The sequence below is a fragment of the Neorhizobium sp. LMR1-1-1.1 genome, from assembly GCF_040675795.1.
GTDB lineage: Bacteria > Pseudomonadota > Alphaproteobacteria > Rhizobiales > Rhizobiaceae > Neorhizobium > Neorhizobium cellulosilyticum.
The window spans coordinates 284875-339366 of sequence record NZ_JBEGHE010000058.1 but is presented as its reverse complement, the minus strand read 5'-3'; the positions used below and the strand labels follow the sequence as shown (position 1 = coordinate 339366).

The 54492-nt window shown below is 60.1% G+C and carries 60 protein-coding genes and 1 tRNA gene (1 of these 61 only partly in view); 31 read left to right on the top strand and 30 right to left on the bottom strand.

Annotated features, from left to right (window positions below):
• Positions 1 to 102: 102 nt before the first annotated feature.
• The 3 genes from ptsP to MRBLMR1_RS26875 form a co-directional block, all read right to left on the bottom strand.
• Positions 103 to 2367 carry a phosphoenolpyruvate--protein phosphotransferase gene (gene ptsP, locus MRBLMR1_RS26885; RefSeq protein ID WP_148148278.1) on the bottom strand — a complete coding sequence of 755 codons (2265 nt, stop codon included), beginning with the start codon at positions 2365 to 2367 and terminating at the stop codon, positions 103 to 105.
• Positions 2368 to 2448: 81 nt separating this feature from the next.
• On the bottom strand, positions 2449 to 3726 hold the full coding sequence (locus tag MRBLMR1_RS26880; protein WP_148148264.1) for an aspartate kinase: 1278 nt from the start codon (positions 3724 to 3726) through the stop codon (positions 2449 to 2451).
• 258 nt (positions 3727 to 3984) lie between these two features.
• Positions 3985 to 4860 (bottom strand): SH3 domain-containing protein, encoded by an 876-nt coding sequence (locus MRBLMR1_RS26875; RefSeq protein ID WP_500066954.1) that lies wholly within the window; start codon positions 4858 to 4860, stop codon positions 3985 to 3987.
• Positions 4861 to 5252: 392 nt separating this feature from the next.
• Here MRBLMR1_RS26875 and ubiG point away from each other — a divergent pair, with 392 nt between their 5' ends.
• Positions 5253 to 5999: a bifunctional 2-polyprenyl-6-hydroxyphenol methylase/3-demethylubiquinol 3-O-methyltransferase UbiG gene (gene ubiG / locus MRBLMR1_RS26870; RefSeq protein ID WP_148148263.1), complete on the top strand. Its 747-nt coding sequence runs from the start codon at positions 5253 to 5255 to the stop codon at positions 5997 to 5999.
• Here ubiG and MRBLMR1_RS26865 read toward each other — a convergent pair whose 3' ends face one another.
• From MRBLMR1_RS26865 to MRBLMR1_RS26845, 5 genes are read right to left on the bottom strand one after another with little or no spacing between them, the layout of a single operon-like run.
• A complete protein-coding gene (locus MRBLMR1_RS26865; RefSeq protein ID WP_148148262.1) occupies positions 6000 to 6575 on the bottom strand; it encodes a DUF3291 domain-containing protein in 576 nt (191 codons plus the stop codon).
• A gap of 14 nt (positions 6576 to 6589) precedes the next feature.
• The gene (locus MRBLMR1_RS26860; protein ID WP_148148261.1) at positions 6590 to 7018 is read right to left on the bottom strand and encodes a DUF1178 family protein; all 429 of its coding nucleotides are present in this window, start codon (positions 7016 to 7018) and stop codon (positions 6590 to 6592) included.
• A complete protein-coding gene (locus tag MRBLMR1_RS26855; protein WP_148148260.1) occupies positions 7015 to 7881 on the bottom strand; it encodes a carbon-nitrogen hydrolase family protein in 867 nt (288 codons plus the stop codon). Before MRBLMR1_RS26855 ends, MRBLMR1_RS26860 begins: the two co-directional genes overlap by 4 nt.
• Before the next feature lie 15 nt (positions 7882 to 7896).
• Positions 7897 to 8151 carry a glutaredoxin 3 gene (gene grxC / locus MRBLMR1_RS26850; RefSeq protein WP_148148259.1) on the bottom strand — a complete coding sequence of 85 codons (255 nt, stop codon included), beginning with the start codon at positions 8149 to 8151 and terminating at the stop codon, positions 7897 to 7899.
• Between the two features lie 47 nt (positions 8152 to 8198).
• Positions 8199 to 8942 carry a ComF family protein gene (locus MRBLMR1_RS26845; RefSeq protein WP_500066959.1) on the bottom strand — a complete coding sequence of 248 codons (744 nt, stop codon included), beginning with the start codon at positions 8940 to 8942 and terminating at the stop codon, positions 8199 to 8201.
• A gap of 89 nt (positions 8943 to 9031) precedes the next feature.
• Here MRBLMR1_RS26845 and MRBLMR1_RS26840 point away from each other — a divergent pair, with 89 nt between their 5' ends.
• Positions 9032 to 9904, top strand: coding sequence for a methyltransferase domain-containing protein (locus MRBLMR1_RS26840; RefSeq protein ID WP_148148258.1), 873 nt, complete (start codon positions 9032 to 9034; stop codon positions 9902 to 9904).
• A 35-nt stretch (positions 9905 to 9939) separates the two neighbouring features.
• On the opposite strand, the gene MRBLMR1_RS26835 is transcribed toward MRBLMR1_RS26840, so the two are convergent.
• The 6 genes from MRBLMR1_RS26835 to MRBLMR1_RS26810 all read right to left on the bottom strand — a co-directional run bounded on the left by MRBLMR1_RS26835 (position 9940) and on the right by MRBLMR1_RS26810 (position 13985).
• Positions 9940 to 10053 (bottom strand): hypothetical protein, encoded by a 114-nt coding sequence (locus MRBLMR1_RS26835; protein WP_500066953.1) that lies wholly within the window; start codon positions 10051 to 10053, stop codon positions 9940 to 9942.
• Positions 10054 to 10159: 106 nt separating this feature from the next.
• Complete coding sequence (locus tag MRBLMR1_RS26830; protein ID WP_148148256.1) at positions 10160 to 10480, bottom strand: hypothetical protein; 321 nt, start codon at positions 10478 to 10480, stop codon at positions 10160 to 10162.
• Positions 10481 to 10583: 103 nt separating this feature from the next.
• A complete protein-coding gene (gene mutT, locus MRBLMR1_RS26825; protein WP_148148255.1) occupies positions 10584 to 10994 on the bottom strand; it encodes an 8-oxo-dGTP diphosphatase MutT in 411 nt (136 codons plus the stop codon).
• Complete coding sequence (locus MRBLMR1_RS26820) at positions 10991 to 11761, bottom strand: GNAT family N-acetyltransferase (protein ID WP_148148254.1); 771 nt, start codon at positions 11759 to 11761, stop codon at positions 10991 to 10993. The genes mutT and MRBLMR1_RS26820 overlap by 4 nt, the downstream gene beginning before the upstream one ends.
• An 8-nt stretch (positions 11762 to 11769) precedes the next feature.
• Positions 11770 to 13011: a bifunctional glutamate N-acetyltransferase/amino-acid acetyltransferase ArgJ gene (gene argJ / locus MRBLMR1_RS26815; RefSeq protein ID WP_148148253.1), complete on the bottom strand. Its 1242-nt coding sequence runs from the start codon at positions 13009 to 13011 to the stop codon at positions 11770 to 11772.
• Positions 13012 to 13088: 77 nt separating this feature from the next.
• A complete protein-coding gene (locus MRBLMR1_RS26810) occupies positions 13089 to 13985 on the bottom strand; it encodes a peptidylprolyl isomerase (protein ID WP_148148252.1) in 897 nt (298 codons plus the stop codon).
• A 243-nt stretch (positions 13986 to 14228) separates the two neighbouring features.
• Here MRBLMR1_RS26810 and secA point away from each other — a divergent pair, with 243 nt between their 5' ends.
• The 3 genes from secA to MRBLMR1_RS26795 all read left to right on the top strand — a co-directional run bounded on the left by secA (position 14229) and on the right by MRBLMR1_RS26795 (position 19782).
• The gene (gene secA, locus MRBLMR1_RS26805) at positions 14229 to 16940 is read left to right on the top strand and encodes a preprotein translocase subunit SecA (protein ID WP_148148251.1); all 2712 of its coding nucleotides are present in this window, start codon (positions 14229 to 14231) and stop codon (positions 16938 to 16940) included.
• 164 nt (positions 16941 to 17104) lie between these two features.
• Positions 17105 to 18514 (top strand): lipopolysaccharide biosynthesis protein, encoded by a 1410-nt coding sequence (locus tag MRBLMR1_RS26800; protein WP_148148276.1) that lies wholly within the window; start codon positions 17105 to 17107, stop codon positions 18512 to 18514.
• Positions 18515 to 18516: 2 nt separating this feature from the next.
• Positions 18517 to 19782, top strand: a complete 1266-nt coding sequence (locus MRBLMR1_RS26795) for a GNAT family N-acetyltransferase (RefSeq protein ID WP_148148250.1) — start codon at positions 18517 to 18519, stop codon at positions 19780 to 19782.
• Between the two features lie 73 nt (positions 19783 to 19855).
• Here the strand turns inward: MRBLMR1_RS26795 and MRBLMR1_RS26790 are convergent, their stop codons facing one another.
• On the bottom strand, positions 19856 to 20626 hold the full coding sequence (locus MRBLMR1_RS26790; protein ID WP_500066958.1) for a hypothetical protein: 771 nt from the start codon (positions 20624 to 20626) through the stop codon (positions 19856 to 19858).
• 228 nt (positions 20627 to 20854) lie between these two features.
• On the opposite strand from MRBLMR1_RS26790, the gene MRBLMR1_RS26785 reads away from it, so the two are divergent.
• The 4 genes from MRBLMR1_RS26785 (at position 20855) to MRBLMR1_RS26770 (ending at position 22638) form a co-directional block, all read left to right on the top strand.
• A tRNA-Leu gene (locus MRBLMR1_RS26785) sits at positions 20855 to 20939 on the top strand.
• 186 nt (positions 20940 to 21125) lie between these two features.
• On the top strand, positions 21126 to 21407 hold the full coding sequence (locus MRBLMR1_RS26780) for a hypothetical protein (protein WP_148148248.1): 282 nt from the start codon (positions 21126 to 21128) through the stop codon (positions 21405 to 21407).
• 123 nt (positions 21408 to 21530) lie between these two features.
• A complete protein-coding gene (locus tag MRBLMR1_RS26775) occupies positions 21531 to 21872 on the top strand; it encodes a hypothetical protein (RefSeq protein ID WP_246436399.1) in 342 nt (113 codons plus the stop codon).
• A 226-nt stretch (positions 21873 to 22098) separates the two neighbouring features.
• The gene (locus tag MRBLMR1_RS26770; protein WP_373289455.1) at positions 22099 to 22638 is read left to right on the top strand and encodes a disulfide bond formation protein B; all 540 of its coding nucleotides are present in this window, start codon (positions 22099 to 22101) and stop codon (positions 22636 to 22638) included.
• A 33-nt stretch (positions 22639 to 22671) separates the two neighbouring features.
• On the opposite strand, the gene MRBLMR1_RS26765 is transcribed toward MRBLMR1_RS26770, so the two are convergent.
• On the bottom strand, positions 22672 to 23229 hold the full coding sequence (locus tag MRBLMR1_RS26765; RefSeq protein ID WP_148148246.1) for an HNH endonuclease: 558 nt from the start codon (positions 23227 to 23229) through the stop codon (positions 22672 to 22674).
• Positions 23230 to 23328: 99 nt separating this feature from the next.
• The gene (locus MRBLMR1_RS26760; RefSeq protein ID WP_183686318.1) at positions 23329 to 23985 is read right to left on the bottom strand and encodes a DNA-3-methyladenine glycosylase family protein; all 657 of its coding nucleotides are present in this window, start codon (positions 23983 to 23985) and stop codon (positions 23329 to 23331) included.
• Positions 23986 to 24180: 195 nt separating this feature from the next.
• Here MRBLMR1_RS26760 and gluQRS point away from each other — a divergent pair, with 195 nt between their 5' ends.
• The gene (gluQRS, locus tag MRBLMR1_RS26755; RefSeq protein WP_148148244.1) at positions 24181 to 25062 is read left to right on the top strand and encodes a tRNA glutamyl-Q(34) synthetase GluQRS; all 882 of its coding nucleotides are present in this window, start codon (positions 24181 to 24183) and stop codon (positions 25060 to 25062) included.
• On the opposite strand, the gene MRBLMR1_RS26750 is transcribed toward gluQRS, so the two are convergent.
• Entirely contained in the window at positions 24991 to 25965 is a 975-nt protein-coding gene (locus tag MRBLMR1_RS26750; protein WP_148148243.1) for a YihY/virulence factor BrkB family protein, read from the bottom strand. The genes gluQRS and MRBLMR1_RS26750 overlap by 72 nt on opposite strands.
• An 82-nt stretch (positions 25966 to 26047) precedes the next feature.
• Here MRBLMR1_RS26750 and MRBLMR1_RS26745 point away from each other — a divergent pair, with 82 nt between their 5' ends.
• The 7 genes from MRBLMR1_RS26745 to MRBLMR1_RS26715 all read left to right on the top strand — a co-directional run bounded on the left by MRBLMR1_RS26745 (position 26048) and on the right by MRBLMR1_RS26715 (position 31342).
• Positions 26048 to 26881, top strand: a complete 834-nt coding sequence (locus MRBLMR1_RS26745) for an SDR family oxidoreductase (protein ID WP_148148242.1) — start codon at positions 26048 to 26050, stop codon at positions 26879 to 26881.
• Between the two features lie 20 nt (positions 26882 to 26901).
• Positions 26902 to 27105 carry a twin transmembrane helix small protein gene (locus MRBLMR1_RS26740; RefSeq protein ID WP_148148241.1) on the top strand — a complete coding sequence of 68 codons (204 nt, stop codon included), beginning with the start codon at positions 26902 to 26904 and terminating at the stop codon, positions 27103 to 27105.
• 12 nt (positions 27106 to 27117) lie between these two features.
• Positions 27118 to 27690 (top strand): cob(I)yrinic acid a,c-diamide adenosyltransferase, encoded by a 573-nt coding sequence (locus MRBLMR1_RS26735; RefSeq protein ID WP_148148240.1) that lies wholly within the window; start codon positions 27118 to 27120, stop codon positions 27688 to 27690.
• A gap of 22 nt (positions 27691 to 27712) precedes the next feature.
• A complete protein-coding gene (locus MRBLMR1_RS26730; protein ID WP_148148239.1) occupies positions 27713 to 28459 on the top strand; it encodes a rhomboid family intramembrane serine protease in 747 nt (248 codons plus the stop codon).
• Positions 28460 to 28598: 139 nt separating this feature from the next.
• On the top strand, positions 28599 to 29345 hold the full coding sequence (locus MRBLMR1_RS26725; protein ID WP_148148238.1) for an electron transfer flavoprotein subunit beta/FixA family protein: 747 nt from the start codon (positions 28599 to 28601) through the stop codon (positions 29343 to 29345).
• Between the two features lie 25 nt (positions 29346 to 29370).
• Entirely contained in the window at positions 29371 to 30300 is a 930-nt protein-coding gene (locus tag MRBLMR1_RS26720; protein WP_148148237.1) for an electron transfer flavoprotein subunit alpha/FixB family protein, read from the top strand.
• Between the two features lie 166 nt (positions 30301 to 30466).
• A complete protein-coding gene (locus tag MRBLMR1_RS26715) occupies positions 30467 to 31342 on the top strand; it encodes a 3-hydroxybutyryl-CoA dehydrogenase (RefSeq protein WP_148148236.1) in 876 nt (291 codons plus the stop codon).
• A 30-nt stretch (positions 31343 to 31372) separates the two neighbouring features.
• On the opposite strand, the gene tlpA is transcribed toward MRBLMR1_RS26715, so the two are convergent.
• Positions 31373 to 32041, bottom strand: a complete 669-nt coding sequence (gene tlpA, locus MRBLMR1_RS26710; RefSeq protein ID WP_148148235.1) for a thiol:disulfide interchange protein TlpA — start codon at positions 32039 to 32041, stop codon at positions 31373 to 31375.
• Positions 32042 to 32067: 26 nt separating this feature from the next.
• Between tlpA and argH the strand changes: the two genes are divergently transcribed.
• From argH to MRBLMR1_RS26690, 4 genes are all read left to right on the top strand, one after another.
• Complete coding sequence (gene argH / locus MRBLMR1_RS26705; RefSeq protein WP_148148234.1) at positions 32068 to 33468, top strand: argininosuccinate lyase; 1401 nt, start codon at positions 32068 to 32070, stop codon at positions 33466 to 33468.
• Between the two features lie 101 nt (positions 33469 to 33569).
• Positions 33570 to 33767 carry a hypothetical protein gene (locus tag MRBLMR1_RS26700; RefSeq protein ID WP_148148233.1) on the top strand — a complete coding sequence of 66 codons (198 nt, stop codon included), beginning with the start codon at positions 33570 to 33572 and terminating at the stop codon, positions 33765 to 33767.
• 15 nt (positions 33768 to 33782) lie between these two features.
• Positions 33783 to 35051: a diaminopimelate decarboxylase gene (gene lysA / locus MRBLMR1_RS26695; RefSeq protein ID WP_148148232.1), complete on the top strand. Its 1269-nt coding sequence runs from the start codon at positions 33783 to 33785 to the stop codon at positions 35049 to 35051.
• A gap of 156 nt (positions 35052 to 35207) precedes the next feature.
• Positions 35208 to 37943: a TIGR02302 family protein gene (locus tag MRBLMR1_RS26690; RefSeq protein ID WP_148148231.1), complete on the top strand. Its 2736-nt coding sequence runs from the start codon at positions 35208 to 35210 to the stop codon at positions 37941 to 37943.
• Between the two features lie 207 nt (positions 37944 to 38150).
• Here MRBLMR1_RS26690 and MRBLMR1_RS26685 read toward each other — a convergent pair whose 3' ends face one another.
• The 3 genes from MRBLMR1_RS26685 to MRBLMR1_RS26675 form a co-directional block, all read right to left on the bottom strand.
• A complete protein-coding gene (locus MRBLMR1_RS26685) occupies positions 38151 to 38528 on the bottom strand; it encodes a response regulator (protein ID WP_148148230.1) in 378 nt (125 codons plus the stop codon).
• A gap of 150 nt (positions 38529 to 38678) precedes the next feature.
• Positions 38679 to 39221 carry a hypoxanthine phosphoribosyltransferase gene (hpt, locus tag MRBLMR1_RS26680; RefSeq protein ID WP_148148229.1) on the bottom strand — a complete coding sequence of 181 codons (543 nt, stop codon included), beginning with the start codon at positions 39219 to 39221 and terminating at the stop codon, positions 38679 to 38681.
• A gap of 65 nt (positions 39222 to 39286) precedes the next feature.
• The gene (locus MRBLMR1_RS26675; protein ID WP_183686320.1) at positions 39287 to 39961 is read right to left on the bottom strand and encodes a hypothetical protein; all 675 of its coding nucleotides are present in this window, start codon (positions 39959 to 39961) and stop codon (positions 39287 to 39289) included.
• Between the two features lie 222 nt (positions 39962 to 40183).
• On the opposite strand from MRBLMR1_RS26675, the gene ftsE reads away from it, so the two are divergent.
• The 4 genes from ftsE (at position 40184) to MRBLMR1_RS26655 (ending at position 43545) form a co-directional block, all read left to right on the top strand.
• On the top strand, positions 40184 to 40843 hold the full coding sequence (gene ftsE / locus MRBLMR1_RS26670) for a cell division ATP-binding protein FtsE (RefSeq protein ID WP_183686322.1): 660 nt from the start codon (positions 40184 to 40186) through the stop codon (positions 40841 to 40843).
• An 85-nt stretch (positions 40844 to 40928) separates the two neighbouring features.
• Positions 40929 to 41879: a cell division protein FtsX gene (locus MRBLMR1_RS26665; RefSeq protein ID WP_244654445.1), complete on the top strand. Its 951-nt coding sequence runs from the start codon at positions 40929 to 40931 to the stop codon at positions 41877 to 41879.
• A gap of 70 nt (positions 41880 to 41949) precedes the next feature.
• Complete coding sequence (locus MRBLMR1_RS26660; RefSeq protein WP_148148225.1) at positions 41950 to 42681, top strand: YdcF family protein; 732 nt, start codon at positions 41950 to 41952, stop codon at positions 42679 to 42681.
• A 72-nt stretch (positions 42682 to 42753) separates the two neighbouring features.
• Complete coding sequence (locus MRBLMR1_RS26655; protein WP_148148224.1) at positions 42754 to 43545, top strand: lysophospholipid acyltransferase family protein; 792 nt, start codon at positions 42754 to 42756, stop codon at positions 43543 to 43545.
• Here the strand turns inward: MRBLMR1_RS26655 and MRBLMR1_RS26650 are convergent.
• Positions 43530 to 44069 carry a gamma-glutamylcyclotransferase gene (locus MRBLMR1_RS26650; RefSeq protein WP_500066952.1) on the bottom strand — a complete coding sequence of 180 codons (540 nt, stop codon included), beginning with the start codon at positions 44067 to 44069 and terminating at the stop codon, positions 43530 to 43532. The two genes, MRBLMR1_RS26655 and MRBLMR1_RS26650, sit on opposite strands and share 16 nt — an antisense overlap.
• A gap of 52 nt (positions 44070 to 44121) precedes the next feature.
• Here MRBLMR1_RS26650 and MRBLMR1_RS26645 point away from each other — a divergent pair, with 52 nt between their 5' ends.
• Positions 44122 to 45126: a DUF2125 domain-containing protein gene (locus tag MRBLMR1_RS26645; RefSeq protein WP_148148222.1), complete on the top strand. Its 1005-nt coding sequence runs from the start codon at positions 44122 to 44124 to the stop codon at positions 45124 to 45126.
• Between the two features lie 50 nt (positions 45127 to 45176).
• Here the strand turns inward: MRBLMR1_RS26645 and MRBLMR1_RS26640 are convergent, their stop codons facing one another.
• Together MRBLMR1_RS26640 and hisC are read right to left on the bottom strand one after the other, a co-directional pair.
• Positions 45177 to 46106: a prephenate/arogenate dehydrogenase family protein gene (locus MRBLMR1_RS26640; RefSeq protein WP_500066951.1), complete on the bottom strand. Its 930-nt coding sequence runs from the start codon at positions 46104 to 46106 to the stop codon at positions 45177 to 45179.
• Positions 46106 to 47212: a histidinol-phosphate transaminase gene (gene hisC / locus MRBLMR1_RS26635; RefSeq protein ID WP_148148220.1), complete on the bottom strand. Its 1107-nt coding sequence runs from the start codon at positions 47210 to 47212 to the stop codon at positions 46106 to 46108. Before hisC ends, MRBLMR1_RS26640 begins: the two co-directional genes overlap by 1 nt.
• 142 nt (positions 47213 to 47354) lie before the next feature.
• Between hisC and MRBLMR1_RS26630 the strand changes: the two genes are divergently transcribed.
• Positions 47355 to 47783 (top strand): YybH family protein, encoded by a 429-nt coding sequence (locus MRBLMR1_RS26630; protein WP_183686324.1) that lies wholly within the window; start codon positions 47355 to 47357, stop codon positions 47781 to 47783.
• On the opposite strand, the gene MRBLMR1_RS26625 is transcribed toward MRBLMR1_RS26630, so the two are convergent.
• On the bottom strand, positions 47774 to 48523 hold the full coding sequence (locus tag MRBLMR1_RS26625; protein ID WP_148148218.1) for a class I SAM-dependent methyltransferase: 750 nt from the start codon (positions 48521 to 48523) through the stop codon (positions 47774 to 47776). The two genes, MRBLMR1_RS26630 and MRBLMR1_RS26625, sit on opposite strands and share 10 nt — an antisense overlap.
• Before the next feature lie 89 nt (positions 48524 to 48612).
• On the opposite strand from MRBLMR1_RS26625, the gene gloB reads away from it, so the two are divergent.
• Both gloB and MRBLMR1_RS26615 read left to right on the top strand, forming a co-directional pair.
• Positions 48613 to 49383: a hydroxyacylglutathione hydrolase gene (gene gloB / locus MRBLMR1_RS26620; protein WP_148148217.1), complete on the top strand. Its 771-nt coding sequence runs from the start codon at positions 48613 to 48615 to the stop codon at positions 49381 to 49383.
• Positions 49384 to 49387: 4 nt separating this feature from the next.
• Complete coding sequence (locus tag MRBLMR1_RS26615; RefSeq protein ID WP_148148216.1) at positions 49388 to 49828, top strand: cupin domain-containing protein; 441 nt, start codon at positions 49388 to 49390, stop codon at positions 49826 to 49828.
• Here MRBLMR1_RS26615 and yddG read toward each other — a convergent pair whose 3' ends face one another.
• Positions 49829 to 50719 (bottom strand): aromatic amino acid exporter YddG, encoded by an 891-nt coding sequence (yddG, locus tag MRBLMR1_RS26610; RefSeq protein WP_148148215.1) that lies wholly within the window; start codon positions 50717 to 50719, stop codon positions 49829 to 49831.
• A gap of 51 nt (positions 50720 to 50770) precedes the next feature.
• The gene (locus MRBLMR1_RS26605) at positions 50771 to 51541 is read right to left on the bottom strand and encodes a DUF3108 domain-containing protein (protein WP_148148214.1); all 771 of its coding nucleotides are present in this window, start codon (positions 51539 to 51541) and stop codon (positions 50771 to 50773) included.
• Positions 51542 to 51784: 243 nt separating this feature from the next.
• On the opposite strand from MRBLMR1_RS26605, the gene rpmB reads away from it, so the two are divergent.
• On the top strand, positions 51785 to 52075 hold the full coding sequence (rpmB, locus tag MRBLMR1_RS26600) for a 50S ribosomal protein L28 (protein ID WP_148148213.1): 291 nt from the start codon (positions 51785 to 51787) through the stop codon (positions 52073 to 52075).
• Positions 52076 to 52184: 109 nt separating this feature from the next.
• On the top strand, positions 52185 to 52826 hold the full coding sequence (locus MRBLMR1_RS26595) for a queuosine precursor transporter (RefSeq protein ID WP_148148212.1): 642 nt from the start codon (positions 52185 to 52187) through the stop codon (positions 52824 to 52826).
• Between the two features lie 30 nt (positions 52827 to 52856).
• Here MRBLMR1_RS26595 and MRBLMR1_RS26590 read toward each other — a convergent pair whose 3' ends face one another.
• Together MRBLMR1_RS26590 and cobT are read right to left on the bottom strand one after the other, a co-directional pair.
• Positions 52857 to 53801 carry an esterase-like activity of phytase family protein gene (locus MRBLMR1_RS26590; RefSeq protein WP_148148274.1) on the bottom strand — a complete coding sequence of 315 codons (945 nt, stop codon included), beginning with the start codon at positions 53799 to 53801 and terminating at the stop codon, positions 52857 to 52859.
• A gap of 49 nt (positions 53802 to 53850) precedes the next feature.
• A protein-coding gene (cobT, locus tag MRBLMR1_RS26585) for a cobaltochelatase subunit CobT (RefSeq protein ID WP_148148211.1) crosses the window boundary here: on the bottom strand, positions 53851 to 54492 show its end. Its footprint extends 1266 nt past the window's final position; the window shows 642 of its 1908 coding nt (coding positions 1267-1908); its start codon lies beyond the right edge, outside the window — the gene reads right to left on this strand; it ends in the stop codon at positions 53851 to 53853.

Sequence of the window (54492 nt, the reverse complement as noted above, 5' to 3'; positions counted from 1 at the left end):
GTGTCCCGAGAATCTATCCACGTCGAGAGGTCAGCAGATCCTCGGGACAAGCCCGAGGATGACGGTGAGCACATAGCTCGACCAATAGGCCCCATTCAAGGCCTACAGTGGAATGTTATTCGCTTCCGCGAACTTCAACAGCAGCTCCCGGATCGGTTCCTGCGAGCGAATGTCGTCCAGCGCCGCATTCATTTCCGCTTCGAGCTGGCCCGCATCGAGACCAAGCAGCATCGCCTTGACCGGACCGATCGAGGTCGCCGCCATCGAGACCGAGCGGAAACCGACGCCGATCAGCGCCATGGCGGAAAGCGGCTTGCCGGCCATTTCGCCGCAAAGCGTCACCAGCGTCCGGTTACGCTCGCCGGCCCGCGCAATATCGCGCAGCATCCTGAGAAACGGTTTTCCGAGAATGTCGAAGCGTTCAGAAACTCGTGCATTGCCGCGGTCGGCCGCCATCGAGAACTGGAAGAGATCGTTCGACCCGACGGAAACAAAATCAACTTCCGCCATAAGCTCGTCGAGCTGCCACATCAGCGCCGGCACTTCCAGCATCGCACCGAACTGCAGCTTGCGCGGCAGCGTGTGGCCAAACTTGGAGAGATACTGCACTTCCTTTTGCAACAGGTCGCGCACCGCACGGATTTCCGAAACCTCGGTCACCATCGGGATCATCATCCGCAGTTCGGCACCGGCAGAAGCCTTCAGAAGCGCGCGGAGTTGGGTGCGCAATAGACCGGGCCGGTCGAGCGCAAGCCGGATCGCCCGCCATCCCAGCGCCGGGTTTTCCTCTTCCTGGGCGCGGAAATAGGAAACGACCTTGTCGCCGCCGATATCAAGCGTTCGGAAAGTCACCGGACGCCCCGCCGCCTGCTTGATCACACTGCGATAAAAGGCTTCCTGCTCTTCCAGCTTGGGCATGGTCGAGGCGATCATGAACTGGAGCTCGGTGCGGAAAAGCCCGATACCCTGCGCGCCGGATTCGGCCAGCTGCGGCAGATCCACCAGCAGGCCGGCATTCATGTTGAGGCTGATATGCCGCCCGTCCCGGGTCAGCGACTCGACGGACCTGAGCGCCCGGAACTGCTCCTGCCGCTTGGCGCGCAGGCGAACCTTTTCCTCATAAGCGTTCTGCAGATCCGGCATCGGCCGCACATGCACCTGCCCGTCGTCTCCATCGATGATGATCGCGTCGCCGTTTTCGGCAAGCGCCACCAGACCCACAGCCTGTCCGACGACAGGAATGCCCATGGCGCGCGCGACGATCACCACATGGCTGGTCACCGCACCGTCTTCCAGCACCAGACCGCGAAGATTGGCGCGCGGATAATCCAGCAGCTCAGCCGCACCCATGGCGCGCGCAAGCACGATGGAATCGGACGGCAGCTCGTCCATGCTGCGCCCGGAATAGCCGGTGAGCTGGCGCAACAGCCGGTTCGCCAGATCGTCGAAATCATGCATCCGCTCACGCAGATACGAATCCGTCATGCGCATCATCCGCGCCTTGGTATCGCTCTGCACCTTCTCGACGGCCGCTTCCGCCGTCAGACCGTTATGGATCGCCTCTTCCATGCGGCGCACCCAGCCCTGGTCATGGGCAAACATGCGGTAGGTCTCGAGCACCTCGCGATGCTCGCCTTCCTGCGCCACGTCGCGGCGCGACAGCATGTCGTCGATCGAGATGCGCAGCGAGCCGAGCGCTTCGGCAAGCCGGATGATTTCCTTTTCGGAATCCTCGTTCAGAAGATTGGTCACGACGATGCGGTGCTCGTGCAGCACCACATGTCCGAGCCCGATACCTTCGTTGTAACCATTGCCCTGGATCGTCACCGCGCGGGTAAGATCGAGCTCCAGCCCCGGCGCGGTGATCTTCTTGAGGTCGCCGGTGGCGATCATCTCGGCGATCACCATCGCGGTGGTCTCAAGCGCCTCGACCTCGTCCTCGCGGTAGTTGCGACTCGCCTTGTTCTGCACGACCAGAACGCCGAGCGTGCGCCCGGCCCTCAGGATCGGCACGCCGAGGAAGGAATGGTAGATCTCTTCGCCGGTTTCCGGCAGGTAGCGGAATGCCGGATGCGCCTGGGCATCAGAAAGGTTTAACGGCTGGGCGGATGCGGCAATCGTACCGACGAGACCCTGTCCCATCTGCAGCTGAGAAAGGTGGACAGCTTCTTTGTTCAGGCCTTCGGTCGCGTAAAGCTCCAGAACGCCATCGGAGCGCAGTACATAGGCCGAGCAGACTTCGGCCACCATGTTGCTGGCAATCTGGCTGACGATCCGATCAAGGCGTTCCTGCGGATCCAGCGGTTCGGCCATCAGTTCGCGCAGGCGCTTCAACAAAACGCGCGGACCGGCCGACAGGTCTCTAATCGGCATAATGCTCCCCTTACAGCCCAACCATCGCCGACCCGGCGACGACGCACCGAAAGGAGCATCATGCCGGATTAGACATTATTCGCTTTTATCGAGACCGTAGGAGGAATGCAAAGTCCGAACCGCAAGTTCCGAATATGCACCGTCGATAAGAATGGAAATCTTGATTTCCGAGGTCGTGATCGCTTTGATGTTGATCGATTTTTCGGCAAGTGCCCGGAAAGCCTGCGCCGCGACGCCGGCATGGCTGCGCATGCCGATACCGATGACCGATACCTTTGCGAGACCTGATTCGGTCTGCACGACATCGAAGCCGATCTTTTCCTTGTTGGCTTCCAGAACGCTCATCGCCTTCTGCACGTCGCCCGAAGGCACGGTGAAGGTCATGTCGGTCTTGGAACCGTCCTCGGAAATGTTCTGGACGATCATGTCGACATTGATATGGGCTTCCGCGAGCGGCCCGAAGATCGCAGCCGATACGCCCGGACGGTCGGACAGACGACGCAACGAAATCTGCGCTTCATCCTTGGCATAAGCGATGCCGGTGACGACTTCCTGTTCCACGATTTCTTCCTCGTCGCAAATCAAAGTACCGGGCGGGTTCAAGAAGTCTCCCATGCCCGGTGCATCGGGATCTTCAAAGCTGGAGCGCACAAAGGTGCGGACCTTGTGGACCATGGCAAGCTCGACCGAGCGCACCTGCAGCACCTTCGAGCCGAGAGACGCCATTTCGAGCATTTCCTCGAACGAAACCTTCTTCATCCGGCGAGCCTTGGGCACGATGCGCGGATCGGTCGTGTAGACGCCATCGACGTCCGTATAGATATCGCAGCGATCAGCCTTGACGGCAGCGGCAATCGCCACGGCGGACGTGTCGGAGCCACCACGGCCGAGCGTCGCGATCCGGTTGTCCGGACCTATCCCCTGGAAACCGGCAACAACAGCAACCTGGCCCTCGCCCATCCGCTTGATGATGTCGGAACCGTCAATCTCCATGATGCGTGCAGCACCGTGTGCGTTGTCGGTGCGGATCGGGATCTGCCAGCCCTGCCAGGAACGTGCATTGACGCCCATCGACTGCAGCGCGATCGCCAGGATACCGGATGTCACCTGCTCGCCGGAAGCAACGACCGCATCATATTCGCGCGCGTCGTAGAATGGTGAATTGGCGCCTGCCACTTTCGGCATGTCCTGAACCCAGCCAACCAGTTCGTTGGTCTTGCCGGACATGGCGGAGACGACGACGGCCACTTCGTGCCCTGCATCGACTTCACGTTTCACATGGCGTGCGACATTGTGAATGCGTTCGAGATTGGCGACGGACGTGCCGCCGAACTTCATGACGATGCGAGCCATACGACGAAAACCACCAACTCGCCCTCGGCCAAGCCGGGGCGTCTATTTGCTAACGCTGGATATCCCGGCGGCTGCCTGAATATCGAGTTGGGGTCTCTTAGCGAAAAGGGGGGACGCACGCAATGGCCGGATTATGGGCAAACAGTACGGCTGTCATAAAACTGAAGAAGCGGTCATCATACGCAAATGGCAGTCGATAAGAACAAGGGGCCGCTTGCGCGACCCCCTGCCGATCTGTCGTCGATCTGTTCGAAATCGTCAGTTGCAATTTGGCCCGACGACGCAGTTCTGGTTACGCTGCGGACGCTGCTGTTCCTCGCGCTGCGGGCGTTCACGGTCTCGCTCGCGGGCTCTTTCGCGATCACGATCGCGATCTCTGTCCCGCTCGCGCGCCTGATCCCGTTCACGGGCCTGATCCCGTTCTCTTTCACGGGCACGATCCCTATCCCTGTCACGATCACGCTCTCTCTCGCGGTCGCGATCCCAACCGGGAGGCGGGCGCCGATCGTTGCCGTCAAAGCGCGGCCGGTCACGGTCCCTGTCACGGGCCTGATCTCTGTCACGATTTCGGTCACGTTCCCACCGGTCGCGATCACGGGACTGATCCCAGCGATCCCGATCACGGGATTGGTCCCAGCGATCGCGATCACGGTCGCGATCCCAGCCCGGAGGCGGACGGCGACCATCATCCCAGCGCGGCGGGGGCGGAAGTGGACGCTGTGCACGCCAGTTGTAATCCCGCCAGCGATCACGCTCCCGATAGAAATTGCGGTCGCGGTAATAGGTGCCCCAATAATTGTCCACGTCGAACGTGACGGATGGGATGCCGAGACCGCCGTAGTAATCCGGCGCCACATAAACGCGGTTCGAGCGATAGGATGCCTGCACGTAATTGCCCGACACCCAGCCACGTCCACCGGCAAAGGAGACGTCGCACCAATTGACCGAGCTCATGCAGCCGTTGATCGTCACGGGCGCGCCGTAAGGAATAACGGTAACCGCCGGATAACCGGTACTGGGGCCGGACCGCATATTGACGTTTGCGGTGGCGTAACCGCGCACCGCCGCCTCGGCGATTGCGGGCGCCACCAGGAGCGTGCAGAAAGCCGCAGCACTCATCAGGAACTTTTTCACGGGCTTCCTCCTGAGGAATTTATCGACACGGACATTGTTCCGTATCGAGTTTTTATCGCCATAAAATGTCGACTGGCCCCAATTGTTCCAGCATCCGCCTGAATAGGTCATGAATGACCTATTGGGCATTCATTAAGCGTCATGGACGCTTGCAGCACATAGGAATAGTAGCCTGCCGCAATGGAGTGAAATCAGTGATCTGGATAGAAGTCCACGATATCATGCTCGCGGCGTTGGAAGCGAGCCTCGGCTGTCGACTACACCAACTGGCATACGTGGCGAGGTCTGCTTCGCAGAGCATTGGCGGCCAACATCGGGAAAGCCCATCAACCTCTTGACTTCATCGTCTCAACGTCCGACTTCAACACGCAAACGCGAAGGATGATGAGACGATGACGGAAGCAGCCAGAACGACGGTCGACAAGGATCAGGTCGAGATGTTCTCGAAAATGGCTGCCGAATGGTGGAGCCCCACCGGAAAATTCCGCCCTTTGCACAAGTTCAATCCGGTTCGCCTTGCCTATATCCGCGAACGCATCTGCCAGAATTTCGGCCGTGACCCGAAGGCACATCGCCCCCTGGAAGGTCTGCGCATCCTCGATATCGGCTGCGGTGGCGGCCTTCTGTCCGAACCGGTTGCCCGCATGGGCGCAACCGTCATAGGAGCCGACCCGTCGGAGAAGAATATCGGCATCGCCTCGACCCACGCGCAGGAAACCGGCACGCAGATCGATTACCGTGCCGTCACCGCCGAGGATCTTGCCCAGGCGGGAGAAACATTCGACGTCATCCTCAACATGGAAGTCGTCGAACATGTTGCCGATGTGAACCTGTTCCTCACCACCTGCGCCTCCATGGTGCGCCCCGGCGGTCTGATGTTCATGGCGACGATCAACCGCACGCTGAAGGCCCGCGCACTCGCGATCTTCGCCGCCGAAAACGTCCTGCGCTGGCTGCCCCGCGGCACGCATCAATATGAAAAGCTGGTTCGCCCGGAAGAGATCGAGCGGCCGCTCCAGACCTCCGGTCTGCACATCATTCACCGCACAGGCGTCTTCTTCAATCCACTGCAGGATCGCTGGAATCTCTCGCCCGACATGGACGTAAACTACATGCTGCTGGCAAAGCGCAAGGGCTGATCAGGATTTCTGCACAAGCACGTGTGCCATCAGATCCTTGTGTCTTTCCGCATTGAGCGCAGCCAGTTCGCGCACCCGTGCACGGTCGATGGATATCCGCTCACCATCCGGTCCATAGGGATCTTTGAAATTGAAACTGTCCGGTCCAGTCCCATGGTCGTGCAGACGCTCGAAACGCTCCACGCCGTCAGACCAATTTGGCCGGCTATCCGTCCACCACAGGACAAGTGCAGGCCAGCGCCGCTCCACCTGCCATTTTCGGCCATGTTTCAACGCGTCGGCATGGACGCCGGAATAGGAAAACGCCGTCAGCGATTCCAGATCCGCCCACATCGACAGAGAGGAGGGCGCGGTCTCAAAACCGCTCCCCTTTATGAAACGCGGAAAAACCTGCTGCCCCCAGCTCTCCGGACCAATCTCGCCATCATAGCCGGAACGCCCGATAAACCCTTCCGCAGTTTCGGCGGCAAGAAAATTGGCAGGCTCCCGCAAGCGAAAACCCTCAATTTCGGGGCTGTCATAAGGAGCGACGAAAAGGCCGAAATTGTAGATCGCCAGTTTCGCCGCGCTGGTCATCTCAGTTGGCCATATCAGTTCGTATCGTCCGTAAAATCGGGTAGCGGCGCGACTTCTATCCCCTCGTCGATCAGGTCACGCACTTCGTCGGCACTCGCTTGTCCGATGATGCCGCGAGCATCCGCCTCGCCATAATGAATCTTGCGCGCCTCTTCGGGAAACTTCTCCCCCACATCCTCGGAATTGGCGCGAATATTGGCGACAGCTTCGCGAAGCTTGACCATTGCTTCCTGCCGGGCGAGATCCATCGCCATCTGCTTCTTGGCTTCCTTTTTCCGTGCGGTGGAAACGGAAGGCGCCATCAACGACTTGGAAATCGAACCCGAATTGCAGATCGGACAGGTCAGAAAGCCGCTCTCCACCTGCCGGTCGAAATCGGCACTCTCGGAAAACCAGCCTTCAAAGGTATGTGCGTTGTCGCAGCACAGCGAATATTTGATCACACTGCCACCCCACCGGCACCCCGGTCGGCATCCGGGCCGGTAACATCCTCCAGCACGAACTCGCGTGCATTCTTCAGATTAGGCACCTTTTTGCGAGTAATCACAACGCTGTCCAGGTCGAGATCGGCAACGAGCACCTCCTCACCCGCATCGCCACCTCGTGCGAGGATTTTGCCCCAGGGGTCGATGATGAGTGAATTGCCATAGGTCTCCCGGCCGTCCTCGTGCACCCCGGCCTGCGCTGCCGCAATCAGGAAAGCGCCGTTCTCGATGGCCCGAGCCCGTAGCAGGATCTCCCAATGCGCCTCGCCCGTCTGTCGCGTGAAGGAAGCCGGCACCGTCAGGATCGTCGCTCCGGCGACAGCCTGGGCGCGGAACAGCTGAGGGAACCGCAAGTCGTAACAGATCGACATGCCGAGCTTTGCGAAAGGCAGCTCCACCACCTTGGAGACACCGCCCGGCTCATACGCAGAGCTCTCCCGCCAGCTCTCGCCATTGTCGAGATCCACATCGAACATATGGATCTTGTCATAGGTCGTGATCAGGCGGCCATCCGGCGCAAAAAGAAAACTGCGGTTGGCGATCTTGCCATCATCGCGAGCAATTGCCGTCGAACCCACATGCAGGAAGATGCCGAGCTCTGCTGCAAGCCCGCGCGCTGCCGCCACGATGATGTCATCCGCCTCGCCGCGCAGGACCTCGCGGGCAGCCTTGCGGTCCCGCTGCAGCATACCGGTCATCTCCGGCGTCTGGACGTAAGTCGCCCCGCGCGCCGCCGCATCCCGAACCAGCCGGGACATGTCGGCCGCGTTCTTGACCGGATCGACACCGGAACACATCTGGACTGCAGCGACCTTGATCATCGTCTAAACGTCCTGTTACGCAAGCATCGAGTCCAGCTTGCCTTGACGATCAAGCGCATGCAGATCATCGCAGCCGCCGACATGTTCGCCATTGATGAAGACCTGCGGAAAGGTCGACCGACCATTCGACTTGGCGATCATTTCGGCGCGAAGCTCCTGGCTATAGGTCGCATCATGCTCGACGAAATCGACGCCCTTTGATTGGAGCAGAGCTTTCGCACGTGAGCAATAACCGCAATATTCGCGGGTGTAGATGGTAACATCCGTCATGATAATCTCCGGGCGCGCTGGGAGGAATACGCGCCGACTGTTGTCTCTCATATAGTTTCGGCCAGTGCCATTGCAAAGGTCAAAACACTGACTTCGGCGGCGCCCGCCTTCTTCAACGCGCGTGTCGCAGCGGTAACTGTTGCCCCGGTCGTGTAGACATCGTCGACAAGCACGATGTGTTTGCCGAACACCTCGGCCTCCCGTCCCTCGGCGACGGCGAAAGCCGCCCGGACATTGTCTTCGCGAGCCCGCGCAGTCAGCCCTACCTGTCGCTTCGTTCTCTTCGTCCGCACAAGCGCCGCCGGCAGATAGGGCTTCCCCGTCGATCTTGCGAGATGCCGCGCAAGCTCAGCTGACTGGTTGAACTTCCGGAGCGCAAAACGCGTCCGGTGCAAAGGCACCGGCAGGATTGCATCGCAGCAACGGAGGCAATCGCCCCCCGCGCGCTCCATCCATCCCGCCATGATTGGCGCAAGATCACCTCGGTCCCTATATTTGAGCCCATGAACCATGTTGCGCGCGGTACGATCGAAGACAGTGGCTGCGCGCAGGCGATCGAAAACCGGAGGATGTGCGATAGCTTGAGCCGAGAGCATGCCTGGCCCTGGATCATAGGAAAACGGCAGGCCGAGTATGTCGCAATAGGGCCTCTCGATGAAGCGGACCTCACGCCAGCAGGAGGCGCAGACTGCCCCATGACGCCCCGTCAGAACGCCGCAACCGAGGCATACCGGAGGGTACACGACATCGGCGATCCGCTGCAGACAGGCCGAAGCGGATTGCGAAAGCATTTTCACGAGACTATTGGCCGAATTGCCGGGCATGGACTTGACAATAAGCGACGAAATACGCCTTAGCGAAGCATAATCGGATGGTGATGATGGAATTTCTCTTCGACGAAGACCTGCTTTCACGCAGACGCGAACGAGCATTGGCAAATCACACCGGCAATGCGGATTTTTTGCTGGATCTGGCGGCAGGCGAATTGGCCGAGCGTCTTTCCGTTGTGGAGCGGCAGTTTCCTCTTGCCATCGAACTGCACGGAGGAACGGGGATCGCCGCGCGAAAGGCAATCGAAACCGGCAAGATCGAAACAATTCAGCGCGCAGAAACCAGCGAACGCTTCGCCAAGGCAGGAGAGCATATCCTGTCCGCCGGTCTTGATGACGTGCCGATCGAGACGGCATCGGTTAACCTCGTCCTGTCCCCGATGGCGCTGCATGCCGTCAATGACCTGCCAGGCACGCTGGTGCGCATTCGCCGCGGTCTGAAGCCTGATGGCCTGTTCCTCGCAGCCATTCCCGGTGCGGGGACGCTGTCGGAGTTGCGCGATGTCCTGCTTGCGGCCGAGGCCGAGCTGACAGGCGGCGCCAGTCCCCGCGTTATCCCATTCGCCGATGTGCGCGATATAGGCGGCCTTCTCCAGCGGGCAGGTTTCGCCCTTCCGGTGGTGGACGCAGAAAACTATACGGTTCGATATGACAGCCTGTTTCCGCTGATGCGCGACTTGCGCGCCATGGGCATGGCTAATCCCTTGAGGGGTCGCAGCAGAAAACCCCTTGGGCGCGCATTTTTCCTGAGGGCTGCGGAAATCTATGCAGAGCGTTATTCCGATCCCGATGGCAGGATCAGGGCTACGTTCTCGATCATCTACGCCTCCGGATGGGCGCATCATGAGAGCCAGCAGCAGCCGCTGAAACCAGGTTCTGCAAAGGTGCGTCTTGCAGATGCCCTTAAGGGCCTGGACGGCTAGCGCTTCCGCAAAAGCGGAAACGGCTTTAAACCGTCTTATTTGGACGCATTGGTGTAGGTGTTGGTGATGGTGTTGAACATATTGCCCATCGCCTCGTAATAATTGCCGAGCGCAGCAGCAAGCGTGATGCCGAGGACTGCGGCAAGCAAGCCGTACTCCACTGCCGTTGCACCACTGATATCCCTGATAAAGCTGCGGAACAGGCGCATAGGTCGTCCTTGGAATCTAAGCGGTTCGATCATGCGTCGGAGTGGTTCAGCAATCGCCGTCCGCTCCGTAACCCTGAACGATGCAAACCGAACCGGGTGTCTCCTGCAGAACGCTCCTGCGGATCGTGTAGTGCTTCGAACCACCTTCGGCGGGCTTGATCGATCCCGTCGTCAGCATATCGAAGTCTTCCTGCACATGCGCAAGGCGCTTCTGATCCGACCGCTCCGCCAGCATCGGCGTCACGATCAGCGACAGGGCAATTACGGCTGTTCCGAAAAGCAGCGCAATATTCAGCGCTCCGGTCCTGCCGGACCTGTACGTCGCCCGCTGGCGATTGCGCACAGTTTTCCAGAACTCGTCGTCCATTGTCCCGAAGCCTCGTCAGATCATTACGTGCCTGGCCACAAAGATGCCAGAATCCGTTGAACGAACTGTTAACGCGAGATAAATCCGACAGCTCTAATTTTAATTAAAGCAGATCCTGCAGCATCGGGATCAGCGGCTCATCCGCCGGCGGCATGGGATAGTCGCGAAGCGCATTCGGCCTCACCCATTTGATCTGCTGCCCCTCGCGGCCCGTCGGAACACCCTCAAACCGGCGGCAGACATAAAGCGGCATCAGCAGATGGAAGCTGTCGTAGGTGTGGCTGGCAAAGGTGAGCGGCGCAAGGCAGGCGACCTTCGTGGTGACCCCGAGTTCCTCATGAAGCTCCCGCACCAGCGTCTCTTCCGGCGTTTCACCGGGTTCGACCTTACCGCCCGGAAACTCCCACAGCCCCGCCAGCGATTTTCCCTCTGGCCGCTGCGCAAGCAGGATACGGCCGTCGGCATCGATCAGCGCGCAGGCGGAAACGAGAAGAAGCTTTTTCGGTTCGCTCATGATTTCCGCCAGTAACGATAGGAATAGGCCTTGCTGAAGCCGAACCTCTGATAGAGCGCGATGGCAGCTTCATTTGTTGACTCGACCTGCAGCCAGGCGGTGCGCGCACCGCTGATCCGCGCCCAGCGAAGCGCCGAGGACAACATGTCTGTGCCGAGCCGTTCGCGGCGATGGGATGGTGCAACGGCAAGCGAAAGAATGCCGGCAAGATCGTTGTCCTGCACGCACAGCACCGTCGCCACTGCTCCGTTACCGGGATCCTGTTTCATGAAGAAGCCGGATGTGGGCTTGATAGCACTGAGGATCTCGGCAAGCGCCGGCTTCAAGGCCGGATCGTCACCGGCAACCGAAAGGCATGCATCGGCAAAACGGCCGATATCGTGGCTCGGCAGATAATCGAGCGTGTCGGGAAGCTCCAGCCGGGAAAGGTCGACTGTCATGACATCCGCCGTCTCGAAGACCTCCCATCCGCTACGCGTCAGATGCTCAAGCATGACCGGCGGCGCAAGCGGTGTTTCCCTCAGCACAAGAGTCCTGCCGTAATCCGCAAAACGCTTGGCAGCCTTTGTGAGCCTGAGATCGAGATCCCGGTGATCGGAAGGATCAAGCGGAACGACGCAGTTGACCCGTTTCGACGGATGCCCGCCTGTCAGCCGCACCTGCCAGCTTCCGTCATAGACGACGGACGCGGCAGGCCATGCGCGAAACCCGACGGCTTCGAGCCTGCGGACCAGCGGTAGATCGGGCTCTACGGATGCTGCTGCCATCACCCGCATCAGCTCCGGTAATCGCCGTTGATAGCGACATATTCCTTGGTCAGGTCGCAGGTCCAGACCGTCGCCTTGCCCGATCCGAGACCGAGTTCGACCTTTACCGGAATGTCCTGGCCCTTCATCACGGCAGAGGCCGCCTCTTCAGAATAACCCGGATCGCGCTCGCCGTTGACGGCAACGCGGATGTCGCCGAACCAGATCGCCAGCTTGTCGCGATCGGCGGCTTCGCCGGCCTTGCCCACCGCCATGACGATACGGCCCCAGTTGGCGTCTTCGCCGGCGGCCGCGGTCTTGACCAGCGGCGAATTGGCGATCGACAGCGCGATCGTCTTGGCGGCCGCATCGCTTTCCGCACCGGTCACGGTGATTTCGAGCATCTTGGTGGCACCCTCGCCATCGCGAGCGACCTGGATCGCCAGGTCCTTCAGGAGCGCGTTGAGCGCCTCGCGGAAGGAGGCGAGCGCCGGATCATTGGCATCGGCAATCTGTTTCTGGCCATCGGCGGCAGCCGCGCCCGTGGCAAACAGCATCAGCGTGTCGGAGGTCGATGTGTCGCTATCGACCGTCATCGAATTGAAGCTCGGCTCCACACCGGCCGACAGCATCGACTGCAGAGCCGAGGAAGAAATGTCGGCATCGGTCACGACGAAGGACAGCATCGTCGCCATGTCGGGCGCGATCATGCCAGCACCCTTGGCGATGCCGTTGATCGTCACCTTGACGCCGCCGATCTCGGCGGTACGGGTCGCGACCTTTGGATAGGTATCCGTCGTCATGATCGCCTTGGCGGCTTCCTGCCAGAAATCGCCGGTAGCGGTCTTGTTCATGTCGCCCAGAACACCGGCAAACTTGGTCGCATCGAGCGGTTCGCCTATGACGCCGGTGGACGCGAGATAAACCTCGTTCTCGCCGCAGCCGACAGCTTCGGATGCAGATTTCGCCGTCAGAGCGGTCGCAGCCTTGCCCTTGATACCCGTGAAAGCGTTCGCATTGCCGGAGTTGACCACCACTGCACGAGCCACGCCATGAGAGAGGTTCGAGCGGCAGAAATCGACAGGGGCCGAAGGGCATTTGGACTTGGTGAACACGCCGGCAACCGCCGCAGGCTTGTCGAAAACCATCAGCAGCACATCCGTGCGGCCCTTGTACTTGATGCCTGCAGCTGCCGTCGCCATCCGCACACCGCGGACCAGAGGCATTTCAGGATAGGATTTCGGGGCGAGCGGGGAGACGGAAGCGGACATGGTCAATACCTGCGCGAAAAGTTTTCAGTAAGCGATAGAAAAACGGGGGCACGAACGCCCCCGTTGTCATCAATGGATCAGGGCTTTGCAGCCGGGGCAGCTTCCGGGGCAGCCGCATCGCCGGCGCCGTCCTGCATCTTGCCAACTTCCTCATAGCCCTTCTTCAGGGCTTCGTCGGTGATCTCGACCTTCTGCTCAGCCTTGGCCTTTTCAAGGATGGCAACATACTTGTCGCGCATGACGAGCTGCTTCACCTGGTCCTTGACCTGGTCGAAAGCCGGCGGCGGTGCATCGCGCTTGTCTTCGACCTTGATGATGTGGAAGCCGAACTGGGTCTTGACCGGGGCTTTGGTATAGGCGCCCTTTTCGAGACCGAAAGCGGCCTCTTCGAATTCGGGAACCATGCGGCCCGGACCGAACCAACCGAGATCGCCGCCGTCGTCCTTGTTGCTGTCCTGCGAGTTTTCCTTGGCCAGCTTGGCGAAATCCTCACCCTTGTCGAGCTTGGCGATGATCGCCTTTGCTTCATCCTCGGTCTTGACCAGGATATGGGCAGCCTTCACTTCTTCCTGCTTCGGAAGAGCAGCGATTTCCTTGTCGTAGCGAGCCTTGACCTCTTCATCGGTCGTTGCTTCGACGACATGCTTGCGGAAAAAGGCGTTATGCAGTTCGCGATCGCCGATATAGGACATGCGCTTCTTGAAGTCGTCGGTCTTGTCAACGCCTTCGGCAAGCGCGCCGCTTGCGAGAAGCTTGACGTCGATCGCACCGGAAAGGGCTGCGACCTTCTTCTGCTCGTCCGGCAGCTGGGCCAGCTGCGGGTCGAGGTTCTGAACCGCAAGATCAAGTTCCGACTGGGTGATCTCAAGCGTGCCGACCTTGGCAACGACCTTGTCTTCCTGCGCGAAGGCAGGAACCTGGAACGAGATCGCAGCGGCGATTGCCGCCGTTACGAGAAGTTTGTGACGCAACATAAGTTACCTTTCGCATGGATGCCGGTCTCAGGGTTTGGATCCGGCCTGAATCCTTCACAAACACCGGAATGTGGCCATAGTGTATCGGCCGCAACCGTTGACATAATTCGGACCCCCTCTTATCTGTCACGCAACTTGGCGTCCAGAAGAGTTTCCGGGCGTTACGGGACAATTTGCCGGCATTGGAACCAACCTCTTCCGACCTGCAATCCCATGGCACTGAGATCAGAAAGGACCATTCGCATGGTCAGCTTCGGCGGCATCGCCCGCAAACTGTTCGGTTCGGCCAACGAGCGCCGCGTTCGCGGCTACAAGCCGACTCTCGCCAAGATCAATGCCATCGAGGAAGCGACCAAGGCGCTGACCGACGAACAGCTCGCCCACAAGACGGTTGAGTTTCGCCAGATGCTGGCGGATGGCAAGACGCTCGAAGACATCATGATCCCGGCCTTTGCCGTGGCGCGCGAAGCTTCCCGCCGCGTGCTCGGAATGCGTCCCTTCGACGTTCAGCTGACCGGCGGCATGATCCTGCACGACGGCGCGATCGCCGAAATGAAGACCGGTGAAGGCAAGACGCTGGTCGGCACTCTGCCGGTCTACCTCAACGCCCTGTCGGGCAAGGGCGTCCATGTCGTTACCGTCAACGACTACCTCGCCCAGCGCGACGCCGGCATCATGAGCCGCCTCTACAGCTTCCTCGGCCTTTCGACCGGCGTCATTGTCCACGGCTTGGACGACGAGCAGCGCCGTGCGGCCTATGCCTGCGACATCACCTACGCGACGAATAACGAACTCGGCTTCGATTATCTGCGCGACAACATGAAATACGAGCGCGGCCAGATGGTTCAGCGCGGCCACAATTACGCGATCGTCGACGAAGTGGACTCGATCCTCGTCGATGAGGCGCGCACGCCGCTGATCATTTCCGGCCCGCTGGACGACCGTTCCGATCTCTACACGACGATCGACACCTACATTCCGCTTCTCTCCGAAGAAGACTACGAGATCGACGAGAAGCAGCGTTCCGCCAACTTCTCCGAAGTCGGCACCGAGAAGCTGGAAAACCTGCTGCGGCAGGCCGGCCTCCTGAAGGGTGAATCGCTCTATGACGTCGAAAACGTCGCGATCGTCCACCACATCAACAACGCGCTGAAGGCCCACAAGCTCTTCACCCGCGACAAGGATTACATCGTCCGTAACGGCGAGATCGTTATCATCGACGAATTCACCGGCCGCATGATGCCGGGTCGCCGTTATTCGGAAGGCCAGCACCAGGCGCTGGAAGCCAAGGAAAAGGTACAGATCCAGCCGGAGAACCAGACGCTCTCCTCGATCACCTTCCAGAATTACTTCCGCATGTATTCCAAGCTCGCCGGCATGACCGGTACGGCGCAGACCGAAGCGGAAGAGTTCGGCAACATCTACAAGCTCGAAGTCATCGAAGTTCCAACCAACCTGCCGATCGCCCGTATTGACGAGGACGACGAGGTCTACCGGACCTTCGAGGAAAAGTTCAAGGCGATCATCGTCGAGATCAAGGCTGCCCACGAGCGCAACCAGCCGGTTCTCGTCGGTACGACCTCGATCGAGAAATCCGAGCTTCTGGCCACCATGCTGCGCCAGTCCGGCTTCGAAAACTTCAACGTGCTGAACGCCCGCTACCACGAGCAGGAAGCCTATATCGTTTCCCAGGCCGGTGTGCCGGGCGCCGTCACGATCGCCACCAACATGGCCGGTCGCGGTACCGACATCCAGCTCGGCGGCAATGTCGACATGCGTCTTGAGCGCGAGCTTGAAGGCGTGGAGGACGAAGCCGAGCGCAATGCCAGGGAAGCAGCGATCCGCGCTGAAATCAAGGAACTCAAGGCCAAGGCGCTGGAGGCCGGCGGTCTCTACGTCATCGCCACCGAACGCCACGAAAGCCGCCGTATCGACAACCAGCTGCGCGGCCGTTCCGGCCGTCAGGGTGACCCCGGCCGCTCCAAGTTCTTCCTGTCGCTTCAGGACGACCTGATGCGCATCTTCGGCTCCGACCGCATGGACGGCATGCTGCAGAAGCTGGGCCTCAAGGAAGGCGAGGCGATCGTCCATCCATGGATCAACAAGGCCGTGGAACGCGCCCAGAAGAAGGTCGAAGCCCGTAACTTCGACATCCGTAAGAACCTTTTGAAATACGACGACGTCACAAACGACCAGCGCAAGGTGATCTTCGAACAGCGTATTGAAATGATGGATTCGGAAGATGTTTCCGAGACCATCGAGGACATGCGCAACGAAGTCATCGAGGTCATCGTCGCCAAGCATATCCCGGAACGCGCCTACGCCGAACAGTGGGACGCACCCGGCCTGCATCAGGATGTCCAGCGCCTGCTCAACCTCGAACTTCCGATCGAGGACTGGGTCAAGGAAGAAGGCATCGGCGAAGACGATATCCGCGAGCGCATTACCGAGGCAGCCGACGCCGCTGCCAAGGATCGCCGCGAACGCTTCGGCAACGAGGTGATGAATTATGTCGAACGCTCGATCGTGCTGCAGACGCTCGATCACCTGTGGCGCGAGCATATCGTCAATCTCGACCACCTGCGCTCCGTCATCGGCTTCCGCGGTTATGCTCAGCGTGACCCGCTGCAGGAATACAAGGCAGAAGCTTTCGAACTATTCCAGGCGCTGCTGGCTAACCTTCGCGAAGCCGTCACCGCCCAGATGATGCGCGTCGAGCTGATGCAGAATCCGGAGCCGCCGGTTCCGCCACAGACCTATGAGGAACATCATCTCGACCCGATGACCGGCGAAAACCAGATTACCGGCCGCGACGATGAAGACTTCATTGCCGCCCCCGAGGATCGTCACCCGGAAGATCAGTCGACCTGGGGCAAGATCGGCCGCAACGAGGCCTGCCCATGCGGTTCCGGCAAGAAATACAAGCATTGCCACGGCGCCTTCGAACAGGCCTGAGGCATCTGGAAATAGCTGATACAAACGCCGCCCAATGGGCGGCGTTTTGCTTTTGAGGCCAACGGCATCCATCAGTCTATCGTCGCTGCCAACCGTTTCTTAACCGCGACCTGCCATGCTTTTCATCAGTATTTGTGCGGCATAACGAGTATCCCTTGCCCTTCATGGCGGTTATCGAAACAGCGGAAAAACTGCTTCCGCCGGGCTTGCGCGCCCGGATCGTACCGCTGATCGCAAAAATCGGCACCGCACTGACGGACAACAGCGAAACGGCGAAGGCCCAGCGGCAGGCCCTGACGGCTTTCGCTATTCGCATCGCCTCGGCCGCAATCGCTTTTCTCTCCCAAATCGCTCTCGCACGGCTGATGGGGGAGTTCGAATACGGTCTCTACGCCTTCGTCTGGGTGATCGTGATCCTGACCGGCAATCTCTCCTGCCTCGGCTTCCACACCTCGATCATCCGCTTCTACCATCAGCATCTTGCAAGCGGCGAAACCGCGATATTGCGCGGGCTGAACGTGGCATCCTGCCTTGTTGCATTTCTGACGGCAACGCTGGTCGGCACACTGGGCTTTGCCTTCCTGGCCGTGTTCGGCAACGATATCGCCTCCTATTATCTCGTTCCGATCGGCATTGCGCTTTTCATCATCCCGATGATCGCGCTCGGCGATATTCTCGACGGCATGGCAAGGGCGCGCGGCTGGACCGTTTCGGCACTGGCGCCGACCTTCATTCTGAGACCGATCCTCATCCTCGTCTTCATGGCGACTGCGGAATTCATCGACGCACCGCATGATGCGACGACTGCAATGGGAGCGGCACTCGCCGCGACCTATGTCACCACGCTTGCCCATCTCGTGCAGCTCGCCGCGCTGATCCGCAAGGAGAAAAGCGAGGCGCCGCGCCAATATCAGTTGGGCACCTGGATGAGATATTCGCTACCGCTCTTTCTCGTTGACGGGATCAGTTTTCTGCTGACCAATGCCGATGTGGTCGTGGTCGGCCTTTACCTCCCGCCCGATCAGGTCGGCATCTATTTCGCCGCAGCAAAAACGATCGTGCTGGTGCAATTCGTCTATTTCTCGGTCAAGGCTGCAGCCGCACCGCGTTTCTCAGCCATCATTGCCGCCGCAGACCATGATGCGCTTGCCGACTTCGCAGCCCGGTCGACACGCTGGACCTTCTGGCCGTCGCTCATCATCGGCCTTTGCGCCCTCGCCGCCGGCGAGATGCTTCTGTCCCTCTTCGGCCCGAACTTTACCGACGGCTATGGGCTGATGGCCATCCTTTTTGCCGGCATCCTGGCCAAGGCATCCATCGGTCCTGCAGAAGTCCTACTTACTATGGCCGGACACCAGAAACTCTGTGTTGGAGTTTATGCTGCAACCCTGATTGCTGCGGTAATCCTGTATTCTGTGATGATCCCGCTATTCGGCTTGACTGGAGCAGCCGTTGCGGCTGCTACTGCAATCATGATCGAATCCCTGCTGCTTCATCTGACAGTCCGCCGTACGCTCGGCATCACGCTATTTGCCTTCGCACGTAGGCCTCTTGCCGGTTTGGGAGCGAATTGACCATGCAATTCCCACCACCGGGCATCGAAAATGCGAAGGGGCAAGCTGCTCTGGGACAGGATAGACAGGAATTGCCCGAAGCCGATCTCAAACTGCCTGTCGGCCGGGCCGGACGCGAATTCTTGCTCTATCCCGCAACCCTTGGTTATGAGCTGCAGGAAGAGCTGGAGTTTCTGTCGCATCGGGCGATGGAACCCAACATCTTTTTCTCCGCCCGCCTTCTGGCTCCTGCCATGCCGCGTGTGGAAGACAAGCAGGTGCGTTTCGCGCTGATCCGCGATGACAACGGCATGCGCTCGCGCCTGCGCCTGCTGATGCCCTTTACCGTCGAGCGGCCAGGCTTTTCGGTCGGCGCTCCGATCATCCGTACCTGGGCCAATCCCTTTGGGCCGCTTGGAACTCCACTGCTGGACACAGAGGATGCCGCCGAGACGATAGACAACCTGTTCGAAGTTCTGACCCAGCCCCAGACCAAACTGCCATCGGTTCTGGTTCTGCCGGATATTCGCCTTAACGGTCGCTTCGCTCAATTGGCGAAGGCCGTCGCGATCGCCCGCGATCTTTCAGTCGCCACGACCGACACGTTCCGACGCCCGATGCTGGAAAGCTATCTCGACGGTGAAAGCTACCTGAAGCAATCCGTATCGGCCCATCATTATCGCGAGATGCGCCGCCAATGGCGCAACCTGGAAAAGCTTGGCACCCTGACCTACAACGTTGCCCGCCAGCCGGAAGAGGTCCGCCTGCGGATGGAGGAATTCCTCGCCCTGGAAGCGAAAGGCTGGAAGGGCAAAAAGCGGTCAGCGCTGATCAACGACCGTTATCGTGCCGCCTTCGCCCGCGAAGCGATAACCAACCTCGCCGAAATCGACGCGGTGCGCATTCACACGGTCGATCTCGATGGCCGCGCGATCGCCTCGATCATCGTTTTCATCATGGCCGGTGAGGCCTATACGTGGAAAACCGCCTATGACGAGAGTTTGGGCCGCCATTCGCCCGGCAAGCTGCTGATCATGAAGCTGACGGACTGGCATCTGGAGGATGCCAACATCCTGCGCACCGACAGCTGCGCCGTGCCCGATCATCCGATCATGAGCCGCATGTGGGAACAACGCGATGAGATGGGAAGCCTCGTCATCGGCCTAACACGCAATAGCGACCGTGATGTCCGGCAGGTCGCAACCCAGCTCCATCTCTATAGAAACACCCGCAATATAGCCCGTATCCTGCGCGAAAAGATCTTGCATCTGGCCGGCCGTGATACGTGACAGGAAATCTGTCGTGGATGCAGCACACTCAAGGGGCCGGCGTGTCAGCCGACCCCTTGAGTAACCCGAGCCGCTAACGCGACGCGGTCATGCGCAACATGCGGCAGAGCTGGACGAGCGCCGGATCATAAGCGCCGACCGAGACATCCACGCACCGCTTCAACAGCTTCTGCCTTTCGCTCGGCGACATGGCGTTGAAGGCAGCCCGCTGAGGACCGGTCAATCCGCCTCCGGCTCCACCACCACCCGTTCCCGGACCTGTACCCGGCCCTGTTCCGGGCGTGCCGCCGCCGACCCCGCCTCCGACATCCACACCGACACCAGTCGTGCCTCCGATACCGAGCCCGACAGTCGCGCCGATACCGCCGGTGCCGCCGATCGATGCGGTCGTTCTGGCATTGATGCCGTTCGACGTGCTGGCGCCGACCCGCGCATTCACCCCGTCGCTGCCTCCCACGGATGCGGCAACCCCGGCATTCAACCCACGTGAACCGTTGACGTTTGCACCGGCATTGACACCACGGCTTCCTCCGACCGAGGCATTGGCGCTCGCCACGCTGGAATTTCGTCCGATGCCCGCACCGGCATTCGCACCATTGCGACCACCGACGGATGCCCCGACACCGACACCGCCGGATCTGCCGCCGACGCTGGCTCCGGCATTCACGCCGTCACGCCCTCCCACCGACGCGCCCACACCGAGCCCGCCACTGCTGCTTCTGCCAACGCTGGCGCTGACGCCCCGATCACCCCCGATGGATAATCCCTGAGCATAGACCGGCGTCAGCCCGGCCGCCGTGATGCATGTGGACATCAATGCCGAAACAAATAGTTTTTTCATGATACTCTCCTCCTTAAGGGTCTGCCTGCAGAACCCACGGATTCGAATTCCAATCGCCGGCATTAGTTTCAGATTATTCTAATATAAGGCCTGCGAATATTAACGGTTTATGACGACGCCGCTTCGCGCCTCGCGTTCTTCCGGGAAGCGGATCGTTGCGGATCATATTTGAAGAACTTGCGCCTTGCATCTTCGTGGCCGCGCATGGTAAGCGCGTTCCACATCTACTGTGCCCCGTTGGCGGAATTGGTAGACGCGCCTGACTCAAAATCAGGTTCCGAGAGGAGTGCTGGTTCGATTCCGGCACGGGGCACCATATTATCCGAAATAGACAGATCAATTGTCAGTTTGCGCGATTAAAGCCGTGCAGATATCTCCCCGCATTTGCCTTAGGATGACCTGCCGTGAGACAATATCCGGCATGCATCTTCAAGCTCCCCGTTGCGATGCACGTAAATCTTCCTAAATGACTGGGCATCGAGGAAAAATGGAGAAGAACTAGATGAGCGCCGAATTCGGCCCCTACGTCCAGATGTGCACCCTTGCTCAGCAAATGGCTGTCCAATATCAGAAAGACACCAACCTCGCCTTGGCGCCCTTTCTGAAACATTTCATGGATGAGGTCGAAGTGAACGTGGCTGCCGATAGTTTCAATCATCTCGGATTCATGCAGAAGATCCGCGAGCCGGTCGAATTGGGAGCGGAAAAGGCGTCCGACGCTCGACGCAAGGAGTTTCTTCAGGCTCTTGCAACTGCTCTGCATGAGCGCATCCAAAGACACTGAGCAAATGCCAGCGACGACTGAACCGTTCGGGCTGTACAATCAGGCTTACGAGATTTGAACTTGCCCCCCACCCTGGCACCTCTCGCCAGCCGTTCATGCGATGGTTGCACCCTTTGTTGCCGATTGCCCGATATCGATGACCTCGACAAGCCGGCAGATCAATGGTGCAGGCACTGCATTGCCGGGCGGGGCTGTTCCATCTATGTGGATCGCCCGAAACTCTGTCGTGATTTCCTTTGCCACTGGATGCTCGACAACGGTCTGGGCGATGAGTGGGATCCGTTGAAATCCCACATGATGGTCTACGGGCAGGGGCAGCAGATCACAATCCTGGCCGATCCTGACCGACCCGACCTATGGCGTCGTGAGCCGTATATGTCACAGCTCAAGAACTGGGCGGCAAGCACGGCGCCGACAGGCGGATATGTGATCGTGTTCTGGCGAGACGAAGTGGTGAAGATCTGAAGACACGTCGTCCGGGCCGCTGACACGATGACGCGCGGCCATAGCGAGCCTTTGCAGTTCTCGCGTCTCCCTTTAGCATTCCGAAAGACGAGAAGGCCGATCACGACAATTTGCCGAAGGCAGAGTGTTACGCTGACATGTCCACCGGTTTACAGACTGGCGGATTGTGCTCTACAGCTTCGGCCCAATTTGGCCCAATCGGCACAATATCGAACGGCAGCGTTCGATGGCGATTATGAAGGAGATGCGCATGGCGCTGGCAGGTTCCACCACAAGGTTCAGCACGGGAGTAGCTTATGCCGGCTTCCTGACCCTTGCCATGGCCGCAACGGTCGGCAGCGCTCTGGGCTTCGAACATATCGGCGGCTACATTCCCTGCGCTCTCTGCCTACTTGAGCGAGACCCTTACTATTTCGGCATTCCGATCGGGATTCTTGCGGTTGGTTCGGCAGCTTTCGGCCTACCCTCCTGGATTACCCGTTCGCTTCTGATCGTCATCGGCATCATGATGCTGGTCGGCGCCGGCATGGGTGTCTACCACTCAGGCGTCGAATGGGGTTTCTGGCCCGGCCCCACCGCCTGCGGCGGCAGCACGGCCGTGACCACCAATGCCGGCAATCTGCTCGGCGACCTGAACACGGTTCACGGCCCGTCCTGCGCCGACGCTGCCCTTCGCGTGCTCGGCCTGTCCTTTGCCGGCTGGAACGTCGTCGCCAGCATTTTCCTCGCAGCCGTTGCCTTCATCGGCGCAAAAAAGGCCGCTTAAGCGGCCTTCGTGCGATCAGATCGACTGGTGTAATCAGGGCTGTAGCTCAGTATCCCAGTAGAGATAGTCCATCCAGCTTTCATGAAGATAGTTCGGCGGAAACAGCCGGCCGTTGTTATGAAGATCCTGCACGCTCGGTGCATAGGGTTTCTGGTGCGGGATCATACCGGCCTGTTTCGGCAATTTGCTGCCCTTGCGCAGATTGCAAGGGGAACAGGCCGCCACGACATTCTCCCAAGTCGTCTCGCCGCCATGGGCACGGGGAATGACGTGATCGAAGGTCAGTTCGTCATCCGCGCCGCAATACTGGCATTCGAACTTGTCGCGCAGGAACACGTTGAACCGCGTAAAGGCCGGGTTACGGGTCGGCTGCACATAGGTCTTGAGGCTGACGACGCTAGGCAGCTTCATCGAGAAGCTGGGCGAGCAGACCGAATGGTCGTATTCGGCGATGATGTTGACACGGTCAAGGAAGACCGCCTTGATCGCGTCCTGCCAGGACCACAACGACAAGGGATAGTAACTCAGCGGCCGGTAGTCAGCGTTCAACACGAGCGCCGGCAAGGCCTGCGGGGAGACTGCAATCGTCAAGTGACGCTCCTACCCGATTCGGCATCTATCTCCTCTATATTAGGTCCGTTGTTACAGGATTGTGAAGCCCTATAAATGCAGCGGGATACTTCCCCGCATTTATACGATGGGCAAAGCCTCGCGACGCATCGTCGCAGCGTAATAGGCCCAGAAAAGTCTGGCCGCGATCGACCGGTAAGGCGCCCATGACCGGGCGATTTCGGCGAGTTCTTTTGCCACCGGCCGCTGCTCCATTGCGAAGGCACGAGCCACGGATGTCTGCAGCGCCACGTCGCCGCCGGGAAAGACATCCGCATGGCCGGCGCAGAACATCAGATAGACTTCCGCCGTCCACGGCCCGATGCCGGGGAGAAGCACAAGCTGCCGAAGCGCCGCCTCGCCCTCAATCACGCAGATCGCATCCAGATCGATCGCACCGGTGAGCACAGCTTCGGAAAGTTTCCGCAGGGTCGAGGCTTTGGCACGCGAAAGGCCGAATGTGGCAATAATCTCGGGATCAAGCGCGGCATAGGCTTGCGCCGTGACCGGCCCCACCGCCTCGATCCGCCGCCAGATCGCATCCGCACTTGCCCGCGACACCATCTGCGAGACGATGATCGAGGCGAGACCGGCAAAGCCGGGCGCAGCAAGCCTGAGCGGCAGCGGGCCGGCGATCTCGGCAATCGGGACAAGGCGAGGGTCGAGTTGCAGGAGCTGGTTGAGCCCGGCTTCGATATCGGCGTCGTTGCGGATGATATTGATCTGGTCTTCGCGCATGACGCTTTCATGCTTGTGTCTGGATCCCCGGGTCAAGCCCGAGGATGACGAAGGAAAGGTTTGCATGATAGGTGCCAGGAGACACCTTTCAGCAAGCTCTCAGGGTGCTATGTGGTAAAAACGTCTCCACAGGCTCGTCATCCTCGGGCTTGAACCGAGGATCCAGACGCAAGCAAGCCCGAACGCAAGCAATCAATGCCGAACTCACCGCCAGAAAAACCCGTCTATCGTTTCGCCCCCAGCCCGAATGGCTTTCTCCATCTCGGCCATGCGCTTTCGGCGTTTCTGAACCACGACATGGCGAAGGCGAGTGGTGGGCGGTTTCTGCTGCGCATCGAAGACATAGACCTGACGCGCTGTACAGCCGAATTCGAGGAGATGATCTATCGCGATCTCACCTGGCTCGGTCTCGACTGGGAAATGCCGGTGCGCCGCCAGTCAGAGCATTTCGATGCCTACCGGGACGCGCTCGACAGATTGCGGAGCATGGGCCTCGTCTATCCCACATTCCTCACCCGCGGCGAGGTGAAGGCGCACGTTACGGCATATGAAACAAATGGAAAAAACTGGCCGCGCGATCCCGATGGCTCGCCGCTTTATCCTGATGACGACAGACTGCGCAACGAGGCGGAACGGGCGCATCTTATCGCCAAGGGGATCAAACACGCGTGGCGAATGGATGTGATGAAGGCGATGGCCCTGGTCGGCAAGCAGCTTTCATGGCAGGAAACCGGCACCGGCCACCCCGAGACAATCCCGGCTGATCCGACGATCTGGGGTGATGTGATCCTGTCACGCTCGGATGCGCCGTCGAGCTATCATCTGTCGGTCGTGATCGACGATGCGTTGCAGGGAATTACCCATGTGGTGCGGGGCGAAGATCTCTATACGGCTACCGCCATCCACACGTTGCTGCAGGAACTGCTCGGCTTGCCTGAGCCGGTCTATCATCACCATCAGTTGATTGTCGGAAGAGACGGGCGAAAACTGTCGAAAAGCGAAGGCTCAACCGGAATTGCGGCTCTTCGTGACGAGGGCCTCCTGCCCGGCGACATTCGCCGCATCGTCGGGCTCTGAGCGGCCGGCGCGCTTTGCCTTGCGCTTCTTGTTCACCTGATTGACCACCGAATAGACCTTGTATTTCAGGATAGCCGCATTGAGTTCGGCCCCCAGCATGAAGATCACGCCGACCATATAGAGGAAGACGAGCACGATCATGATCGAGGCAAGGCCCGCATAGGTGGCCGCGTAATTGGCAAAACTCGACAGGTAATAGGCGAAACCGAAACCGAAGATCGTCCAGATGACGATGGTCAGCACCACACCTGGAAGCACATCGATGATCCGCCGGTCGCCAGCCGGCAGCCATTTGTGGGAAAAGAGCAGGCCAAGCATCAGAAGCAGGCCGGTGCCGACGAGGCCCCAATTGGCAAGCGCGTTGAGATCGCTCATCAGCCAGGGGAATTTCGTCTCGGCAAAGCGCTGCGCCACCGGTACCGCCAGAAGCACGATGCTGATCACGGCAAAGATCACCACCGCGACGATGACGTAGCCGAGGCTGGCAAGGCGCGTCACATACCATGCCCGCGTTTCGGTCACCCGATAGGCACGGTTGAGGGAGATGCGCAGGGCCTCCACCCCGTTGGAGGCGAAATAGGCGGCTGCCAGCACCGAGACGGTCAGAAGCCCGCCGCGCGGCATATCGATTACCCGCTGGATTTCCGACGCGATCGGATTAGCGATATCCGCCGGCCAGGCATCAAACATCAGGTGGATCGCCGTTTCTGAAAATCCGCCGGCACCGAGAAAACCGGCAAGCGCGGTACCGAAGATCAGGAACGGGAACAGCGCCAGCAGGCCGGAAAGCGCCACATGGCTCGCCATGGCCCAGCCGTCATCCTCAGTGAAATGCCAATAGGCATCCCATAAAACCTTGAAGGCCAATCGGTGCCATCGCGGCCGGCGCGTTTCTTCCTGCAAGGTCTACTCCGTTGTGACTTCTCGCGAAATATGGGAGGAACACTCCCGCTTGTACAGGTGAGTATCGAGGATAAGCCCCCAAATGACTGCAGGAAGAACGATCATCGTCACCGGCTGTTCCTCCGGCATCGGCGCTTATGCGGCACGGGCATTGAAGGCGGATGGCTGGCGCGTTTTCGCAACGGCGCGAAAGACGGAGGATCTGGCCGCACTCGAAGCCGACGGCATCGAGGCTCTTATCCTCGACTATACCAAGCAAGATACGATCGACGAGTTGGTGAAAACCGTGACGACCCGCACCGGCGGAAAGATCGACGCGTTGTTCAACAACGGCGCCTATGGCCAGCCGGGAGCGGTGGAGGACCTGACGACGGACGTGTTGCGCGTGCAGTTCGAGACCAATCTTTTCGGCTGGCATGAATTGACCCGGCAGGTCATTCCCTTCATGCGCACCCAAGGCCGAGGCCGCATCGTCAACTGCTCCTCGATCCTCGGGCTGCTGCCCTATCGTTATCGCGGTGCCTATACGGCCTCCAAATATGCGCTCGAAGGACTGACGCTGACTTTGCGCATGGAACTGGCCGGCAGCGGCATAGAGGTGAGCCTGATCGAACCCGGCCCGATCGCCACCCGTTTCACCGCCAATGCACTCGCCAAGATCAGCGAGAATATAGACCTCACCGGCTCCGTACATGCCGCCGATTATGCGCGACAGCTGCAACGCCTTGATGGCAGCGGCCCCGTCAACCGCCACAAGCTTGGGCCGGAAGCCGTTTACAAGGTGCTCGATCATGCATTGAACGCGCCTCGTCCAAAGCCGCATTATCTGGTAACCAGACCTGCAAAGCAGGGTGCGTTGCTGAAGAAATTGCTCCCGGCTCGGCTTTTCTACACGCTGATGCGCCGTATCGACTGACAACTGACGGGAGGCAGGACATGTCGAGTTTCACCACCTTTCTGACCCTGATCGTGATGGGCCTCGTCGTGCTCGTCCTGATCCGCGGGCTGATCAACATGCTGAAGGGTACAGACGCCAACCGCTCGAACAAGCTGATGCAGTTGCGCGTCATCCTGCAGGCGGTGGCGATTGTGCTGATCATGCTGACGCTGTGGATCACCGGCGGGGGAAGGCCAAGCTAAGGAAAAGAAAACATGGTCAAGCTGAACAAGATCTATACCCGCACCGGCGACAAAGGCACGACCGGGCTTGTCTCCGGTCCGCGCCGCGAAAAATTCGACCTGAGGGTGGAAGCTTACGGCACGGTTGACGAAACCAATTCGGCGGTCGGCCTCGCCCGGCTTCATACCATCGGCCTCGACGAACTGGACGTCATGCTTGTCCGCATTCAGAACGATCTCTTCGATCTCGGCTCGGACCTTGCGACACCCGACACCGGCGAGGAGTTGAGCTATGAGCCACTGCGCATCATCGAAGCGCAGGCGGAGCGGCTGGAGCGGGAGATCGACGCCCTGAACGGCGAGCTCGATCCCCTGAAATCCTTCGTGCTGCCTGGCGGCACGGCAGCGGCCGCACACCTGCATATGGCACGCACGATCGCAAGGCGCGCCGAACGGCTGATGGTCGAGCTGTCGCGGCAGGAAAAGGTCGGCGCCGCGGCGCTTAAATACATCAACCGCCTCTCCGATTTCCTCTTCGTCGCCGCCCGCTTCGCCAATGATCGCGGACAGGCTGACATTTTGTGGGTACCCGGCAAACACCGCTAAACGCCGCTCCAGGAGGTCGCGTATGTTCGTCCCGCTGCATGACACGAACGAACTGAAATATATCCGCGTCCAATGGGTCACGATCAGCCTGATCGTGTTGAATGTGCTGGCATGGCTGTTCACCACACTCGCTCCGGTGGAACAGGCGGAGCGTGCGTCACTGGGCTTGGGCTTCATCCCTGCCCTGATCTTCGACCACGCGGTTCTCGATCCATCACTGGTCCTGGTGCCGGAAGATATGACCTTCCTGACCTACGCCTTCCTGCATATCGATTTCTGGCATCTCGCCCCCAACATGCTTTTCCTTTGGGTCTTTGGCGATAATGTCGAGGATGCGCTGGGCCATTTCCGCTTCCTGATCTTCTATCTTCTCTGCGCCGCAGCGGGAGCCGCACTCCATGGTTTCGTTACCCCTCAATCGGAAGGCCTGCTGATCGGTGCCTCGGGTGCGATTTCCGGCGTGGTTGCCGCCTATTTTCTGCTGCATCCGCGGGTACGGGTTTGGGTCCTGGTGCTCTTTCGTATTCCCCTGCCGCTTCCCGCCTTCATTCCGCTGGCGCTCTGGATTGCCCAGCAATTCGTCATGCTGGCGCTGAACATGGATGACGCCGTCTCTTGGGGAGCGCATGTGGGTGGCATCATCGCTGGCGCTCTTCTGGTTCTCGTCATGCGTCGTCCCGGGGTTCCGCTCTTCGACCGACGGATCGTCACCCCGCGCGCCGTACATCACAAACAGAGCGTTCCGCAGGTACCAGCACGCGTCGAATAGGGATATGAGAAATGCGCAAGTGTCGGCATGGAAACGGCGTTGTAATCGGGTGAAAAATGCGTATCCATGTCGCCCACTGACACACGAGGAGATGGCAAATGTCGCATTTTGCCGTCGGAGATAGTCAAGGAAGGACCCCATGAAGATCCTGGTGCCTGTTAAGCGAGTCGTCGATTACAACGTGAAAATCCGCGTCAAACCGGATGGCACGGGCGTTGAACTCGCCAATGTGAAAATGTCGATGAACCCGTTCGACGAAATCTCCGTCGAAGAGGCTCTGCGACTGAAGGAAGCAGGCAAGGCGGAAGAAGTAGTGGTCGTGTCGATCGGCCCGGCAAAGGCTGAAGAAACGCTGCGCACCGCGCTCGCCATGGGTGCTGATCGCGCCATCCTGATCGAGACCGACGAAGCCGTCGAACCGCTCGCCGTCGCCAAGCTGCTGAAGGGCGTCGTCGAGGTCGAACAGCCGGGCCTGATCATCGTCGGCAAGCAGGCGATCGATGACGACAGCAATCAGACCGGCCAGATGCTGGCAGCGCTTCTCGGCTCCGCCCAGGCAACCTTTGCCTCCAAGATCGAGATCGCCGGCGACAAGGCGACCGTGACCCGCGAAGTCGATGGCGGCTCGCAGACGATCGAAGTCAAGCTTCCAGCCGTAGTCACCACCGACCTGCGCCTCAACGAGCCACGCTACGCTTCGCTGCCCAACATCATGAAGGCAAAGAAGAAGCCGCTCGACAAGAAGACGCCTGCCGATTTCGGCGTCGATACCGCGCCGCGCCTCAAGGTGCTGAAGACCGAAGAGCCGGGCGGCCGCAAGGCTGGCGTCAAGGTCGGGTCGGTTGAAGAGCTGGTTTCCAGCCTCAAGACCGCCGGCGTGATCTGAGAACGGAAGACAGGAGACAACAATCATGACCATTCTTCTTCTGGCAGAAAACGACGCGTCTGGCCTTTCGGAACAGACCGCCAAGGCGCTCACCGCTGCATCGAAAATTGGTGGCGACGTGCATGTTCTGGTCGCCGGCGCGGGTGCAAAGGCCGCTGCAGATGCAGCCGCCAAGCTTTCCGGCGTCTCCAAGGTTCTCGTGGCCGAGGATGCGAGCCTCACCAACAATCTCGCAGAACCGCTGGCCGACCTGATCGTCTCGCTTAGCACTTCGTATGACGTGATCGTCGGACCGGCCACGACGTCCGCCAAGAACGTCCTGCCGCGCGTTGCAGCCCTGCTCGACGTGATGCAGATCTCGGAAATCGTCGAGGTCGTCTCGGCTGACACGTTCAAGCGCCCGATCTATGCTGGCAACGCCATCCAGACCGTCCAGTCCACCGATGCCAAGAAGGTCATCACCGTGCGCACGGCATCTTTTGCCGCAGCAGGCGAAGGCGGTTCGGCAGCGGTTGAAACCGTTTCGGCTGCCGGAAATCCGGGTGTATCGAGCTTCGTCTCCGACGCACTCGCCTCGTCCGAACGCCCTGAACTGACCTCGGCCAAGGTGATCATCTCGGGCGGTCGCGCGCTTGGATCTTCGGAAAAGTTCCAGGAGGTCATCCTTCCGGTAGCCGATAAGCTGGGTGCCGCCGTTGGCGCATCACGCGCCGCGGTCGATGCCGGTTACGCCCCGAACGACTGGCAGGTCGGCCAGACCGGCAAGGTAGTCGCTCCCGATCTCTATATCGCGGTCGGCATTTCCGGTGCGATCCAGCACCTCGCCGGCATGAAGGATTCGAAGGTCATCGTCGCCATCAACAAGGACGAGGAAGCCCCGATCTTCCAGGTCGCAGACTACGGCCTCGTCGGCGATCTGTTCGACATCCTGCCGAAGCTCGAAAAGGCGCTCTGACAGACGAGCCGCCTTCGCGGCAGCGAAAAAAGCTGGCAAAATGATGGCCAGGCGAATAGAAAAATGCCGGACCGCTACACGTGGCCCGGCATTTTTTAAATAAGAATTTTCAAATAAAAAGCGTGCACCACAAGTGCGCCCAAGCCCAAGGGATGGAGTAAGCGTTATGGCCTTCCAGAATATCGGCATCATCGGCGCAGGTCAGATGGGCTGCGGCATCGCGCATGTTTCCTCCCTCGCAGGCTATAGGGTGCAGATCTACGATCTGGACCCGGACCGGATCCAGGCAGCACTTGCAACGATCAACGGCACGCTCGCCCGCCTCGTCGCCGGCGAGAAGATCACCGATGAGGAACGCAACGCGGCGCTCTCCAAAATCTCCGGCTCCGCCGACGTAAATGATCTGGCGCCGATGGACATCGTCATCGAGGCGGCAACCGAAGACGAAAGCGTCAAGCGCAAGATCTACGCGCATGTATGCCCGGTCCTGAAGCCCGAGGCGCTGCTCGCCACCAATACCTCGTCGCTCTCGATCACCCGACTTGCTTCCGCGACCGACCGTCCCGAGCGGTTCATGGGCATTCATTTCATGAACCCGGTGCCGGTGATGAAGCTTGTCGAACTGGTGCGCGGCATCGCCACCGACGAGCCGACCTTCAGGGCGGCCAAGGAATATGTCGCTTCGCTCGACAAGACCGTTACCGTCTCCGAGGATTTCCCGGCCTTCATCGTCAATCGTATCCTGCTGCCGATGATCAACGAGGCGATCTACACCCTTTACGAAGGCGTGGGTTCGGTGGACGCGATCGACACCGCCATGAAACTCGGCGCCAACCATCCGATGGGCCCGCTTCAGCTCGCCGATTTCATCGGTCTCGATACCTGCCTGTCGATCATGCAGGTTCTTTATGATGGCCTGGCTGACAGCAAATACCGCCCCTGCCCGCTTCTGGTGAAATATGTCGAAGCCGGCTGGCTCGGCCGCAAATCCGGCCGTGGATTTTATGACTACCGCGGCGAGGTTCCGGTTCCGACGCGGTAAAGCCGTCCACAGACAACAATGTGGCGAGGGTTAGCTCCCCTTCGCCGCCGTGATCAGCGCCTTGGCATCCTCGCTGTCCCAGGCCGCGGGGCCGTTCATGGCGCCGATCAGGCAGCCTTTTTTATCGAGGATAAGGGTTGCCGGAAGGCCGAAGGCGAGGCCTTCCTTTTTCACGGAATTGAACACGCCCATGGAGCTGTCGCTGTAGAAGGCGAGCTTGTCGATCTTGTAATCCTGATAGAAATTCTTCGGTTTCTGGTCGCTGCCGGTATCGATATTAACGGCCACAACCTCGAAATCACTCCCGCCCATCGTGCTCTGCAAGGCGTTGAGCGCCGGCATCTCTTCCCGGCAGGGCACGCACCATGTCGCCCAGAGGTTGAGCAGCACCGTCTTGCCGGCGAGATCGGCTACCGTCATCTCCTTGCCTTCCGGCCCCTTGAACGCCAGTTGCAACGGCCGCGGCGGTTGCGCCGCCGCCATGGCTGCCACTTCGCCCTTGGAGAAAGCGGAAACCGACTTCGCTAGTTCGGCAGAACCTTCGCACTGGCCGGCAGAAGCCGTCGTCAGGCCGTCCATGCCATTGCCAGACCCCATGCTCCTCACGTATACCGCCACGGCGCCGGCGGTAATCCCGAGAACGGCGGCAATCATGATCAATCGGGCGGATGGGAGACCAAGCGGTCTTTTGGATGCCATTTCTTAACTCCAGGACTTGAGCTGCCATGGCCGATACGAAGGACGCGACCTCTTCCAATCAGATGTGGGGCGGACGCTTCGCTTCCGGGCCGGACGCGATCATGGAGGAGATAAATGCCTCGATCGGTTTCGACAAGAAGCTCTACGCCCAGGACATCCGAGGCTCGATCGCCCATGCAACCATGCTGGCCGAAAAAGGCATTATTTCGCGCGAAGATAAAGAGAAGATCGTCGAAGGACTGAACACGATCCTGTCAGAGATCGAGAGCGGAAAGTTCGAGTTCTCGCGCAAGCTCGAAGACATTCACATGAACATCGAGGCACGGCTGGCGACGCTGATCGGCCCCGCTGCCGGCCGCCTGCACACCGCCCGCTCGCGCAACGACCAGGTGGCGCTCGATTTCCGCCTCTGGGTGAAGGAAGAGTTGAGCAAGACCGAGAAGATGCTGACCGATCTCATCGCAGCCTTCCTCGACCGCGCCGAAGAACATGCCGATACGGTCATGCCCGGCTTCACTCACCTGCAGACCGCCCAGCCGGTCACCTTCGGCCATCACTGCATGGCCTATGTCGAAATGTTCGGCCGTGACCGCGCCCGCGTACGCCACGCGATCGACCATCTGGACGAAAGCCCGATCGGCGCAGCAGCGCTTGCCGGCACCGGCTTCCCGATCGACCGCCACATGACGGCCAAGGCGCTCGGTTTCCGCGAGCCGACCCGCAATTCGATCGATACCGTGTCCGACCGCGATTTCGCGCTGGAATTCCTCTCGGTCGCCTCGATCTGCGCCGTGCACCTGTCGCGCCTCGCCGAAGAAATCGTCATCTGGTCGACGCCGCAATTCGGCTTCGTGCGCCTGTCGGATGCTTTCTCGACCGGTTCGTCGATCATGCCGCAGAAGAAGAACCCCGACGCTGCCGAACTGGTGCGCGCCAAGACCGGCCGTATCAACGGCTCGCTAGTGGCGCTGCTCACCATCATGAAGGGCCTGCCGCTCGCCTATTCCAAGGATATGCAGGAAGACAAGGAGCAGGTTTTCGACGCTGCCGAAAACCTGGAACTGGCGATTGCCGCCATGACCGGCATGATGCGCGACATGACGATCCGCGCTGACCGCATGCGCGCCGCCGCAGGCTCGGGTTATTCGACCGCCACCGATCTGGCCGACTGGCTGGTGCGCGAGGCGGGCCTTCCCTTCCGTGACGCCCACCATGCCACCGGCCATGCCGTGGCACTGGCAGAAAAGAAAGGCTGCGAACTGGCTGAACTCTCGCTTGAAGAGCTGCAGGCGATCAACCCGGCAATCACCGAAAAGGTCTTCGACGTCCTGACGGTCGATGCCTCCGTCGCCAGCCGCCAGAGTTTTGGCGGTACCGCGCCATCCGAGGTGCGGAAACAGATCGCTTACTGGCGCGGGCGCAATTGAACCCATATCAATTGATCGCCGATTGATACGGAAATGAACTGCACAAAAGGCTGGAACTTCGTTATGAAAGTTCCGCCTGTCCGTGCCGGAGAAAGAAGAGAATGTCCAAGTCGCTGATGAATACCGCCCGCGTCGCCCTGGTGCTTGGCCTTGCCGGCATCATTACCGTTGGCTGCGGCCGCAAAGGCGAGCTGGACCGTCCCAGCACGCCCGTGGAACAGCAGAACGTTCGCAAATCGGACGCGGCAAAAAAAGACCCGGTCGCTGAGCGTCCCTTCATCCTCGACAAGCTTCTGTAATTTCCGAGACCTGACGTGAACCATTTCCAGTATATCGACGGCGTTCTGCACGCCGAAAACGTCGACATTCGCGACATCGCCAAGGTTGTCGGAACACCGTTCTACGTCTATTCGACGGCAACACTCGAGCGGCATTACAAGGTCTTCGCCGCGGCATTTTCCGATGTCGACACCATGGTCTGTTACGCCATGAAGGCGAATTCCAACCAGGCCGTGCTGAAGACGCTTGGCCGTCTCGGCGCGGGCGTCGATGTCGTCTCGGGCGGCGAGCTGCGCCGCGCGCTGGCCGCCGGCATTCCGGCCAACCGCATCATGTTCTCCGGCGTCGGCAAGACGGTCGGCGAGATGGATCTGGCGCTGGAAGCCGGCATCTACTGCTTCAACGTCGAATCCGAACCGGAACTGGAAGTGCTGAACCTTCGCGCCATCAAGGCCGGCAAGAAGGCGCATGTCTCTTTCCGCATCAATCCGGATGTGGATGCGGGAACGCATGCCAAGATCTCGACCGGCAAGAAGGAAAACAAGTTCGGTATCGCCTATGAACGCGCCCGCGCGGTCTATGCCCATGCAGCAACGCTTACCGGCATCGAAGTTACCGGCATCGACATGCATATCGGTAGCCAGATCACCGAGCTTGCACCCTTCGAGCACGCCTTCCGCCTGCTGCGCGAACTGGTCGATACGTTGCGCGGCGACGGCCACCGGATCGACCATGTCGATATCGGCGGCGGTCTGGGCATTCCTTACAAGGACGACAACACGCCTCCCCCACTGCCGGATGCCTATGCAGATACGGTCAAGCGCCAGCTGCGCTCCCTAAACTGCAAGATCGTTACCGAACCGGGCCGCCTGATCGTCGGCAATGCCGGTATTCTGGTGACCGAGGTCATCTATGTGAAGGACGGCGGCGAAAAGACTTTCGTCATCGTCGACGGCGCGATGAACGACCTGATCCGTCCGACGCTCTATGAAGCCTATCACATGATCCGCCCGGTCGTCGTACCCGCCACCGATGCACCGCGCATCCGTGGCGATATCGTTGGCCCGGTCTGCGAGACCGGCGACTATCTGGCGCTCGATCGCGAGATGGCCGAACCCAAGCCGGGCGACCTGATCGCGGTTGCATCTGCCGGTGCTTATGGCGCTGTGCAGGCCGGAACCTACAATTCCCGCCTTCTCGTGCCGGAAGTTCTGGTCAAGGGCTCGGAGTTCCACGTCATCCGCCCGCGCGGCACCTATGACGAGCTTATCGGGCTCGATTCCGTCCCGGCATGGCTCAGCTGAGGGCGGATAAACGCCCGGACGCGCATTTGACGTGACATTCACAATTGCGGGAAATTGCCTAAAATATGGGGGCCGGCCCAAGCCTGCCCTCGTCTTCGCCACAAAGACTGTTATCTTAGAGGCTTGTTTGCGCCGCCACGATCGGAGACGGACCGCATGAGCTTTACCCGCAAAGGTGCTTTCGAGACCCATCCCGCGCTTGCCCGCAGGGTGGCCCTGAAGCGTTCCTTCGCGCGTATCGTCCTGTTTTTCGAGCGTCTTTTGCCGCGCGCGCTTGCCCCGGCCGGCATCGTTGCCCTGTTTTTCTCCGCCTCCTGGTTCGGCATTTTCCGCCTGTCGCCGGACTGGCTGCGCTGGGTCCTGCTCACCGCATTTCTTTTCGCACTGATCGCAACCCTACTGCCCTTGGCTCGAATTCGCTGGCCGAGCGCCAATGAAGCGGACCGCCTGCTGGAGGATCGCAACAATCTTCCGCACCAACCGGTCGGCGTGCAGGAAGACGAGCCAGCCTTCGAGACACCCCTCTCCCGCGCTCTATGGAAGGAACACCAGATCCGCATGGCAAAGCGGATCGCAGCGCTCGATGCAGGCCTGCCGCAGCCGGATATCGCCAAGCACGACCGTTTCGGCCTGCGCGCCATCCCGGCGCTCGTCTTTACCGTTGCGCTTGCCTTCTCCTATTCCAACCGCGGTGGCAGCCTGGGTGATGCCTTTATCCCCGCACCGCCGGCACCGAGCATCAATCCCGATCTGCGCATAGACGCATGGCTGACCCCGCCTTCCTATACCGGGCGCGCACCGGTGTTCCTGACCGGCCAGCAGGCGCAGAACAATAACGGCAACGTGTCGATACCGCAGAACTCCGCCCTGACGGTCCGCGTGACCGGCGGCGAGGGCGAAGAGGCGGTGGTCTTCACCACGACCGCCAACAAGCAGGATGTGACGCTCCAGACGGAAGAGACGAAGGCCGCGGCGAAAAAGGCTGCCGAGCAGGCGCAGAACGGCGCCCAGGCGCCGGCCGCCCAGACCCCGCCTCAGCCGCCCGCAGCCCCGGCAAACGGCACCCAGCCGCTCGCGCCGCGCACCTATGCCATGGCAATTAATGAAAGCGGCAATCTTACCGTCAACGGCCAGAACTGGACATTCAATGTCATCCCCGACCGCCCGCCGGAAATCGCTTTCGAAGGCCAGCCGAAACGCTCGGTCAATGGCGCACTGGAAATCGGCTTCAAGGCCAAGGACGATTACGGCATTCGCGAAGCCCATGCGCTGATCGAGCCTGCAGGTCCGCAGGATCCGGCAACCACGCCTCTCTATCCGTTGCCGGAATACCGGCTCGATTTACCCCGCCAAACAAAAGGCCAGGAGATCAAGGGCCTCACCAGCCGCAGCCTCATCGAACATCCGCTGGCCGGAAAGCGCGTTCGCGTGACGCTGGTCGCAACCGACGGCGCCGGCCAGACGGGGCGCAGCCCGGTGCATGAAATGATCCTTCCCGGCCGCGGTTTCTCCGAGCCGCTCGCCGCAGCCGTTGCCGAGCAACGGCAGGTCTTTGCGCTCGACACGCGCCAGATGCCGAAGGCAATCGCGCTCAACGAAGCGCTGACGATCCGCCCCGATGAGACCATTCCGAACCTCGGCCATTTCCTGCTGATAGAATCCGCCCGCGGCCGCATGAAGCTTGCCCGGGGCGAGGAGCAGTTGAAGGAAACGGCTGATTATTTGTGGGAGATCGCGCTCGGCATCGAAGACGGCGACCTGTCGCTTGCAGAACGCCGCCTGCGCGATGCGCAGCGCAATCTCTCCGAAGCCCTGCAGAACGGCGCGAACGATCAGGAGATCGCCCGCCTGATGCAGGAAATGCGCGAGGCGATGCAGCAATATATGAACGAACTGGCGCAACGCATGCAGAACGCCCCGCGGGCGCAGCAGAACATGCAGGCGCAGAACGTCATCCGCCAGCGCGACCTGCAGAACATGATGGACCAGATCGAAAATCTGGCCCGTTCCGGCAATCGCGATGCCGCCCAGCAGATGCTGAACGAGTTGCAGCGCATGATGAACAACCTGCAGGCCGGACGCCCGCAGCGCGGCCAGCAGGGCCAGCAGCAGCAGAACAGCCAGATGCGCCAGCAGATCGACAAGCTCGGCGAGATCATGCAGGAACAGCAACGGCTGATGGACCAGACCTTCAAGCTGGATCAGGCGCTGCGCGACCGCATGCAGCGCGGCGACCCCGACGATCAGGGTGAAGGCGAACAGCAGCAGTCGCAGCAGGGCCAACAGCAACAGGGGCAGCAGGGTCAACAAGGCCAAGGGCAGCAGGGGCAAGGCCAGCAAGGTCAGCAGAACACCGACCAGATGACTGCCGAACAGTTGCGCGAGGCGCTGAAGAACCTGCGCGCCCAGCAGGAGGGCCTCGGCAAGAAACTTGGCGAATTGCAGCAGGGGCTTAAGGGTCTAGGCATGCAGCCCGGCGAAGGCTTCGGCCAGGCTGAGCGTGAAATGGGCAATGCAGGCAAGGCTCTGGGTCAGGGTCAGGGCGAACAGGCTGTGCAGGGACAGGGCAATGCGCTCAATGCCCTACGCCAGGGGGCCCAAAACATGATGCAGCAGATGATGCAGGCCATGCAGGGCCAGCAAGGGCAGCAGGGCGAGCAGAATGGCGAGGGCGAAGGCATGGCCAACCAGGGCGGCCAGAACGGCCGCGATCCCCTCGGCCGCCCACGCGCCACTTCAGGCCCGGATTTCGGCGATCAGGTGAAGGTCCCCGACGAGATCGACGTGCAGCGAGCGCGAGAAATTCTCGACGCCATTCGTGAGAAGCTCGGCGGCGCGTTGTCGGGCGATGCGGAGCGGCAATATCTGGAGCGTTTGCTGGAGATCAGGTGAGGGTAAAAAAGCAAAGGCGGCGCAAGCATTGCCCCTCATCCGCCTGCCGGCTCCTTCTCCCTGTCTTGGCGGGGAGAAGCAGTAGCGACCTCTCCATCGTCAAACGGCACGTCACTCTCCCCGCTTGCGAGGGGGCGAAGGACGGGTGAGACCCGTGGCTGGCGCTGGTATGGGCTAGGGTCAGTGGCAGCTTCTCTCAGATAGATTTCAGGCAGCCTGCGATGACACACCCGCAAGCGCTCTTGCCACCGCTTTGCGGATATCTGGCAGCGCAAACGGCTTCGGCACGACGTCAACGATCTTGCTGGCGAGGTCGTCGGCGCGTTCCCGCTGCTCGGCATAACCGGTCATCAGCAGGATTTTCATCTCCGGAAAGCGGGCGGAAGCCTGGTGGGCGAGTTCGATCCCGTCCATGACCGGCATGCGGATATCGGAAAGAAGCAGGTCGTATGAGCCCTCGTCGAGCTTCTCGAGCCCTTCGGCCCCATCACCGGCTTCAAAGGTCTCGTGACCGTCAAGCCGCAGCGCGCGTGCGACGAAGCGGCGGAGAGATTCCTCGTCTTCGGTAATAAGGATTCTGGCCATAGCGATCATCGCTCCCTGTGTTTCAATTCGGGAGCAAATGACCAGACTTTCCTTTTCGAGGAGTAAACGGAGCCCCTGCGGAGGCTCCGGATGGTTAACGCCTTGCGACCGCCGGGATGCGATTTCTTACCTCCCGACGCTCGTCCAGTATCAGGCGTCGCCGGTAACGACGCCGACGAACGGCAGTTCGCGGAAGGCATAGGCTGCATCCATGCCGTAGCCGACAACGAAATAGTCGGGGCATTCGAAACCGACATAATCGGCTTCCAGCTCTTCCTTGCGCTTGACGCTCTTGTCCAAAAGTACGGCGATCGTCACGTTGCGCGCGCCGCGCTCATAGAGCAGTTCCTTGGCGAATTTCAGCGTGCGACCGGATTCGAGAATATCGTCGATCAGAAGCACATCGCGGCCATGCACGTCGCTGTCGATATCCTTGACGATGCGGACACCCTGCGACACCGTGCCCGTGCCGTAGCTCGACAATGTGATGAATTCAACTTCCGGGGCAAGGCCCGTCTCATGCAGCGAGCGCAGAAGATCGGCTGCGAAAATGAACGATCCCTTGAGGATGGCGATAACCAGCAGGTCCTTGGTCGGACCCTTGGCGATCTCGGCCGCGATGGCATGATTGCGCTCAGCAATCTGCTCGGCGGTGAATAGCGGTTCGATCTGCTTGCCGCGCACGACTGGCATGAGGCTCTCCTGCGTGTCTCTCAAAGACGCCGCGATAGCACAATCGGCCCTGCTAAAGAAAGCTTTCAGGCTCCGCGCCCGGCCAATGAGAGCCTCAGATCGGGAAGTTTTCCACCGGGATGGGGTACGCGCACGGAAAAACCATAGCTTTCGCGGCCACCGATCTGCGAGGCAGAGGTCGAGATCAGCGTGCTTGCAACCACCGTTTCGCCCGAGAGAAGATCGGCACGGATCGACGGCATGTCGAGGCGTCCTTCAGTGCGGTTCTCGACGATCCCGTTGATCAGGAGCACACGCATGCCATTGGCATCCTGCGGCGTCATCGTCACATGGGTGATATCGAGCGCCGGTCCCGGCTCGGCCGATGGGCCCGAAAGCAGCGAGAAACCACCGAAGATCGTAAACACCGTCACCACGACGCTTGCGACCACGGCAACGAAGGCATCCGGCGACAGACGCAGCAGTTTTCCTTCGATCGCGCCGATCATGCCGCCGGCAATGGTTTGGCGAGGCATGGCTTCGGCTTTGCGCGGTCGGCGATCGTTCGAAGAGGTAGCAGCGTGGCGGCGAGCACGATCGTTGACCGGCACGAAATGCGCGTCCTCGACCTCGTACGTCTTTACGAATGGCTTGGGAAACCGGATGACCTTCCCTTTGCCGTCCTTCTCGTCCCCCTCGGGCGGAAGAATATCGATCGGCATCTTGGCACGGGCTTGGCGACGGTCCTGGAAGGTGCTCATGGTGCCCTCTCCGCCTACCTCCTCTTTACCCCCTGATCAGTCTCGATCAGGCTTCAGAGGTCGGGCATTGAAACAAACTCTCCCCAGTCGTAAACTGATATGGTTAACGTTTTCCAAATTTGGCCTGAAAATCGCCCTTTTGACTGCTTGATTTACCCTTCGTTTACCCGCGGCGTTAAGAGATAGCCGCTGAAGCTTCACACAGCCAAGACAAGGTCGCCGGTGATCCATTTCGAAAATGTCGGTCTGCGTTATGGCATGGGCCCGGAAATCCTTCGGGACATGACGTTCGACATTCCCAAACGATCCTTCCAGTTCCTGACCGGCCCCTCGGGCGCGGGCAAGACGACGTTGCTTCGTCTCCTGTTCATGTCGCTCAATCCGACCCGCGGCATCATCCGCATGTTTGGGCGCGATCTGTCGCAGATCCCGCGCGACGAGTTTCCCATGCTACGCCGCCGTGTTGGCATCGTCTTTCAGGACTTTCGTCTTCTCGATCACCTGACGACCTACGAGAACGTCGCTCTGCCCTTGCGGGTCAGGGGCAAGGACGAAGCCTCCTATCGCAATGACGTGATCGACCTTTTGAAATGGGTGGGCCTCGGCGAACGGATCAACGTCCTTCCGGCAATCCTGTCGGGCGGTGAAAAGCAGCGTGCTGCAATCGCCCGCGCCCTGATGGACCGCCCTGAGATATTGCTTGCCGACGAACCGACGGGCAATGTCGACCCGCCGATGGCGCGCCGCCTGCTCAGCCTGTTTCTGGAATTGAACCGACTGGGCACCGCCGTCGTTATCGCAACGCACGACCTGGCATTGATGGATCAGGTCGACGCGCGACGTATGATCCTGACAGATGGACGGCTCGACATCTATGAGTGACGCAGGCCGAATGGGAAGGTCGCAATTTCCTGAAGAGGAAACCAGCAAGAGCGGACGCCAGGACACCGCACGGCGCCGCACGGAAATGCACGTCCGCTCGACAGCCGCAATCCTGCCGCCCGCCAACATCCAGGGCAATGCGCTGATGGTCGTCATCGCCATCATGGCCTTTCTTGCCTGTCTCACGCTCGGCGCCGTCAGCATGGTGCGCGCCACGGCAGCCGGCTGGCAAAGCCAGATCTCCCGCGAGATCACCATCCAGATCAAGCCGGCTGAAGGGCTGGACATGGATGCTGCGCTGAAAAAGGCGCGGGATCTGGCGCTGACATTCGTCGGGACCAAGTCCGGCACGATCATGGATGACGCCGCAACCGCGAGACTTCTCGAACCCTGGCTTGGCTCCGACCTGCAGCTGGACGATCTGCCTGTACCCCGCCTCGTCATCATCACCATCGACGAGAGCAATCCGCCGGATTTCGAGGGGATGCGTGCATTATTGAAGACGGAAGTGCCGCAGGCGTTTCTCGACGATCACCGCACTTGGGTCGACCGGCTCGTTTCCATGGCCCGCACCACCGTCTGGATCGGCACGGGCGTTCTGATCCTGGTTTTCACCGCGATGATCCTGACGGTGATCTTCGCCACCCGCGGCGCGCTTTCCGGCAACCGCCATATCGTCGAAGTGCTGCATTTCGTCGGCGCCGAACGCACCTTCGTTGCGAACGAATTTCAGAAACACTTCCTCAAGATCAGTCTGAAGGGCTCCGCGGTCGGCGGCGTGGTGGCAGCGCTCCTCTTCGCCACGGCCAGCCTCTGGCAGTCAAATTCCCGTGCGACACCGGAAAGTGAGCAGGCAATGGCGCTGTTCGGATCTTTCACGATCGGCTGGAACGGCTATCTCGGCATCTTTGCCACAATGCTGATCATCGCGCTTCTGACCACGTTGACGGCGCGTTTCACCGTGATGCGGACGATCGACGAAATCGACCTCGTAAGATCCGATCCATCTCGCTCAGATGGACTGCCACCATCATGACATTCAATCATATTACCTGGTAACGTTTCGAGGACTATTCACCGCCTCAATCTGCGACTAATGACAGGTCATGAAATTCGGCTGGAGCAATCGCTGGACGCCCGAAAGCCGCCCTCCGGGCAGGCCGGAAATCGGGCTATTGTCGCGCCAGAGCGCCTTGCGGCGGTTCGCAAGGCGACTGATCATGCTGGTCTTTATCTGTGCGGCTATCCTCGGCGGCGGTTTTTTATGGTTCGCTGATTCGGTCACGTCGCTGCGCGCGCCCGACGGTGTAAAAGCAGACGCCATTGTGGTTCTTACCGGCGGTTATCTTCGCATCGAGCAGGCAGTCGGCCTGTTGCGAGACGGCGCGGGTAAGCGTCTGCTTATCTCCGGCGCTCATCCCTCCACCACGCCGACCCAGATCCGCAAGGCGACCCAGGCATCTGCTGACCTGTTCAAATGCTGTGTCGATATCGGTTACGATGCGATCGACACGATCGGCAATGCCAACGAGATCACTCGCTGGATCCATGACCATGGTTACAAATCCGTTCTGGTCGTGACCAACAACTATCACATGCTGCGCAGCCTGCATGAATTGCGACGCGCCGATCCCGCAACCGAATTCATTGCTTATCCGGTGGTCAATGCCGATCTTGCCCGTCGCGCCTGGTTCGCGGAGCCCGACACGCTGCGCACGATGCTGTCGGAATACGGAAAGGTCGTGCTCGCCTCACTTCGGGACTGGCTTGGCATGGCGCGCTGGACCGGGCTTCGGACAGAAGAAGATCCTGACAAAACCAAGAACCCTTCTCCCTGATCTCGCACCGAGAACTCTTTTTTCCGTGCCCGATCTCGTGTAGGCAACGCGCAATCCTCAAAGGAACCCATCATGCTGTTGCTGCGCTCGATCCTGTTCAATACCGCGTTCTATACCAACACCATCCTGCGCATGATCCTGCTCTCGCCGGTCTATTTTCTCTCCCCGCGCAAGGCAGCCTTTCGGGTTCCGAAGGCTTGGGCAGCATCCAACAACTGGCTGATGGAAAAGATCGTCGGTGCGACATTCGAGATCGAGGGTATCGAGAACATCCCCGAAGGCGGCTGCATATTCGCGCCGAAACACCAGTCGGCCTGGGACACGTTTGCTCTGCTGCCCTACCAGCGCGATCCAGTCTATATTCTGAAGCGCGAACTGATGTGGATCCCGCTTTTCGGCTGGTATGTCGCCAAACAACGGATGATCCCGGTCAACCGTGGCGCTCGCGGCAAGGTCATGGTCGAGGTGATGAAGCGCACCCGGCAGGAAATGGACAACGGCCGTCAGTTGATCATCTATCCGGAAGGCACGCGCAAACCGCCCGGCGCCCCGCCGGAATACCGTTACGGCATCGCCCGCATCTATCGCGACGTCAAGGTTCCGGTCGTGCCGATCGTTGCCCATTGGGGCTTGTTCTGGGGCCGCCGCAAACTGGTGAAGTATCCCGGCCGCTTCAAGGTCCGCATCCTGCCTCCGATCGAGCCGGGCATGGACCCGGATGCCTTTTATGCGCACCTGATCGAGACGCTGGAAAAGGCGAGCGACGAACTGCTGATCGAAACCGTAGAGGCCAACCCGCACCTGCCGCTGCCACCGACTGCGGTAAAGCGCTTGGCGGAATTGCGGGCTCAGTCGGCGGCCTGAGCCGTTTGCAGGCTGACAGCATCCCCGACTGCCTCCAGCCAGAGATCGCGAATACCCATCTGCTTCAGTTGCGCCACCGTGTTGAGCACATAGGCATCGTTCGGCCCGGACTGACCATGCGATCGCAAGACCACTTCCGCCGCCTCCTCCACGCTGAGGCTCCCGGCATATTGCTCGTGGTGGCGGTCGACCACATAGGTCACGGCCTGCACGCGACGCCCGCCCGGCAGGCCAATGGGCAGGATGCGTTCCTTGTAGACATAGGTTATGAGTTCACGTTTGCGCAGATAATCCAGCGCATCGTCACGATCCTTGTCGCCAACCCTGAATGCCATGCCCCGGCAGGACCCACCCCGGTCCAGTCCCATGACGAGACCTGGGTTTTCTGCGGTTCCGCGATGCGCGGTTGACCAGATGCAAAGCGAGCGGCGAAACCCGTGAACGCGTGCAGCCTCTCGCTCCACATAGGGAAATCCCGGGTTCCACATCAGTGATCCGTAGCCAAAGACCCAAAATTCGTCCATATCGCACGCCATGCCATCATTTTAGTTTGCGTCGCACCATTGGGAGAACAACATGGCAGCGTCAAGCCGATCCGGCACCAGCAGAAAACTCTGGTTTCTCGCGAGTGCCGTCGTGCTCGTCATCGCACTCTACACCGCGGGCTGGTTTTATGCCGCCTCGGCCCTGCGCGAAAGGACGCTGCTTCTGCTCGGTAGCCAGGCGGATGCCGGTATTTCGGCCAACTGCGAGAATGCCGAATATCGCGGTTATCCCTTCCGCATCGGCCTGTTCTGCTCGAAGGTGGATGTCGACGATACCGTCAACGGAATATCCGCAAGCTTCGGCCCTCTGCGTTCGGCAGCTCAGGTCTACAATCCGGGCCATATCGTATGGGAGCTCGATGCGCCGTCGGAAGTGCGCACCGGCCATGGCCTTTCCATCGCCAGTACATGGGAAAGCCTGCAATCCAGCCTCGTGACCAAGCTAAAGGGCGTCGAGCGCGCCTCCATGGTCATCCAGAAGCCGAAGACGACCATTCAGTCTTCCGCCAGCGGGCAGGCTTTCGATATCGCGGCTGACCAGTCAGAAATTCATCTGCGCCAGAATGGTGCGGATCTCGACGCCGCCATCCAGCTGCAGAACGCCACAACGACAGCCAAGGGCCTGCCGCAGCTTCTACCCGCCACCAATACCAGCATCGACGTGACGCTCAAGGACCGCGCCGGTGTTCTTGACGGAAGCGACCGCAACGGACTTGCGCTGCATGGTTCGGAAGGAGACTTGCGCGAATTCAAGGCCGATCTTGGCCAAGGCCAGGTGCTGACCCTTTCCGGTCCATTCTCCTTCGACGACAGGGGTCGCATGTCCGGCAAGATGAAGCTGAGGATTGAGGATATCCCGGCCTGGCAGGACAGCCTGAGCCGCGCATTTCCGGGCCTGGAATCGACGATCGGGACTGCGGCGAACATGCTGCAGGCACTAGGCGGCGGAGAGAAGGCTTCCCTCGATATCACAATCCGCCGCGGCAAGGTGTTTGCCGGTGGGCTGATTCCGATCGGCGAAATCCCGCCGATCTGACCGCCATCATCCGGAGCCACGACGGCTTCGGATGATCTCATGACACAGATTTATTTCTTCGTGTCGAGCGCGTGGCGACCGAAGTCCGGCGCATCCACGTCCTGACCCGCCTGCACGATCGACCGACGGATCGCCCGGGTGCGGGTGAAGAGTTCAAACAGCTTGTCGCCCTCGCCCCAGCGGATCGCCCGCTGGAGATAAGCGAGATCTTCCGAAAACCGCGCCAGCATTTCGAGGATCGCATCCTTGTTATGCAGGCAGATATCGCGCCACATGGTCGGATCGGATGCGGCCAGACGGGTGAAATCGCGGAAACCTGAGGCGGAATATTTGATCACTTCCGATTCCGTCACCGTCTCCAGATCGTCAGCCGTACCAACGATATTGTAGGCGATGATATGCGGAAGATGCGACACGATCGCCAGCACCTTGTCATGGTGCTGCGGATCCATGTCGTCCACCCGCGAGCCGAGCGCCATCCAGAGGGCTTTCAGCCTGTCCAGTGCGTCAGCATCGGTATCCGGCAGCGGCGTGAAGATGCACCAGCGATCACGAAACAGACCGGCAAAACCGGCATCCGGGCCTGACTTCTCCGTGCCTGCCAGCGGATGGCCCGGAATGAAATGCACGTTGTCCGGCATATGCGGCGCCATCTGCGCGATGACGGATGCCTTGGTCGAGCCAACATCGGTCACGATCACACCCGGCTTTAGCGAGCCGGCAATCTGCTTGGCAACGACCTCAGATGCGCCAACGGGAACCGAAACGATGACGAGATCAGCATCCTTGACCGCATCGGCGGCCGACACCGTGTATTCGGTGCCGAGCTCCAGTTCTTCGGCGCGGCGCAGCGTTTCCTCACTGCGCGTCGAAACCACCACATGTTTTGCAAGCCCGAGCTGCTTGACGTCGCGGGCGATCGACGAGCCGATCAGGCCGATACCGATCAGCGCGATCCGCTCGAAATGCACGTCACTCATCATTTCCGTCCCATGAATTCGCCGAGCGCTTCGATGACGCCGCGATTGGCTTCTTCCGAGCCGACCGTCATGCGCAGTGCATTCGGCAGGCCGTAACCCTTCACCATGCGCAGGATGTAACCGCGGCTGGTGAGGAATTCGTCGGCATCCGGTGCACGCTTGCCGTCGACATCCGGAAAATGGATCAGCACGAAGTTGGTGACGGAAGGCGTAACCGTAAGACCGATCGTCTCGAAGGCATGGGTCAGCTTGTCCTTCCAGAGCAGATTGTGCTCGACGGCTTCCCCGACAAAGTTCTGGTCGCGGATGGCTGCGGCACCGGCGGCGATTGCCGGGGCATTCATGTTGAACGGGCCACGCACGCGGTTCAGCGCATCGAGAATGCCGGCCGGGCCATACATCCAGCCGATACGAAGTGCGGCAAGGCCATAGACCTTCGAGAACGTGCGGCACATCACTACGTTCTTGTTCTGCGAAACCAGCTCGACGCCCGCCTCATAATCGTTCTTGCGCACATATTCCGCGTAAGCCGCATCGAGCACGAGAATGACGTTCTTCGGCAGGCCGGCATGCAGGCGGCGGATATCGGCAACCGGGACATAGGTGCCGGTCGGGTTGCCCGGATTGGCGATGAAAACGAGCTTGGTTTTTTCGGTGACGGCAGCAAGGATCGCGTCGACATCGACCGTGTAATCCTTCTCCGGCACTTCGATGGCCGTCGCACCCGCGCCCATGATCTGGATCTTGTAGACGAGGAAGCCGTGCTGGGTGATGATCGCCTCGTCACCGGCACCGAGATAGACGTGACACAGCAGGCCAAGAAGTTCGTCCGACCCATTGCCGCACATGATATTTGCGACGTTCAACCCATGTACGGAGGCGATTGCATCGCGCAGCGCCAGCGCCTGACCATCCGGATAAAGCTCGAGATGCCCGGCGGACTGACGGAATGCCTCGATTGCCTTGGGGCTGGCACCAAGCGGCGTTTCATTGGAGGAAAGCTTGAAGACGCGCGCAACGCCAGGAGCATGTTCCTTGCCGGGTACATAGGCAGCGATATCCAGAATGCCTGGACGCGGAACGGGCTCACTCACAACGATGCTCATCGGATCAACCTTCTTGGAAATGCCTGCAATGGCAGGGAATGTGAGACGGATTAAAGCCGAAAACGATGCTTGTCGAGAGTAACTGTCGGAACGATCGGCCCCAAAACGTCTTGAAGATGACTGGACTGCGATGGAGGAGACGATGAGCACCGGTGACCATGATGACATTAAGGCCCTGCTGCGGGACTGGATGGCCGCCTTGCGGGCAAAGGATGCGGACGGGATTATCCGCTGCCAATCGGTTACGGTCCGCCAATTTTCGCTTGCCCCGCCGCTGCAGGAGACAGGCAATGACACGTCCTCCCTGCAAGCCTGGCTCGACAGCTGGGATGGACCACTCGAATTCGATATCCGCGACACAGACCTGAGGCTTGGCGGCGACATTGCCTGGTGCTCGGCATTGGCCTGGCTGAGCGGCATCAAGAACGACGGACAGAAGATCGGTTTCTGGTTTCGCCTGACCATTGCCTTTGCCCGCGAGGACGGACGCTGGCTGATCGTCCATATCCATGAGTCCGTACCCTTAGCCATGGAAGGCCAGCCCCTGGCGATCTTCGACCTTCAGCCCTGATTTCGCTCGCGCGTGGTTCTGACGCCCTGCGGCGCCAACACAGGCACAAAGACGCGGCGTGATGCACGCGCGGCAACCGGCAACCCCTGATAGAGCCGCTTCTGTGCCTCAATCACGATGACGCCGGAAAAGACCGGCCAGAATCGCCGACCCAGCCGCTCGAAAACATTCCTGGCCTTGAGCACTGCACGCACCTTCGAGGGCGGAAAGAATAGCGCTTCGGCCGCAGCTCCGGGCGTGAAATTCGCCTCGCGCAGAAGCGTCGTCAGCTGGCTGCGGGAATAGGGCCGCCCGGAACCGAAGGGCGTATGTTCCATTCGCGCCCAGACGCCGCGCCGGTTGGGAACGACGATGACCAGCCTCCCGCCAGGAGCAAGCACACGCCAGATTTCCTTAAGGCTCTCCCGCGGGTTTTCGGTAAATTCCAGGGAATGGACCATCAGCACGCGATCGACGGAACTGTCCGGCAAAGGCAGTTCCTCATCGAAAACCAGCGCTGTCGAGGATTTTTCCCCGACCGGCCAGTTCACCGCCCCCTGCCCGGCCGGCATGAAGGCGAAGGTCCGTTCCGTATCGGTCCGGAACCGATCGAGATAGGGAACCGCATAGCCCAGCCCCACCAGGCGCTCCTCCGGCAGCCGCGCCCACAGCGAGGAAAGCGCCATGGCGATCGACTGCTCCGCCAGACGGCCGAGCGCGGAATGATAGAACTCACGGAGGTCAACAATATCGACAGACAAAACGCAAATGCTCGTGTTCAGTGGTTGGACTTGGACATGCCTCCCTCTACATTGTTCCGCAGGAAGCATTGAGCAATAGGTCTATTCTGATGAAGCCTTTGGAAATCGAAGTTTTTTCTTGCAGGAGCGATAATTACGGCGTTCTGGTGCATGAACCGGAAAGCGGATTGACCGTATCGATCGATGCGCCGGAGGAAAAACCCATCGTCGAGGCAGCAAACCGCCGCGGCTGGAAACTCACCCATATCTTCACCACCCACCACCATACCGACCATGTGGAGGCCAATCTGGCGTTGAAGGAGCGTTATGGGCTGGAGATTATCGGACCGGTCAACGAGGCGGTCGCTATCCCCGGGCTCGACAGGAGTGTCGAGGACGGTGAGGAATTCCAGTTCGGTGGACATCTTGTGCGGGTGATCGAAACGCCCGGCCACACCGCCGGCCATATCTGCTTCCATTTCCCTGACGACAAAATCCTGTTTGCCGCCGATACGCTGTTTGCGCTCGGCTGCGGACGACTGTTCGAGCGCCCCGCCGCCGACATGTGGCACTCGCTGCAGAAACTGGCAGGCCTCCCGGACGAGACCGCGATTTATTTCGGCCACGAATACACGTTGTCCAACGCGAGATTTGCGCTGACGATCGATCCCGACAACGAGCCGTTGCAGCGTCGCGCCGCCCAGATCGAGGAACTGCGCAAAGAGGGCAAGTTCACCATTCCGACCATGATGGGGCTGGAGAAGGAAACCAACCCCTTCCTGCGTGCCAAGGATCCAAAAATCCGCCGCAACCTGATCATGGAAGGCAAGACGAACGAGGAAGTGTTTGCAGAAATCCGCAAGCGCAAGGACAATTTCTAAATCGATGACACCCAACCCCGTCAGGCAGACAGCAGAAGAAATCATTGCCACGCTGAACATGCAGCGCCACCCGGAAGGCGGATGGTTTTCCGAGACCTTTAGAGATGGCGACGGCAGGAGCCGTGGCGCCTCGACGGCGATCTACTACCTGCTGCAGGCGGGTGAACGGTCGCATTGGCACCGCGTCCGCGATGCAGCCGAGGTATGGCATTATTATGCCGGAGATCCGCTGCTTCTGAAGATCTCGGACGGAACGACGGTGGAGGAAATCCGCTTGGGCACGGATCTCGCCGCCGGCGAGCGTCCGCAGGCGGTGGTGCCGGCGAATACATGGCAATCGGCCGAGCCGCTGGGCAGCTTCACGCTCGTCGGCTGCACGGTGGCACCAGCATTCGAGTTTTCGAGTTTTGAGATGGCAGAGCCCGGCTGGGAGCCGGGCCGATAACTATTCCGCGGGTGCCTCTGCCGCTTTCCGCTTGGGCTTGATCATCTCCTTCGCGGCTAGCACCGCCCCGCCGGTAATCAGCACGCAGGCGATCAGAATCCGCCAGCTCGGTTCGGCAAAGCCGCTGGCGAGCAGGATCAACGTCGAAAGCAGTGGCGCGGCATAGCTTGCAGCTCCGATCACCTGGATGTCGCCATTCTTGACGCCGTAATCCCAGGCGTAGAAGGCAGCACCCACCGGCAACAGGCCAAGGCCGACCACGGCCGCCCATTCGCCACCGCTCGCCGGCCAGACCGTCGTTTCCAGCGCCAGATGGCAGACGAGCGACAGAAGCGACGTTGCCAGGCAGAAGCCCGTCACCACGTCCGTCGACACCCGATCGAAACTACGTGTCAGCAGCGAATAACCCGACCACGTGAAGGCGCAAAGCAGAGCCGCGCCATAACCCAGGAGATAGGACTGGTCGAAGGATACGCCATTGCGCGAGACGATAGCGACAGTGCCGCATAGTCCGGCGAGTGCCCCGGCGACATGATACCAGCGCAGCCTTTCCCCTGGCAGAAGCGCCGAACCGACAACGATCAATAGCGGCCAGAGATAGGCGATCAATCCGGCCTCAACAGCCGGCGCGTTACGAAGCGCGGTAAAATAGAGGAAATGATAGCCAAAGAGACCGGCGATCCCGATGATCCACACCTTCGCCGGCTGCTTGAGCAGCCTGATACGATCCGGCTTGATGGACAGTAAAACCAGTCCCGGCAGGCTACCGATCGCGAATGTCATCGCATTCATCTGGAACGGCGGAACGCTTCCGGAAGCCGCCGTCATGAGAGCCAGCAGCGACCACATCAGGATCGCGGTAAAACCGATCAAGGTACCCCGTAACTTCAACCTCAGTTCCCCTCTTTATTGGCCACGTTGCCGCGAGTACGACACACGCTCTCAGCCGCCGTATCGGGCGGCCGTTATATAGAGCGGTCCCATCCTCGTTGGGATACGGGCATAGATCGGGGCATATACATTGGACCCGTCTGCCTTGGCAAACCACACTTCCATCGGGGTCTTCTGCAGATACTCGATGTCATCGCGTCCCTTACGGTAACCGGATTTCGGCTGGTAGCGGACAGTGCAGACGATGGTTTCGCCCTTGAAGCCCTTGGTCTCATAGGGCTTGGTCCCTTCCCGCTTGAGCAGCAGGTCCATCCGCGATTCCCCGTCATAAACCGGCACGCGGCTCGGGCAAACGGTCGCCCCCTCCGGGAAGATCAGCCCGCTCAACGGATCCAGCACCGAACGCAGGTCCTGTGGCGTGACAGGCACCCAGTTTTCCGCCTTGCGGCGCGGTGGCGGCGTAATCGTCGTGTCCGTCACATTGCCGTTGGTATAGACGACATCATAGATCCGCGTCCGTTTCCCCAACTTGTAGACCAGATTGTATCGGTTGGCCTGCAGGCGATCCCCCTCGATCCGTCCTGCCACGTTCGTCTCGGCCGACACCTTCTTGATCACGTTGACGATGCCGCCTGACTTGAAGATGCCGTTGATCTTGTAGCCGTTACCGTCGAATTCACTCGAAAAGCTCGCCGTACCGATCGGCAGGATACCAAGAGTGATATCGTAATCGGTGACATGTTTATCGGCAGACCATGCCGATGAGGTGCCTGCAACAAAGAGGAAGACAGCTCCCGCAAGCGGGCGGATGAATGAGAACATGGTTTGCCTGCGACCGGTTTGAGAATTCCAAGAATCCGATATAAGAGGCGCATCATGGCAAGAAAATAGCCATGGCTGCAGTTAGTCGCGGTGCAAAGACGTACGAAAGCCGAGGTTTTGGCTTGACGCGCCGAGCCTCACTGACTATAGAACCGCAACTTTCCAATCAGGACCAGTTGGATCGGCGTGCCGGACATTGTCCGGATGAGCCTCCGATTGCAGAAGAAAACAAAGGTGAATGCCATGTCTCGTGTATGCGAACTGACCGGCAAGGGCGTAATGACCGGCAACAACGTCAGCCATGCCAACAACAAGACCCGTCGTCGGTTCCTCCCGAACCTGTGCCAGGTCACTCTGATCTCCGACGCTCTCGGCCAGCGCTTCCGCCTGCGCGTTTCCGCGCACGCTCTGCGTTCGGTTGAACACCGCGGCGGCCTCGATGCCTTCCTCCTGAAGTCCGACGAGACCGAACTGTCGATGCGCGCTCGTCTGCTGCGTCGCCAGATCGCCAAGAAGACTGCAGAAGCCGCTTAATAGCGACTTCAACACTTCACCGGCTTTGGAGAAGGCTTGACCGGATAATACCGGGCAAGCCTTTTCTCTTGGCCTATCCGCAACTGGTGGCATACCCCAGGATAAAAAAATGCAAGTAGCACGCTATACCCTTATCTATTCGCTCGCGATGGCAGCCATCGTGGTCGCCTCCAATATCCTCGTCCAGTTTCACCTGACCGGAACTCTGTGGGGCATCGCTCTCGGCGATATCCTCACCTGGGGCGCATTCACCTATCCCGTCGCTTTCCTCGTCACCGACCTTGCCAACCGCCAGTTCGGTCCGGCGATTGCCCGTCGCATCGTGTTCGTCGGCTTTGTCGTCGGCGTGGCGCTTTCCTTCTGGCTATCCGAACCGCGCATCGCGATCGCGTCGGGCACCGCTTTCCTGATCGGCCAGCTTCTCGATATCTCGGTCTTCAACGAACTCCGCCGCCAGACCTGGTGGAAGGCACCGCTTGCCGCATCGATGATCGGCACGGTGATCGACACTGTCCTGTTCTTCTCGCTGGCGTTTGCCCCGGTCTTCGCCGTCATCGGCCCGAATTTCGATTTCGCCACGGCTCCCGCCCCTATCCTCGGCGTCATGTCCACGGAAGCGCCGCGCTGGATCTCCTGGGCACTCGGCGACCTCGTGGTCAAGGTCGTCGTCGGCGTCGTCCTGCTTCTGCCCTATGGCGCGCTGATGAACGTGCTGAAGCCGATGCCGCCAGCGGCGGCAAAAACGGCCTGAAACATCAAAGGGAGCCTTCGGCTCCCTTTTTTATTGGCTGAGCTTGAATTCCAGCATCAGGTTGCGCTGGAGAAATAGGCCGTTGTCATCCGAGATGACAATGACATGTGGGCTGCCATCCGGCCCTGCCACCACTTCGATGCCTTCCATGTTGTCGATCGAATGATCTGCCCCGACATCGATCAACACCTCGCCATCGACCACGGCGCCCGGACGGATATCCGCGCCCTTGATCCGCCTGATTTTCATTCCCATCCCGCCAATGAAACTGAAGCGGCGCTCCAGCAGCAGAAGATCGCCGTCCGGCAGGAAGGCACCGTCCGTCGCATCATAGGGGTCGTGGCGCACGACGGTGAATTGCCCCTTCAGCGGCCCGTCTACGATCGCCGCAAGCAGATTGCCCGCCGCATCCCGGCTGCTCTCAGCAATCGCCACAAGCCCGCCGGCAAGCGGACTGGAAGCCGGAGACGCAACCAGTGTTTCGATCCCGGCATTGCGCCGAAGCTCCTGCCGCGGAATGAGGAAATTGACGTTGCGCGAGGACTTCGAGGTCTCGAAACCGGGATCCGGATAAGCATCGACCCGATGCTGCTGTTCAAAGCTGACAAATGCCTCGCCATCCCGCAGCGCCAGCCCTTCGGCATCCGATGCGGATTTCGAACCAGCGCGGCCATCGCGCATCAGGATCGGACTGACGGCCACATCGGAGAGCCCGAACAACCTGCCCGCTGCATCCCGCACGATCTGCCCGGTCAGCCACTCGCCTGTATCGAGAACGGAAACGAAATGCGCGCCATCCGACCGGAAGCGTATGCTGGACAGCGACTGGACACGGCTATCGTTCGAGCTGAACTCGATGCCGCCGATAAACTCCAGCGGTCCGAATCGTGCCTGATCGAATCCAGGCTTGAACTGCGAGATCGGCTTGGCCGTCACCCGCGCAGCATCCTGCGCAAATGACATGGCCGGCATCATCGCAAGGACGACACCGGCCAGAAGAGCGTGCGACAGTTTTGACAATGGGTCAGCCAGCCCGGCGCATGCGGCCGCCGCGTGCGGCACCGCCCGCCGACTTGTCGGCAAACAGTTCCGCCAGCTGCTCGGTCATCGCACCGGCAAGCTCGTCGGCATCGACGATCGTCACGGCATTGCGATAATAGCGCGTCACATCATGGCCGATACCGATCGCCAGCAGCTCCACCGGAGACTTGGTTTCGACCTGCTCGATGACGGCGCGCAGGTGCCGCTCCAGATAATTGCCCGGATTGACCGACAGGGTCGAATCGTCGACCGGTGCACCATCCGAGATCATCATCAGGATCTTGCGCTGTTCCGGCCGGTTGATCAGCCGGTTATGCGCCCACATCAGCGCTTCTCCGTCGATGTTTTCCTTGAGCAGGCCTTCGCGCATCATCAGGCCGAGATTGCGGCGCGAACGACGCCACGGAGCATCCGCCGACTTGTAGATGATATGACGCAGGTCGTTGAGACGGCCGGGCGAAGCGGGCTTGCCGCTGGCCAGCCAGTTTTCGCGGCTCTGGCCGCCCTTCCACGCCTTGGTGGTGAAGCCCAAAATCTCGACCTTGACGCCGCAGCGCTCCAGCGTACGCGCCAAAATGTCGGCGCAGGACGCCGCAACCGTGATCGGCCGGCCGCGCATCGAACC

Excerpts from the sequence above, each read along its gene's own strand:
- MRBLMR1_RS26690 (WP_148148231.1), top strand. The coding sequence starts at position 35,208 with ATGAGCTTTACCCGCAAAGGTGCTTTCGAGACCCATCCCGCGCTTGCC.
- mutT (WP_148148255.1), bottom strand. The coding sequence starts at position 10,994 with ATGAGCGAACCGAAAAAGCTTCTTCTCGTTTCCGCCTGCGCGCTGATC.
- hpt (WP_148148229.1), bottom strand. The coding sequence starts at position 39,221 with ATGCCAGTCGTGCGCGGCAAGCAGATCGAACCGCTATTCACCGCCGAG.
- MRBLMR1_RS26745 (WP_148148242.1), top strand. The coding sequence starts at position 26,048 with ATGACTGCAGGAAGAACGATCATCGTCACCGGCTGTTCCTCCGGCATC.
- MRBLMR1_RS26735 (WP_148148240.1), top strand. The coding sequence starts at position 27,118 with ATGGTCAAGCTGAACAAGATCTATACCCGCACCGGCGACAAAGGCACG.
- MRBLMR1_RS26675 (WP_183686320.1), bottom strand. The coding sequence starts at position 39,961 with ATGAGCACCTTCCAGGACCGTCGCCAAGCCCGTGCCAAGATGCCGATC.
- MRBLMR1_RS26655 (WP_148148224.1), top strand. The coding sequence starts at position 42,754 with ATGCTGTTGCTGCGCTCGATCCTGTTCAATACCGCGTTCTATACCAAC.
- MRBLMR1_RS26845 (WP_500066959.1), bottom strand. The coding sequence starts at position 8,942 with ATGCTTTCGCAATCCGCTTCGGCCTGTCTGCAGCGGATCGCCGATGTC.
- hisC (WP_148148220.1), bottom strand. The coding sequence starts at position 47,212 with ATGAGCATCGTTGTGAGTGAGCCCGTTCCGCGTCCAGGCATTCTGGAT.
- MRBLMR1_RS26615 (WP_148148216.1), top strand. The coding sequence starts at position 49,388 with ATGACACCCAACCCCGTCAGGCAGACAGCAGAAGAAATCATTGCCACG.
- argJ (WP_148148253.1), bottom strand. The coding sequence starts at position 13,011 with ATGTCCGCTTCCGTCTCCCCGCTCGCCCCGAAATCCTATCCTGAAATG.
- ubiG (WP_148148263.1), top strand. The coding sequence starts at position 5,253 with ATGACGGAAGCAGCCAGAACGACGGTCGACAAGGATCAGGTCGAGATG.
- MRBLMR1_RS26715 (WP_148148236.1), top strand. The coding sequence starts at position 30,467 with ATGGCCTTCCAGAATATCGGCATCATCGGCGCAGGTCAGATGGGCTGC.
- MRBLMR1_RS26820 (WP_148148254.1), bottom strand. The coding sequence starts at position 11,761 with ATGGCAGCAGCATCCGTAGAGCCCGATCTACCGCTGGTCCGCAGGCTC.
- MRBLMR1_RS26640 (WP_500066951.1), bottom strand. The coding sequence starts at position 46,106 with ATGAGTGACGTGCATTTCGAGCGGATCGCGCTGATCGGTATCGGCCTG.
- MRBLMR1_RS26665 (WP_244654445.1), top strand. The coding sequence starts at position 40,929 with ATGCACGTCCGCTCGACAGCCGCAATCCTGCCGCCCGCCAACATCCAG.
- MRBLMR1_RS26865 (WP_148148262.1), bottom strand. The coding sequence starts at position 6,575 with ATGACCAGCGCGGCGAAACTGGCGATCTACAATTTCGGCCTTTTCGTC.
- MRBLMR1_RS26855 (WP_148148260.1), bottom strand. The coding sequence starts at position 7,881 with ATGATCAAGGTCGCTGCAGTCCAGATGTGTTCCGGTGTCGATCCGGTC.
- MRBLMR1_RS26645 (WP_148148222.1), top strand. The coding sequence starts at position 44,122 with ATGGCAGCGTCAAGCCGATCCGGCACCAGCAGAAAACTCTGGTTTCTC.
- secA (WP_148148251.1), top strand. The coding sequence starts at position 14,229 with ATGGTCAGCTTCGGCGGCATCGCCCGCAAACTGTTCGGTTCGGCCAAC.
- MRBLMR1_RS26740 (WP_148148241.1), top strand. The coding sequence starts at position 26,902 with ATGTCGAGTTTCACCACCTTTCTGACCCTGATCGTGATGGGCCTCGTC.
- MRBLMR1_RS26800 (WP_148148276.1), top strand. The coding sequence starts at position 17,105 with ATGGCGGTTATCGAAACAGCGGAAAAACTGCTTCCGCCGGGCTTGCGC.
- MRBLMR1_RS26830 (WP_148148256.1), bottom strand. The coding sequence starts at position 10,480 with ATGGACGACGAGTTCTGGAAAACTGTGCGCAATCGCCAGCGGGCGACG.
- MRBLMR1_RS26590 (WP_148148274.1), bottom strand. The coding sequence starts at position 53,801 with ATGATGCCGGCCATGTCATTTGCGCAGGATGCTGCGCGGGTGACGGCC.
- MRBLMR1_RS26730 (WP_148148239.1), top strand. The coding sequence starts at position 27,713 with ATGTTCGTCCCGCTGCATGACACGAACGAACTGAAATATATCCGCGTC.
- MRBLMR1_RS26770 (WP_373289455.1), top strand. The coding sequence starts at position 22,099 with ATGGCGATTATGAAGGAGATGCGCATGGCGCTGGCAGGTTCCACCACA.
- MRBLMR1_RS26780 (WP_148148248.1), top strand. The coding sequence starts at position 21,126 with ATGAGCGCCGAATTCGGCCCCTACGTCCAGATGTGCACCCTTGCTCAG.
- MRBLMR1_RS26795 (WP_148148250.1), top strand. The coding sequence starts at position 18,517 with ATGCAATTCCCACCACCGGGCATCGAAAATGCGAAGGGGCAAGCTGCT.
- MRBLMR1_RS26810 (WP_148148252.1), bottom strand. The coding sequence starts at position 13,985 with ATGTTGCGTCACAAACTTCTCGTAACGGCGGCAATCGCCGCTGCGATC.
- MRBLMR1_RS26605 (WP_148148214.1), bottom strand. The coding sequence starts at position 51,541 with ATGTTCTCATTCATCCGCCCGCTTGCGGGAGCTGTCTTCCTCTTTGTT.
- argH (WP_148148234.1), top strand. The coding sequence starts at position 32,068 with ATGGCCGATACGAAGGACGCGACCTCTTCCAATCAGATGTGGGGCGGA.
- MRBLMR1_RS26720 (WP_148148237.1), top strand. The coding sequence starts at position 29,371 with ATGACCATTCTTCTTCTGGCAGAAAACGACGCGTCTGGCCTTTCGGAA.
- tlpA (WP_148148235.1), bottom strand. The coding sequence starts at position 32,041 with ATGGCATCCAAAAGACCGCTTGGTCTCCCATCCGCCCGATTGATCATG.
- MRBLMR1_RS26630 (WP_183686324.1), top strand. The coding sequence starts at position 47,355 with ATGAGCACCGGTGACCATGATGACATTAAGGCCCTGCTGCGGGACTGG.
- MRBLMR1_RS26650 (WP_500066952.1), bottom strand. The coding sequence starts at position 44,069 with ATGGACGAATTTTGGGTCTTTGGCTACGGATCACTGATGTGGAACCCG.
- gluQRS (WP_148148244.1), top strand. The coding sequence starts at position 24,181 with ATGCCGAACTCACCGCCAGAAAAACCCGTCTATCGTTTCGCCCCCAGC.
- MRBLMR1_RS26685 (WP_148148230.1), bottom strand. The coding sequence starts at position 38,528 with ATGGCCAGAATCCTTATTACCGAAGACGAGGAATCTCTCCGCCGCTTC.
- grxC (WP_148148259.1), bottom strand. The coding sequence starts at position 8,151 with ATGACGGATGTTACCATCTACACCCGCGAATATTGCGGTTATTGCTCA.
- gloB (WP_148148217.1), top strand. The coding sequence starts at position 48,613 with ATGAAGCCTTTGGAAATCGAAGTTTTTTCTTGCAGGAGCGATAATTAC.
- rpmB (WP_148148213.1), top strand. The coding sequence starts at position 51,785 with ATGTCTCGTGTATGCGAACTGACCGGCAAGGGCGTAATGACCGGCAAC.
- MRBLMR1_RS26725 (WP_148148238.1), top strand. The coding sequence starts at position 28,599 with ATGAAGATCCTGGTGCCTGTTAAGCGAGTCGTCGATTACAACGTGAAA.
- MRBLMR1_RS26660 (WP_148148225.1), top strand. The coding sequence starts at position 41,950 with ATGAAATTCGGCTGGAGCAATCGCTGGACGCCCGAAAGCCGCCCTCCG.
- MRBLMR1_RS26760 (WP_183686318.1), bottom strand. The coding sequence starts at position 23,985 with ATGCGCGAAGACCAGATCAATATCATCCGCAACGACGCCGATATCGAA.
- MRBLMR1_RS26880 (WP_148148264.1), bottom strand. The coding sequence starts at position 3,726 with ATGGCTCGCATCGTCATGAAGTTCGGCGGCACGTCCGTCGCCAATCTC.
- MRBLMR1_RS26595 (WP_148148212.1), top strand. The coding sequence starts at position 52,185 with ATGCAAGTAGCACGCTATACCCTTATCTATTCGCTCGCGATGGCAGCC.
- MRBLMR1_RS26840 (WP_148148258.1), top strand. The coding sequence starts at position 9,032 with ATGGAATTTCTCTTCGACGAAGACCTGCTTTCACGCAGACGCGAACGA.
- MRBLMR1_RS26700 (WP_148148233.1), top strand. The coding sequence starts at position 33,570 with ATGTCCAAGTCGCTGATGAATACCGCCCGCGTCGCCCTGGTGCTTGGC.